Source organism: Paradesulfitobacterium aromaticivorans, from assembly GCF_054657415.1.
Genome location: NZ_BAAHYT010000010.1, coordinates 2,175,496 through 2,233,166 on the forward strand (window position 1 = coordinate 2,175,496; position 57,671 = coordinate 2,233,166).

Here is a 57,671-nt window from a genome sequence, read left to right on the forward strand (position 1 = left end):
GCGCGAGCAGTAACAGACAGCTTGATCGGACATCCGCGCGTTCACCTGCACGGTGAAGAGGTAATGACAATACCCGAGCATGGAATTGTAATTGTGGCCAGCGGTCCTTTAACTTCTGACAGCCTGGCTCAGGATATTTTGCGTCTGACAGGAGAGGAGACGCTCTCCTTTTATGATGCAGCTGCTCCGATCGTGACCCTGGAGTCCATAGATTTAACGAAAGCTTTTTGGGCATCGCGCTATGATAAAGGGGAAGCGGACTATCTCAACTGCCCTCTGACTAAAGAAGAGTATGAACGTTTTTATCAAGAGCTGATTGAGGCAAAGATGGCAGAAGTGAAAGGTTTTGAGCAGGGGAAGGTGTTTGAGGGCTGTATGCCGGTCGAAGTAATGGCTAAACGGGGACCCGAGACCTTGACGTTCGGGCCGCTTAAGCCGGTAGGGTTAACTGATCCGCATAGCGGCAAGCGTCCGTACGCAGTGGTACAATTGCGCAAAGAAAACATCGAAGGAACACTGTTTAACTTAGTGGGATTTCAGACCCATCTTAAATGGGCGGAGCAGGAGCGCGTGTTTCGCCTGATCCCGGGCTTGGAACGGGCTGAATTTGTGCGCTATGGTGTCATGCACCGCAACACTTTCCTGAATGCGCCGAAAGTACTTAATGCAGACTTTAGCGTAAAGAAAAGGCCGAACCTCTTTTTTGCCGGGCAGATTACCGGAGTGGAAGGATATGTCGAGTCCGCGGCCAGTGGTCTGGCAGCCGGTCTTAATGCCTGGTGCCGCCTAAGCGGAAGAGAGACTTTGGTTTTCCCTGCTGAAACAGCCCTCGGCGGCTTGGCACGTCATCTCGAGGGTTCCCCCAGTCAGGATTTTCAGCCGATGAATATTAATTTTGGCTTGCTCCCGCCGCTGCCGGAGCGGATTCGCAATAAAAGGGAGAAGAACCTAAAAATCTCGCAACGGGCTTTACGGGCTCTGGCAGAGTTCATGGAGCAAGAGGGAGTGCAGCCAACAACTACGTAGGAGGGGCAGAAAAGATGCTTGTTGATCAGGCCTTGAACCTGTTTTTGGGATTCCAGCGTGCGCAAAACCGCTCTGAGCACACAGTCTTGGCTTACCATACTGATTTGTTCCAGTTTTTTAGCTTTGCCGCCGCAGAGATAGGGATGGAGTGGGAAAGTCTCACCATCGAAAGCATAGATTTGTTTGTGGTGCGAAGCTATATGGGACTTTTGGCTGAGCACGGACTGGCCCGCAAAAGCGTGGCCCGCAAGCTGGCCGCTTTGCGTACTTTCTTTAAGTTCATGTGCCGGGAAGGAGTGATCTCCCAAAACCCGGTTCAGAAAATTGCGAGCCCCAAGCTTGGGCACAGGCTGCCCCAGTTTCTCTACTTGGAGCAAATGGAGACACTCTTACACACTGTCGAGTGCACGACTTTGCTGGGGGCGCGGGACCAGGTTGTGCTGGAACTTCTGTACGGGTCAGGGCTGCGTGTTAGCGAGCTGGTAGGCTTAAATCGCAAGGATATGGATTATGATGTCGGACTTGTGCGGGTATATGGCAAAGGTGGCAAGGAACGAGTGGTGCCACTCACCAAGTACGCGCTCGAAGCAGTGGCTCATTATCTTAAGTTGCGTCAGGACGGGGATAAGGCACTGCTTATTAATTATCAGGGCACACGCCTCTCTGCCCGTTCAGTAAGGAGAATCCTGGATAAACTTGTACACAAAGCGAGCCTCGATTTGCACGTCCATCCTCACATGCTGAGGCATTCTTTTGCGACCCACTTGCTTGATGGCGGGGCCGACCTACGCAGTGTTCAAGAACTTTTGGGCCACAGCAAGCTTTCTTCGACGCAAATTTATACACATTTAACCAGGGAGAAGTTGAAAGAGGTTCATGCCAATGCCCATCCCCGGGGTAAACTCAAGTTATAGAAATCTTTTTCACAAAAAAATTTTCGAAAAAAAAGGTTAATTGCCTACAATTTTTACTTGACTCTGGGGCGGATTTTGAGTAAACTGCCGTTGAAAGGAGGATTCACCAATGTTTCACGCTACGACCATTGTCGCAATTAAAAAAGGCGCTCAAGTCGCAATGGCCGGAGACGGGCAAGTTACATTCGGTCAGGCGACTGTGATGAAACATAAAGCTCGTAAAGTGCGCCGCCTTTATCATGGCAGGGTTTTGGCAGGGTTTGCCGGGTCTGTGGCTGATGCGTTTACCCTGTTTGAAAAATTTGAAAAGAAGTTGGAAGAATACCACGGCAACCTCTTGCGGGCAGCAGTTGAGCTGACCAAAGATTGGCGGACAGATAAAATGCTGAGGCAGTTAGAAGCGATGCTGCTGGTAGCAGATAAAGATAACCTTCTGCTCTTGTCAGGGTCGGGGGAAGTGATTGAACCTGATGATGGCATCGCTGCCATCGGATCAGGCGGGAATTATGCCTTGGCAGCTGCCCGTGCGTTAGCCAAGCACACTGACATGAGTGCCGGGCAATTGGTGCGGGAGGCAATGACTATTGCTTCTGCCATTTGTGTTTATACCAATGACCAGATTGTGGTTGAAGAACTGGATACAACCACAGTTGCAGGGACTTGATCTTAATGGGGTGAAGAAATGGAGCAACTGACTCCGCGTCAAATCGTGCGTGAACTTGACCGCTATATTGTTGGCCAGAACCAAGCGAAGCGGGCGGTTGCCATAGCGCTCCGCAACCGCTACCGGCGTTCCCTTTTGCCTGAAGAATTACGGGAGGACTTCCTTCCTAAAAACATCTTGATGATTGGCCCGACCGGAGTGGGAAAAACTGAGATTGCCCGCCGTCTGGCTAAGCTGGTGCGCGCTCCTTTCATTAAAGTGGAAGCTACGAAATTCACGGAAGTGGGCTATGTGGGCAGGGATGTGGAGTCGATCATTCGCGATCTGGTGGAAATATCTCTGCGCATGGTTAAGGCCGAAAAAGCGGAAAAGGTTGAAGCCGAGGCTGCAGTCAATGCGGAAAAAAGGCTGGTAACCCTCTTGGTTCCGGGTAAAGAAGCGGAAAGTTCCCAGGGCAATCCCTTGCAGATGTTGTTCGGGCAAAACCAGCCCAAAGGGGAAGAGAAAGTAACCCCTGAGATTGAGCGGGACAGGGTCTTGGTGTCTGAACGCTTGCGTCGGGGAGAGCTTGAAGACAAGGTCATAGAACTGGAAGTGGAAGAGACGTCCTCTCTCAGTGATATGTTCGGGGGCAACGGCCTCGAAATGGGCTTAAACTTGCAGGATATGATGTCAGGCATGCTCCCCAAGAAACGTAAAAGGCGCAAAATGACGGTCAAGGAAGCAAGAAGAATCTTAATCCAGGAAGAAGCGCAGAACTTGATTGATATGGACGAGGCAGTTCAGGAAGCTATCCGGCGCACGGAATACGAAGGGATGGTATTTCTTGATGAAATAGACAAAATCGCGAGCAGGGAAGGAACGGGCGGGGCTGATGTCTCCCGCGGCGGAGTGCAGCGCGATATCCTTCCGATCGTGGAAGGTTCGACCGTTGTGACCAAGCATGGGCCGGTCAAATCAGACCACATTCTGTTCATTGCTGCCGGTGCTTTTCACGTCAGCAAACCTTCTGACTTAATTCCGGAGCTGCAAGGACGTTTTCCCATCAGAGTTAACCTTGAATCCTTAAATGTAGCCGATTTTAAGCGCATTCTGACTGAGCCCCAGTCCTCGCTTATCAAACAATACAGTGCTTTGCTGGCGACTGAAGGGATTAAGGTAGAATTCACGGAGAGCGCGATTGATGAACTGGCGGAATTTGCTTATCAGGTCAATTCAACTACGGAAAACATCGGTGCCAGGCGTTTGCACACCATTATGGAAAAAGTTCTTGAAGAATTGTCATTTGAGGCTTCAGAATTGCCAGAGGATTATGCAGTAACGATCAGCAGGGAATATATCAGACAGCGGATTGGGGGTATCGTGCATAACGAAGATCTCTCCCGTTATATTCTCTAGCTTGTCACCAATAGAGGCAACTGTTTAAAAGTTTAAAAAGATTACCGATTTTTTCAGGAGAACAAATATTTTTGAGTTTTAAGAATTATCTTTATGTCAAAAATAGAATTAAGCAATTTAAGGAGGATTAGACATCGATGAAAACTTTATTAGAAAAAACCAGAGCGATTAATAAGCTGATCCAACGGGCAGCAGGACATCCCGTTGACTTCGAAGAAATGGCTAAGGTGTTGAGCAGTGCGGTCGAGGCAAACTGCTATATCGTCGGCCGCCGTGGCAAAATTCTCGGCTATAATTTTATGACGGATTTCCAATGCGGTACCATGGAAGATATCGTGGTGCATTCCGAGCGTTTTCCGGAAAGCTATAATGAGGGCTTAATGAGAGTTACCGAAACAAAGTCCAATGTCACTCAGGTTGGGAATGGATGTGTTTTTAACGACAAAGTTCCTTGCCATTTCAACAACAAACTTACAACCATTGTTCCCGTCCTCGGCGGCGGTGAACGTGTAGGCACCCTCGTTTTAGCCAGGTATGACGAAGAGTTTACAGAGGGAGACCTTGTCCTAGCTGAATATGGTGCTACCGTGGTTGGAATGGAAATTCTGCGGGTGAAAGCAGAACGGGCGGAAGAGGAAGCACGCAAAAAAGCGGCAGTCCAAATCGCAGTCGGTACGCTCTCCTATTCGGAATTGGAAGCTGTTGAGCATATTTTTGCTGAACTGGGCGGAGGAGACGGACTGCTCGTTGCCAGCAAGATTGCAGACAGGGTTGGGATTACCAGGTCTGTCATTGTCAATGCCTTGCGCAAGTTTGAGTCAGCGGGCGTAATTGAATCGAAATCCCTCGGGATGAAAGGAACTTACATCCGCATTCTCAATGATTACCTCTTGGATGAACTGGACAAATACACCAAGCACCATAATGCTTAATATTTAGGGGGCAAAAATGGGAGAACAGGACTACGAGTATCAATTAAAACCCCTTGTTATCCCTGGAACAGCTTTCTTGGTCATTTACCCGGCAACGGTTTTAATGCTTTACTTTCTCACAAAGCTGCCTGCGTTAGAGTTCCGCCTTTTGCTGATTATTTACGCACTGGCCGCTGCCGGACTGATCTCACTCTGGGTCTTTGCCAAAAGTAAACGGGTGCGTATAGAAGATGAGAGCATTACTTTTTCTTCGATCTTAGGTAAGAAGTCCTTACATCCGGATGATATCCGCCGCGTCTCGTTTTTTCATACGAAACAAGGGCAAGAAGTGGCCCAGATTAGGACGCACAAAGATTCTTATTATCTCACGGAATTCTACTTTCCGTTCCCTGAACTGATGAGTGATCTCGAATACTTCGTTCAGGCTCACGGGATTAAATCAAACCTGAGCTAAAGAGTGCTTTAGTATTAGGACGCATTAACTTGATTAAGCTTCCCTTGCATTGAACAAAGGCATGTGATATTCTACTACTAGTGTGGCTTAAAAACACACGCAGTGGGATTAAAGTTCCGGTTCCTCATCTGGCGATGAGGGGTGCTTTAAGATGAACCTGCGGCGGAAAAAAACAAGGAGAGGGGGTGTAACACATGGCTGTTATTTCCATGAAACAACTATTGGAAGCCGGTGTTCACTTCGGTCATCAGACTCGTCGTTGGAATCCAAAAATGGCTCGCTACATTTTTACGGAGCGCAATGGTATTTATATCATTGACCTGCAGAAAACCGTAAAGAAAGTAGACGAAGCTTACAATTTCGTACGGAATCTGGCGGCAGAAGGTGGTACGATGTTATTCGTAGGCACCAAAAAACAGGCGCAGGAGTCTGTTAAAGAGGAAGCTGAACGCTGTGGCATGTTTTTTGTCAATGAGCGTTGGCTCGGCGGCATGCTGACTAACTTTCAAACCATTCAGAAACGCGTAGACCGTCTCCATCAACTGGAGAGAATGGAAGCAGAAGGCGTTTTTGAAGTTTTGACTAAGAAAGAAGTTGCTGCTCTGCGTCATGAGATGGATAAGCTTGAGCGCTTCCTGGGCGGTATTAAAAGCATGAAGAAACTCCCGAGTGCGTTGTTTGTGGTTGACCCGCGCAAGGAACGAATTGCTGTCGCTGAAGCGCGGCGTCTCAATATCCCGATTGTCGGGATTGTTGATACCAACTGCGACCCGGATGAGATCGATGTGGTAATTCCGGCTAATGATGACGCGATTAGGGCTGTAAAATTGCTTACGGCTAAAATGGCGGACGCCATTATCGAAGGACAGCAAGGCAGTTTGGATGAGAGTGAAGAAAGCCAAGAAGCCGAAGCTGCAGCAGAGTAAATTCGAGGGGCAGGGTGAAAAGGGGTTAAGTTTAGGCTCCCCCGAGACTCACTCTGCCCTTTTTAGGCTGAAGATATTTTATGGTTTGGAGGGTAAAATAAATGGCAGAAATTACTGCTGCTCTGGTTAAAGAGCTGAGAGAAAGAACAGGAGCCGGCATGATGGACTGTAAGAAAGCCTTGGCTCAGACAGACGGAGACATGGATAAGGCCATTGATTTCTTAAGAGAGAAAGGACTGGCGGCGGCGGCGAAGAAGGAAGGGCGTGTGGCTGCTGAGGGTCTGGTCGAAGCATATATTCACGGCGGAGGACGCATTGGTGTCCTGGTGGAAATAAACTGTGAAACAGATTTTGTGGCCCGCGGGGAAGAATTTAAGCTTTTTGTTAAAGATATTGCGCTGCAGATTGCTGCAGCCAATCCTCAGTATCTGGTTAAAGAAGAGGTACCGGCAGAGGTGCTGCAGCATGAGCGTGACATCCTGCGTGCTCAGGCGTTAAATGAAGGCAAACCGGAAAAGATTGTCGAAAAAATGGTCGAGGGCCGGATTGAGAAATTTTATAAAGAAGTATGCTTAATGGAACAGAGTTTTATCAAAGACCCAGATGTCGTGATTAAGGATTTGGTGCTGGAAAAAACTTCGAAAATCGGAGAGAGAATTGTGATTCGGCGCTTTACCCGCTATGAACTGGGCGCAGGAATTGAAAAACGCCAGGACGATTTCGCCGCTGAGGTAATGAAAGAAATCAACCGTTAGGCCTGCTGCGAGAGAACACCGATGTGTTCTCTTTTTCGAATCAGAAAGGATTTTCTCTTTAGACGTAGAAATTATTCAAAATGGAGGTCACCGATGGAAACACCACGCTACAGCAGAATTGTGCTTAAACTGAGCGGAGAAGCTTTAGCCGGGGAACAAGGATACGGAATAGTCCATACGATGCTCGAGTCTATCGCCGAACAGGTTACTGAAGTGCGTCAGTTGGGAGTGCAAGTCGCTTTGGTCGTGGGCGGGGGCAATATCTGGCGGGGAATTGCAGGCAGTTCCCAAGGAATGGACAGGGCTACGGCAGACTATATGGGGATGCTGGCAACTGTCATGAACGCCCTGGCCCTGCAGGATGCCCTGGAGAAGAACGGGTCTGACACCCGCGTGCTCTCAGCGATCGAAATGCGGCAAGTGGCTGAGCCTTATATTCGGCGACGCGCCATCAGGCATATGGAAAAAGGCCGGATCGTGATTTTTGCCGCTGGAACAGGCAACCCTTATTTCTCAACAGATACGACGGCGGCTTTAAGAGCGGCAGAAATCGAAGCTGAAGTTATTTTAATGGCGAAGCGGGTAGATGGTGTCTATGACTCTGATCCCTTGAAAAATCCCAAGGCGCAGAAGTTCGAGAGGTTAAGCTATTTAGATGTACTAAGCAAGGGCCTGGGAGTTATGGATTCAACGGCAACTTCTCTATGCATGGACAATAATCTTCCGCTCATTGTGTTCGACCTCAATCAGAAAGGGAATATTCTGCGCGCAGTTATGGGTGAAATGATTGGAACATATGTTGGGAGGGAAAGTGAATGATTTCGGGTGTGCTTAAAGAAGCTGAAGAGCGCATGCACAAGGCGGTTGACGCCATGCGCAAGGAGTTTGGTACCATTCGCGCCGGCCGCGCCAATCCCAGCTTGCTTGACAAGGTGTTAGTAGACTACTATGGCACTTCTACGCCGATCAACCAACTTGCAAACATTTCCGTGCCGGAACCGCGTCTGCTTGTGATTCAGCCGTGGGATAAATCAAGCCTGCCCACGATTGAGAAGGCTATTCTCAAGTCAGACTTAGGGCTCAATCCGTCCAGTGACGGAACCGTGATTAGGATCATCATTCCCCAGCTTACGGCTGAGCGGCGTGCTGAACTGGTGAAGACGGTTAAGAAAAAAGCGGAAGATTCCAGGGTTGCGGTGCGCAATATCCGTCGCGACGTTAATGAGCATTTGAAAAAAGCGGAGAAAGATCACTTGGCTTCGGAAGATGAAGTGAAAAGAGCGCAAGAAGATGTGCAAAAGATGACGGACAAGGTCATTAAAGAAATTGACCATATCCTGGATGTGAAGGAAAAAGAGATTACAGAGGTATGACCTACTCTTTTCTCTTAGGCCGGGATTGGGATGAGGTGCGCGCAGAGCTGGAGCAAAGAGGAATACATTTTGCGGTAAAATATACGCGTTCCCCCAGGGTCGAACCTGCAGGCAAAATCCGCGTCGTGCGTATCAGGATGAAAGAATCGCAATTAGAGATTGTGTTGGCGCATGAAAAGTTTTCCCCGCACTGACCCCCTAAGCTTAAGGGGGTCTTTCAACTCAGCCTGACTCCCAAGGAGGTGGAATAATGTGGCTAAGTCCTTGGAAGCGTAAGCACAAAGAAATAGAGGCCTCAAGCCTTGATTTATCACGGCTGCCGCGCCACATTGCCATAATTATGGATGGGAACGGTCGCTGGGCCAAAAAACGCGGCTTGCCCCGGTCTATGGGTCACCGGGCTGGGGTCGAGGCTTTGCGTTCAGCAGTTAAAGAATGTTCCCGCTTAGGAATTGAAGTCCTGACGGTGTATGCATTCTCTACGGAAAACTGGCGTCGGCCTAAGGAAGAAGTGGGCGTGCTCATGTCTTTGCTCACAGAATACCTGCGCCTGGAGCTAGACGAACTTCATTCCAACAGGGTAGTGGTGCGGGCTTTGGGGGGGCTTAACGAACTGCCCCCAGAAGCCCAGCGCGAACTAAATAAAGCTTTTGAGCGCACCCGGAAAAATGACGGTCTCATACTTAATTTGGCTTTGAATTATGGCGGACGCGCTGAGATTGTAGAGGCGGTACAGGAAATTGCCACGCTCGTTCAACAAGGGAAGCTCAAGCCTGAGGAAATCGAGGCAGACACAGTCTCCGGTCATTTAGCTACGACCGGCTTGCCTGATCCGGATTTACTGATCCGCACGTCAGGGGAAATGCGTCTGAGCAATTTTTTGCTGTGGCAGCTTGCCTATAGCGAGATTGTGGTGGTCTCTGAATTGTGGCCGGATTTTAATGAAAAGTCTTTAAGTGAGGCTATTAAGGCTTACCAGAAGAGAGACCGGAGATTTGGCGGCCTTGCGGGCAGTAAGGAGTAGAATATGCTGGTTCGGATGATCAGTGCTTTGATCGGGGCCCCCTTGCTCTTGGGGCTTACATTCCTAGGAGGCTATTACACTGTATTCTTGATTAGCGTGCTCTCAGCCCTGGCTTTGATAGAGTTCCTGCGCATCGGGGAGAGGATCGGGGTCAGGGCTTGGTACATACCGGTGTTTGCCGCAGGCCTAATTTGGCTGTTAACAGTGTTTTGGGGTGATAGAGTATGGATGCTCCCACTCCTCCTCGTCTGGCTTTTAGTATGCATAGGGGCGTTTGCGCTTACTTACCCGGAAATTGAGCTTAGCTCTGCACTTTATAATTTTTTAAGCATTATTTATCCGGTCGTGTTAATGTCCCATCTTTACCTCGTGCGGGAACTGCCCGCAGGGGTAAAATGGGCTTTTCTTACATTCTTTTTGGTATGGAGTACGGATACTGGGGCATACATTATTGGCAGGGGGTTTGGACGACACCTGTTGGCCCCCAAGGTTAGCCCCAAAAAGACAGTAGAAGGAGCCCTGGGGGGACTCTTAACAAGTGTAGGAGTGGGACTTCTCCTCTGGCGCTATATGGGAGGGGCACCTTTGGAAGTTTTTCTCGGTCTGGCTCTAATCGTAGGGATTACAGCGCAGATTGGAGACCTTTTTGAGTCTGCTCTCAAACGATCTGCCCATGTGAAAGACTCCGGTCGCCTCATCCCCGGGCATGGCGGAATTCTCGACCGTTTTGACAGTTTTATGTTTGCGCTCCCACTCGTTTATTATTTCCTAGTGATTTTCAAATACTGAGGTGAAAAATGTGCGCTTGCTGCGGGAACACGGCTTAGGGCAGAACTTGAACAGGCTGGCGGTAATAGCCAGCATCCTTCTACTGTTAAAGCTGTTTACTTACATATTTCAGGAGTTTCTGCCCGTGTTCGGGCAAGTCTTAGGCACGGCGGTGGCCGCTTTTTTGCCATTCCTGTTAGCCTTTGTGTTGGCCTTTCTCTTGGAACCGGCGGTAATCACTTTGATGAGGGTGCTGCATGTGCGCCGCTCCTATGCTTCCGTGGCTACTTTGGTTTTAAGTCTTATTTTTGTTGGCCTTATTTTGTTTTTAATTGTGGCCAGGCTGTACACAGAACTTTCCGAGCTCTCGGCAATCCTTCCTAATTACGAATACCTGGCTTCTTTCATTCAAAGCCAAGTGGATCAAATCGAAAAATTTGTACGGGTTAATCCTCAGGTGCAAGCTACTCTTTACGACTCGGCCCAAAGTATTTTGCACTCCATCCAGAGCTGGGCCCGCACTGCAAGTGTTTGGATCCTTTACTTTCTGGCCGCGCTCCCCGGAGTTTTCATTGTGCTGGTGGTGTCCATTGTCGCTACTCTTTTGGTAAGTTCGAGTTATCCGGGAGTCAAAAAGTTTATCCAGTCCCTCTTCCCCCGGCGGTGGCATACCAGTGCCCATGCTATCAGCCAAGACCTGGGGACGGCAATCGTCGGATTTGTGCGGGCAGAAGCCATCCTGGTATCTGTGACCGCACTCATTACGATTATCGGGCTGTTGCTGATCGGGAACCGCTATGCGTTTACTTTGGGAGTTTTGGCCGGAATCCTGGATATTCTACCTATTGTAGGCACGGGAGTATTGTTTGTGCCCTGGATCCTTAGCTTATTTATAATGGGAGCAACCGGGCAAGGGCTTAAGGTGCTCTTAATCTGGGTCATTGCCGTAGTAGTCCGCCAATCCCTTGAGCCCAAGATTCTTTCCCATAACATCGGGCTTCACCCCCTGCCTACCCTGATTTCGATGTATGTCGGACTAAAACTCCTGGGCGGGGTGGGACTGTTGCTTGGGCCAGCCCTCATCATAGTGTATGAAGCCGTGCGCAAGGCCGGGGCTTTCAAAGGGCCCAAGGATTAAATTAGAGTAACGCTGTTCATCTTTATGCAGCACATTGCCCATTTGGAAGGTGCTAACAGTGATTATGAATACTGATATGCTAACGAGGTAGTTAATGATGAAAACACTGTCCATACTTGGTTCCACAGGCTCGATCGGGCGCCAGACGTTAGATGTTGTTAAGTCTAATCCGGATAAATTGCATGTGCATGCCCTGGCCGCAGGCAAGAATGTAAGGGCGCTGGAAGCACAGGTGCGTATTTTTAGGCCGGCTTTGGCTGTGATAATGGATGAACAGGGAGCCCGTGAGCTTAAAGGACTTCTTTCCGACCTCCCGGTTAAAGTTGAACAGGGAATGCAAGGGCTGCTGGCAGCAGTTTCGGCCCCAGAAGCAGATACAGTGCTCAACTCCTTAAGCGGGAGAATTGGGCTTGAACCAACTCTCAGGGCTTTGGACGCTAATAAGACCGTAGCTTTGGCCAACAAGGAGACCTTGGTCGCCGGCGGGGAATTGGTGATGGCGGCAGCGGCTAGAAGCGGCGCCCGCCTGCTGCCGGTGGACAGTGAACATTCGGCCGTTTTCCAGTGCTTGGAAGATAATCCCGGGAGTGTGGAGAAGATCATTCTCACTGCCTCCGGCGGGCCTTTCCGTGGCTGGAGACAGGAGCAACTCGCTCAGGTTACAGCAGAGGATGCTCTGCGCCATCCCAATTGGGATATGGGGGCAAAAATAACGATCGATTCAGCCACGCTCATGAACAAGGGGCTGGAAGTGATCGAAGCCCATTATTTATTCGGAGTCGATTACAATGAGATCGAAGTCGTGATTCACCCCCAGAGTATTATTCACTCCATGGTGCAATATAAGGATGGTTCGGTCTTAGCTCAGTTGGGGAGGCCTGACATGCGTCTGCCAATCCAGTACGCCTTAAGTTATCCGGAACGCTGGGAAAATGCGTTTGAGCGCCTGGATTTGGTCGGCAAAAACTTGACTTTTCTCGAACCTGACTTGAGAGCGTTTCCGGCGCTGGCTTTGGCGTACGAAGCAGGGAAGCGCAGGGGAACTCTGCCGGCAGTGATGAATGCAGCGAATGAAGTTGCAGTTCATGCTTTCCTGGAAGGCAAGTGTAGTTTTCCGGGAATCTATGAATCGGTCAGCTCCGTGTGTGGCGAGCATAAAGTCTTAGACTCTCCTAATCTGGAAACTATATTGGAAGCTGACGCCTGGGCCCGCGCCCGGACACAGGAAGTGCTCTCCTGTTAATAGGTCAAAATATGGAACGGGCAAATTAATTTGGGATTTCAGGTAAAATAAGGGGGATGCTTGTATGACTGCTTTAGCGATTGTGTTTGTGTTCGGTCTCCTGGTCATGGTGCACGAACTGGGGCATTTCCTGGTCGCCAAATGGGCCGGGATCAGGGTTCTGGAGTTTAGTTTCGGATTCGGGCCTAAGCTTGTGGGCTACAAAGGCAAGGAAACGTTTTATGCCATACGGCTCATTCCCCTGGGCGGGTTTGTAAGGTTATATGGCATGGACCCGGAACCGGACGAGAATGGGCAGGCAACAATCGGTTCGTCCGATGATCCATACAGTTATATGAATAAGCCGGTGTGGAAGCGCATGGCTGTTATTGTTGCCGGGCCTATTATGAATTTTATCTTAGCCATCGTTCTCTTTGTCGCTGTTTTTGCTTACTTAGGGATCCCGGCGCAGGCCCAGGGGAACGCCATCGGGTCTTTGGCCGAGGGCAAACCGGCGGTCACAGCCGGGCTCCTGGCAGGGGATAGGATTGTTGCCGTTGACAATACTCCCACATCGGATTGGAATACTCTTACTGAAGTAATTCATGCTAAACCGAATCAGGCTCTTGTACTCACAGTGGAGCGGCAGGGGCAAACCCAGACCCTTAAACTGACAACGGAAAAAGATGCTCAGACCGGGTATGGGATGATTGGAATCGGCCCGGAGATCGTGTATGAGCGGGTGCCCATTCTTCAGACCTTCCGCTTTGGCTTTGCGAGGACAATAGAATTTACCAAGTTTATCGTTGTGACGCTGACGCAAATGGTCACACGCCAGATACCCGCAGATGTCGGCGGGCCGGTGGCAATTGCTAAAGCAATCGGGGAAGGGGCCCAAGCAGGGTTTTCCAACCTTTTGGGTTTAACAGGGGTCTTAAGCATCCAGCTCGGACTCTTAAACCTTTTTCCCATCCCAGCGTTGGATGGTAGCCGTCTGGTCTTTCTCATAATCGAGGGTATACGGCGCAAGCCCCTGAACCCGGAAAAAGAGAACTTGATTCATCTTGTAGGGTTTGTCCTGCTGTTAGCCTTGATGATCGCGATTACTTATCGGGATATCCTGAACCTTTTTGTGAAAGCGGGGTAAGAAGACCTATCTCAGGAGGATGTATGTTGAGAAGGAACACAAGGCCTGTGCAGGTGGGCTCTGTCACCATCGGGGGCGGAGCTCCTGTTGTGGTGCAGTCTATGACTAATACCGATACGCGCGATGCCCGCGCAACGTTGGCTCAAATCTGCGCTTTGGCAGATGCCGGGTGTGAAGTGGTGCGCCTTGCGGTCTTAAATGAGGAGGCTGCTAAGTTTCTCGGTGAGATCGTGCGGGAAAGCCCGCTCCCGGTTATTGCCGACATCCATTTCGATTACCGCCTGGCTTTAATAGCCATTGAGCAAGGAATTCACGGTTTGCGCCTCAACCCGGGTAACATCGGGGCGCGCTGGAAGGTGCAGGAGGTAGTGCGGGCGGTGAAAGAACGGCTGATTCCGATTCGGATCGGGGTTAATGCCGGGTCATTAGAAAAAGACTTCTTAGAGAAATATGGCGAGCCAACGGCAGAAGGCATGGTCGCAAGTGCCCTCAGACATATATCCTTGCTTGAGGATGAAGGATATGACAAAATTAAGGTGTCGCTCAAGTCTTCCCAGGTTCCGTTGATGCTGGAAGCGTACCACCGGATCTCTGAACTTGTTGACTATCCCCTTCATGTGGGGGTAACGGAAGCGGGAACAGTGCGCTCGGGGGTTGTAAAATCGGCGGTAGGAATCGGCACTTTGCTGGCCGATGGGATCGGGGATACCATCAGGGTTTCCCTGACAGGAGACCCTGTACAAGAAATCCCGGTTGCTTTAGAGATTTTACGCGTTCTAGGGCTTAGACAGCGGGGTGTGGATCTAATAAGCTGCCCGACCTGCGGGCGCACGCAAGTCAACCTGGCACTGTTGGCCGAACAAGTTGAGGACAAGCTGTCCCAACTTCCGCCTTTGGATAAGCCGTTAAAAGTAGCGGTGATGGGCTGTGCGGTCAACGGGCCGGGCGAGGCCCGGGAGGCTGACTTTGGGATTGCCGGCGGCAAAGGGATGGGGTTGCTGTTCCGTAAAGGAGAAATAGTCGCGCGCCTGCCGGAAGAGGAACTTCTACCCGCACTCTTACAGGAGATTGAGGAGTATGTGCGCAAGCATCAAAGCTCGTAATAGTTTTTCAGACTTATCTTGAAAGGAATGGAATAACGATGCGTGTAAGCCAATTGCTGAACCCTACTTTGAGAGAAGTTCCGGCTGAGGCGGAAGTGGTCAGCCACCAGCTGATGCTGCGGGCCGGTATCATCCGTAAAGCTGCCGCTGGAGTGTATACTTATTTGCCCTTGGGTCTTAGAGTCTTGAAAAAGATCGAGCAAATCGTGCGCGAGGAGATGGACGCCAAGGGAGGGCAAGAGGTTCTCATGCCGATTATCCAACCGGCTGAGCTGTGGAAAGAAACCGGGCGCTGGGATCTGTACGGCGAGGAGATGTTCCGACTTAAGGACAGGCACGAGCGCGAATTCTGTTTAGGCCCGACTCATGAAGAACTGATCACAGACCTTGTCCGCGGCGAGGTGCGTTCATACAAACAATTGCCTCTCTTGCTGTATCAGATTCAAAATAAATACCGCGATGAGCGCCGTCCGCGCTTTGGCCTGATGCGGGGCCGGGAATTTGTCATGAAAGATTTATACTCGTTTGACCGGGATGACGCAGGTTTGGCGGAGAGCTACACCAAAATGTATGACGCCTATTGCCGCATCTTTAGCCGCTGCGGACTTACTTACCGACCGGTCGAGGCGGATGCCGGGGCTATCGGCGGGAGCGGAGGCACACATGAGTTTATGGTGTTAGCTGAGTCGGGCGAGGCTGCCGTCGTTTACTGCCCGGCTTGTGATTACGCTGCCAATGTCGAGAAAGCTGAATGCCGCCCGCGGCCCGTGAAAGACAGCGCTGCGGAGGGAGAATACCGTCTGGTCTATACCCCGGGTGTAAGAACAATCGAACAGATAAGAGAATTTTTAAGCGTGCCGAAAACCAGCCTTGTCAAATCTCTTCTCTATGATGGAGATGGCAAGTTCTTCTTGGTGTTAGTGCGCGGGGACCGGGAGATTAATGAAGTTAAACTAAATAACGCCCTAGGCGGCTTCATCTCTCTGAAACTGGCTGACCCGCAAAAAGTGCTGGAGACTTTAGGCTGTGAAGTTGGATCTGTGGGGCCGGTAGGGGTACCCGAAGGACTTAATGTAATCGCTGATCATGAAGTGTCTCTGATGACCGGGATCGTCTGCGGGGCCAACAAGAACGACCATCACTATGTTGACGTTGTTCCTGGCCGTGATTTTCGGATCGAGCAAGAGTTTGACCTGCGTATGGTAGAAGTCGGAGAGGAATGTCCTAAGTGCGGGGCTCCCCTGCAGGAAGCGCGCGGGATCGAAGTAGGGCAGGTGTTTAAGCTTGGCACGAAATACAGTAAAGCCCTTAAAGCTACCTACTTGGATGAGAACGGAGAGGAAAAGCTCTGTGTCATGGGTTGCTACGGAGTCGGCGTCAGCCGCACGATGGCGGCAGCAATCGAGCAAAACAACGATGCCGACGGAATCATCTGGCCGCTTCAGATTGCCCCTTACCATTGCATTATTGTCCCGGTTAATATGAAAGACGCCCTGGTGGCCGCAACTGCAGAGAAGCTTTATGGCGAATTGAAGCAGGCGGGAGTGGAAGTTGTTATCGATGACCGGGATGAGCGGCCGGGGGTTAAATTCAAAGACGCGGACTTGGTCGGCTATCCCATGCGCATTACTGTAGGCAGCAAAGCTCTGGCTAACGGGCACATTGAGCTGAGGACGCGCAAAACCGGGGAGACTGAGCTGGTTGTGCTCTCAGAGGTGGTTCGCTTGGTGCAAAAAACTGTCAAACAAGCCCTGGAACAATAAGAAGCATGGAGTGGTATCGCGAGGAACTAGACATAAGAAAGAGAGGGGAAAAGAGATGGCCAGGCCTCTGCCCTTGGGAGAAGTCCCGTTTCTGCTTGAGCTTCCGCCTGAATGGCAGGAACCGCTCAGCCCCTATCTGGCAGCCATTGTATTGAAAAAAGTTGAGGTCATTCCTAAGGAAGGTAAATGGGTTCTGCACTTGTTTACAACAAGCAAGCTGGATTCTTCGTTATTCGACCCTTTAACAGCTCTGTTGAAGGCTAGGGTGCCTGAAATTAAGGAAATCGCGCTTCATTTGGAATGCAATGTCCCGGTTTCTTCACTCACAGACATATGTTCAAGTCGCTGGGCTGAAATAATGGAAGATCTGGCAGGGCGTTTGCCTGCTGTGCAAGGCTGGCTGGGCCCTGATACACGGTACGAGGCTGAGGATGACCAGCTTCTTTTATACGTGCCTAATGCCTTGAGCATAGAGTATTTTCGGGCCAAGCACCAGGTTGTGGAAAACTATTTCCAGACTAAATTCCATTTAGGGGTTAGGGTAGCCTGTGAACTGGACGGAAAACCTTGCTTTGAAGAACACTTCCAGCAGGCAGAATTAGAGGAACAGGAGCACATTAAGCAACTTTTGTCAGTTCAGGCAACACCCGCCAAAAGTGCTCCGGCCAAAAAGACCTGCATACTTGGCCGGGAATTTAAGGGAGAACCCGTGCCCTTGCGGGAGATTCAGGATGAAGAACGTCAGGTTATCCTCAAAGGTGAAGTTTTTAACATAGAATACCGTACCTTAAAAAGCGGACGTCAGCTTGTGACCTTTGAGCTCAGTGACAGAACGGACTCCATCTCAGGTAAAATCTTTCTGCCTGAAGGTCAGACCAGTCTGGAGCTTAGTGACGGGGAATGGGTCATGGCGCGTGGACCGGTTCAGTATGACCGCTACAGCTCTGAGCTTACCTTGATGCCCAAAGACGTTATGCCTGCTCAACTGTCAATTCGTCTGGATAATGCGGTTGAAAAAAGAATAGAACTTCATTTGCATACCCGCATGTCGTCAATGGACGGAATTTCTGCAGCCTCTGACCTAATTAAAAGAGCGCAAGCATGGGGCCATGAAGCGATCGCTATTACTGACCACGGCGTGGTGCAGGCATTTCCGGAGGCAGTGGAGGCCGGACAGAAGCATGGAATCAAAGTCATCCTGGGAGTTGAAGGGTATTTGTTTGATGACTCCCTGGGGCCGCTTCCGGAAAAGGAACGCAAGAGCAGGCATATTGTCTTATTAGTCAAAGACAGCCAGGGGTTAAAAAACCTGTACAAGTTGATTACCCTTTCCCATCTCGAACATTTTTACCGCCGCCCCCGCCTGCCCAAATCCAAAGTGGCTGAGTTCAGGGAAGGGCTGCTTCTCGGTTCAGCTTGCGAAGCAGGAGAACTCATCCAGGCGATACTGCAGCAAGAACCCTGGCAGAAACTGAAAGAGATTGCGGATTTTTACGATTACTTGGAAATCCAGCCCCTTGGCAATAACGCCTTTATGCTAAAAAACGGGCAAGTGGCTAATCAAGAGGGCTTGCGCGAGCTTAACCGCACGGTGCTCCGCCTGGGACAGGAGCTGGGCAAGCCGGTTGTCGCGACCGGAGACGTCCATTTTCTGGACCCGGAAGATGAATACTACCGCCGCATTCTCATGGCGGGCAAAGGGTTCGAAGATGCGGACGAGCAAGCGCCCCTCTATTTTCATACTACCGATGAGATGCTGGAAGAGTTTGCGTATTTGGGAGAGGAAACGGCGGCGGAGGTTGTGGTGCGTGCTCCGCAAAGCATCGCAGCCCAGATCGAAGTCTTAAAGCCTTTCCCGGATGACCTTTTTTCTCCCAGTATCCCGGGAGCGGAAGAAAAGATTGAGAACATGTCCTGGGAGCGGGCGTATGAGCTTTACGGCAAGCCCTTGCCTGCGGTCGTGACGCAGCGCCTGGAAAAAGAGCTCAAATCCATTATCGGGCACGGTTTTTCTGTCCTTTATTTGATCGCCCATCTCTTAGTGAAGAAGTCTAATGACGACGGCTATCTGGTCGGTTCCCGGGGGTCTGTGGGCTCTTCCCTGGTTGCGACCATGACCGGGATTACCGAAGTTAATCCTCTGCCCCCGCATTACCGCTGCCCTAACCCGGATTGCCTGCATTCCGTCTTTGTGGAGGACGGGAGCGTGGGCTCCGGAGCAGACCTCCCTGATAAAGACTGCCCTCAGTGCGGGCAGAAAATGGCCAAAGACGGACACGATATTCCGTTTGAGACCTTCCTCGGTTTCAAAGGGGACAAGGTTCCGGATATTGACTTAAACTTCTCCGGGGATTACCAGCCCCGCGCCCATAAATATACGGAAGAACTGTTCGGCAAAGAGTATGTTTTCCGCGCCGGAACCATTGCCACGATTGCCGACAAAACCGCCTTTGGCTATGTTAAAAACTATCTCGAGGAACGCAAAGTCAAAGTCCGCTCCGCGGAGATGATGCGCCTGGTGCGGGGGTGCACCGGAGTCAAACGCACTACCGGCCAGCATCCGGGAGGGCTCATGGTCGTGCCCAAGGAGTTTGACGTCCACGACTTCACTCCCTTGCAGCGGCCGGCGGATGATCCGAAGTCAGAAACGATCACAACGCACTTTGACTACCATTCCATCTCCGGCCGCTTGGTCAAGCTAGATATTCTCGGGCATGACGATCCGACCGTCATTAAGATGCTGGAGGATTTGACCGGGGTCGACGCCAAGAAGATCCCTCTGGATGACCGCAAGACTATGTCCTTGTTCGCCAGCCCGGAGGCTCTTGGGGTGACGGAGGAAGAGATCCGCTCTAAAACCGGAACCTACGGGATTCCTGAATTCGGCACCAAGTTCGTGCGCCAGATGCTGGAAGATACGAAACCCAAAAGTTTCTCCGACTTAGTCAGGATTTCCGGGCTTTCGCACGGGACAGATGTCTGGCTGAGCAATGCCCAGGATCTGGTGCGCGCCGGCACCGCCACCATCTCCGAGATTATCGCCTGCCGCGATGACATCATGGTCTACCTGATTTATAAAGGGCTGGAGCCGGGCCGGGCTTTCAAGATCATGGAAGGGGTGCGCAAGGGCAAGGGGCTGAAGCCGGAAGACATCGAAGAGATGAAAGCCCATGACGTCCCGGACTGGTATGTTGAGTCCTGCCAAAAGATTAAATACATGTTCCCGAAAGCCCATGCCGTGGCCTATGTCACCATGGCCTTCCGCATTGCCTGGTTCAAACTTCATTATGCGGAAGCTTTTTATGCCACTTTCTTCACCGTGCGCGCCGATGAATTTGACTCCGACTTGATTACCCAGGGGCCGGAGGCCTGTCGCCAGAAAATTGAGGAGATCGAAGGCAAAGGGAATGAGGCCACGGCCAAGGAAAAGAACTTGGTCACGATCCTCGAACTGGCGGTCGAAATGTTTTGCCGGGGAATTAATTTGCGTAAAGTGGACTTGTGGGAATCTGACCCCACCCGCTTCCTCATCACTCCAAGCGGGCTCCTGCCTCCCTTTGCTTCCCTCCAAGGCTTAGGGGATACAGCCGCCAGGAGCCTGGCGGCACTTCGGGATGAGCATGGCATTCTCTCAGTTGAAGATTTGCGCACTCATCCCAAACTGACCAAGACCGTGGTGGAAATCTTGGAGAAGCACGGCTGCCTGCAGGGTCTGCCGGATAGTAATCAGATCAGTTTGTTTTAGGGGAATGGGCAATAGACGAAAGGACGCCGTTGACGAGTATAAAGGTCAACGGCGTTTCGTATGTGTCGAATTACATATGAATTAGTTAGCCCATTGAAAGAGAGATATTTTGACCTATGAAATTCTTTTAGGATTGGTCTTCGAAAAAAGTTAGTAGTTCAGTGTAACCTTTTAGCTGTCAGAATTGTCTTACTTATAGAAAGACAACAGGACGTTATTAATTGAGGAGCCTTGAAATCTGGAGCTGCATAATCAGAAATGTTTATTATAACGAAAGGAGTGCGCTTAGGGTTAAATTTAGCCTTTGGAAAGATAAGCTGTTTTAGAACCTTTAGGTCTTCTTTCAGGTAGGCAAACCAAGCATCGATATGCTGGGACATCATGATACCGTAATGCGTAGGTACCACATCTTAGTATATATCCTAAGTATTTAGATGGCTTCAGCCATTTGAATAAAGACGCCCTCAGATCATCAATACCTGCAAAGTACCATTTGATCTGAAGGCGTTGCCCCTACACAAAGTAGGTATTTTAATACTATACCTACTGGGGATATTTGTGAAGGGAGATTTTTAAATAAGGAGGTTAAATTTTCAAAATCATTATCCCTAAATTGAACACTCTCTGTTAAAAACTATGACCCAGAATTAAACGGATTTTCCAAGTTGCTTTAGGTTTTTAACACCAATCTACCGTATCAGGGCATAGCAAAGCTAACCCATTAAAGGGCTCTTCTTAAAACGACTAGAATCAGGACTTAGGCAGCCATCAGGTTCAAGTATTGATCGATCTCCGATAAAACCTCTTTCTCGAAATGCTTGTACCAAGCATCAACGTGTTGGAGAGCAGCAATTACAAAGGTGCGGAAATACCAATGTTTCGTACTGCGGACCTTAGCCTCTTCAAGGTGGTAATCACACTTCTTGCGTTTATTAGAACGCTCCGAGGATGAACGTTTCTTGTACTTCTTCCTCCAGATAGCTGAGTCACGTGGCGGAGCCCTAAAAAGTCTTAGGTTTTCCTCAAACGTCGTATAGACAACACGGCCATACGGTGAAGAAGAACATGGTTTAGGATTTAGACACCTGGCTGCTTTCCCGACTGCTACCGGACAACGCCATTTGGTTCTTCTGCGTTTAAGGTTTGGTCCATTGTAGGCCATCGGGAATCCGCATTTGCAGATAGGTACTCCTGACGGTGTAAGATTAAACTTCTCGTGCTCAGGGTCAGACACCCTACGGGGATTAGCAGCAATGATAGGGGTGATGTCCCACGAATCCAGTAAACAGTAAATGGGATAGGCATCATGGGCAGAATCCAGGCTTAGCTCAGCGAAGGAGAACTCCGGATACAACTTGCGCGCTTTGTCTAAGGCAGACACACACAGAATACTATCATGACGCTTAGCCGAGGCCAGCATAAAGTAGATGGGCAAGTCATAAGGGCTGTCCGAAGCGACAAACTCATAGAGAGAACGACCCCAAAAATACTCTTCTCGATAGCTATCCCAACCCCAGGAAGCGTCTGGATCAGAAAAGGATCTTGGGCAGTCGCAGTTAAAAATACCTTGTTCCTGGCAAGAGCAGGTTTTGCGACCAAATCGGTTTGACCCACTCCTGACGGTGGTACCGTCACCGGCAAGAGAAAGATTCGCTCGATCCCCTAAGAGACCGAAATGAGCCGAAGGCAGGACGAAGCAATCCTTAAAGAGGCTCATCACAACATCATAGGGAGCAGATGGTGCCGGAGAGTCTTGGTACTTGGCAACCCGGTTCACCAAGCGCTCAACGCTACCTGGGTGTTTGGGAGTTTCCATTTTCTCATTTCTTTTACCCTTTTGGCGTGGTTTGGGGTTAGGAGATTTAAGGCGAGGCTTGGTATGTCCCTGTGCTAACCAAATGCGGTCAATAAACTCGTAGTACGTGCCAACGCCGGGAGTGTCATTGGGCTCAAATCCGCAGAGAACAGCAAGCACCGGCTGGGATTTCAAGGCTTTTACCCATTTAGTAATACTCACAGAGCCTTCTAAGCCCATCACAAAGAAGGAGCGCAGCATAGCCAGAGGGTCACGCGGAACTTTACCGCGCTTAGAGAAAGCATAACAGGACTCAAGAATAGGAATTGCTTTTGACAAATCTGCAAGCCACACTTTAACAATGGTCCCCTGATAGTTCCTTAGAATCCGTTTCTTTTTTAGTGAGCCTGACCACTTGGAAAGATGAGAAATGAGAGACTGACGGAATTGATCATGAGATTTCCACTCGATAACCAGAAGGAATCACCCCTTTAACCGTAGTAGGCAGTAAACAATGCCTCCAGCGCGATTTTTGGGGTAATTTCTAAAAGTCAAGGAGTTTTAGGTCGAATGGTGAACTTTATTTTTCGACACGAGTTTTGAATCTACCGATAGAGATTTGAGGGTAATAACTATTAAAAATCACATTAAAAATTGCTTTTGCTGGAGGAACCAATTTTGGCGAATCCCGCAAGGCAATAAAATAGCCCTCGGAAGATTATCCGAGAGCGTACTAAATTAAGAAGGGAGGCTGAAACTATTTGATTTGGAAGGAGTTACTATAATTAGTCAATTAGACTGGGGATGATATCGCTGTGGAGATGTTCTTTGCAAGGAATGAAGATTATTTGCAAGCGATTGAAGTTAATGACGTTTATTTTTTTACCATGGAAAATGGTAAAGTTATTGCAGTTTTAAAAAACAGGCGATTGCAATTATCTACCTCCTTATTTATGGTCAACGAATTACTGGGGAAAAGAGAAACATTTTTTAGATGCCACAAGAGCTATATTGTAAACCTGAGTAAGATTGAAAAAATCAGCCGATACAATAACAAGACCTATAACATTAAATTTAAAGAAATTAAGGAACAAGCCTATATTACCGAAGCTAATTTGAGAATTCTTAAGGAGAGATTTATTTCCTTATAAAATTTCCAGCAGATATAAGCATCATAGTAAAAGGAAAAACAATTTGGTATAATTAATGAAAGAACGAATTCTTAGCCCTATATGAAATCTCATAATAAATAGGGGATGATGATTAAATGAAAAGAAGAATACTTGTTTCACTCTTGCTATATAACATTTTTTTAATTCTAGTTTTGCATTTCTTTATAGATGTATCGTATTCTACATCTGCCATTATTGGATTTACAACCAGCTTAGTTATGCTGCTCTTTAAAATTAGAGAATATAGAAAGTTTAATAAGAAATAGTTGGGGTAAGTAAAATAGCTTTCCGTGAACGTTGTTCATAGAAAGCTATTTTATGGTATTAGAAGTCATATAAAGGATAAAAGGAAAGAACTATTCGAAGTAAATAAAATTGAATTTTAGAACCAAGGCGTTAGGATAGTGCCGTACTGTGATGTCACAGTAACTTGTCCACCAGTCCAATCAGAATTTTTGGACGTTCTTTGGGTTTTTTGAATTTCATATTGGGGATAAATATTCCCATTTGAATCGTATGACGGAGGCCCAACTTCTCTCCATTGATAACTGTGGTAATAATAGACTCGTTCCGTATCGTACTCAACGAAATAGTATGATCCCCAAGCCACAGCCGCAGTTGCAGCAATGGAGTATGCGTTAGAGCAGGTACCCGTTAAGAAGCCCCCTAAAGCTGTTGAAAATGCCGTCCTGGTTGCTTTTTGGAATATATTATTAGTTGCTACATTGTACTGTGACATGGGTACCCAATCGGTCGGATATGACGTTGCTGCAGCATTTATCAGGGTTGTCTCACCCGATGCAGTTTTTACTTCCTTCATCAGGGTTGTCTCACCCGATGCAGTTTTTACTTCCACCAAATTCGGCTCTACCATATCTGTTTGTGCTAGTGTTGAAGAAGTTTCAGGTGTTGTCGGTGTTGCTGTGGCAGCAGACACAGGCGATAAAGTGCTGAAAAAAAGCATAAACGCCAAAAGAAATACAGAGATCTTTTTCATACTTTTCCCTCTCTTCCTTAAACTTAACATCTTGATTCAATCCTCCTTTCCTATTTCAGTTCCTATGAATAGAATAAACCCTGTAAAATATTTTTGTTAAATTTTAGGTTGAGAGGGAATCAAGTTACGTCAATCCTTCCGAATAGCGAGATAAAACTGATTAAAAGTAGATATAAGTTTATATAAAGCAGTTTTACTTATAAAAAAGCCCCCCGTTTTCTCATAATTTATTCTCAAAAAGTTTGAGAATCATTCTTGTAAAGTTTGAGAATATCTATTTATTCTCAGAAAGTTTTGAGAACATCTAAGGGGTAAGTGAAACCGTGGAATTAGCTGATAGTAAGACTTCTGTGGAATTTATTTCCTCAGCTAAGTATCAAACTTTATGAGTCAGAACCTATGCACTTAATGGCAGTAAATGGTTAACAGAATAATCCTTACCCCAAAACATTCGAATTTTATCTGGCCAAAATGAGTCAAAAAGCCTTGCAAATCTACCGGGAATAGCCCCCGGGTATTTTTATGTTCCTTGTTCAAGATCTTCTTTTAAATGGGCTAATTTGCATCTTCCCTAGCTTCCCGTAATTTCTCCTCAAAAACTCTTCTAAACCAAGCAGTTCTGTTTCTGGTCGGCGGATACTCATAGAATTTATCATTGACTTTGCAGATCGCTTCAATCATCTCAGTTTGATCATAACCCTGATCCCCGGCCAGTTCCAAGGCCAGAGGCAGTAAATCGTAGAAACCGGTGGTAATGAAGAATTCTTCTAATTTCGTTTTATCCGGCCAACCAATATTTAAGGACACAGATATGTCGGTGATGTCCTCACAGTAGATTGGGGCGGCGCTCCGGCTCGAGACACATTAGACCACGCAATGTTTGTCACGGGTGTAACCGGAACCGCTGGGTCACGTACCAAAGACGACGTAAAGATTGCAGCCCATACAAACGCTACCAACAGCGCATATGAAGTTCTTTCCTCGTATACTTCACAGTCAATAGGATCTTTTAGTATAGATACTGTTATGAGCGGATACTATTCTGTTCCTCAACCGTAAGCATATTAATTGTGGGGAGAGGCTTAAGTCTTCTCCCCTCTTTAATAATAAGATGACCTTCATGAAAGGAAGTCTGTGATGAAAACACGAGGTTTTCTTTTTATTCTTTTTTCTCTGCTGCTCTTATTAAACGGATGTTCAACCTCGAGTAGCCAGAATCCCGTTGTTGCTCAAATGGCAATGGAAACCATTCATTATGAAGGGCCATATAAATTTTCTATTGTGCAAATGAAGGGTTCTTCTACAAAATATTGATGAAAAACCCTCATATTCCGGGACCTTTGATTTGGTTGTTCAGAACGGCAAAGGTGCCGAAACCAGCCGCAAGTCCCTTAACCAGTACTTCGGGAATATGGAACTGACTATTGACGGTCCGGTTAAGCTAACCGTTCACGATTACAACGCTGATAATTTGCTCGATATCCCCATTGGCTTTTCCGCCGGTGATAGCAGTGAATATAAATATGTTATCTTCAGTGTCGGTAAAGATGGCCAGATTTTTTCATTGCCGGTAAAAGGTTATAAGGAAAATAGTTTTGTTTATACCGCCCCCGGCAGCTGTTCGATTGAGTTTACTCACACTATTGGCACTGGAGAAGGGAAGAGTTTCGGTATATTAATTGGCGTAGAAAAGCAGGGCGGCGGTTTTGAACCTGCCAAGTATACCTGGGACGGAAAGCAATTTGAGTTTGAAAAAGAAAATCCTTTCGTTATTTCACGGGTAAAATTGAGTCAAAATAGGCAAAGAATTTTTATCAAAATCATACAGACTGAATACAAAAAACCTCTTACACCTGGTGAGCCGGGCTTTAGTATTGATGAAAGCATGTACAGGGGCCGTTTTGACCTCCTCAGCCAAAATAGCGCCGGCAAGGTTATCAGCCGAATACCGCTCAACACATACTTCGGCAATGACGATCTGGGCTTTGGAGGAAGTTTCCCTCTTCTGTTCGAGGATTATAATAAAGACGGCAATTATGATTTTGCGATTGGCCGGCCGGTCAAAAACAGCCCGGAGTTTCAATATGTTTTATTCAGTATTAATCCGGAGGGAACAGTTTATAATCTGCCGGTTGTTGGCTATAAGGAAGATGGCTTTGTTTACAGCGCGGAGGCACAAGCAAGATTTCCTTTACTGAAAGATGGAGAAACCGGTTTCGAAGTCACTCTCAGCAATATGACCGCTAGTGGTTTTACCCAAGGAAAATATGTATGGAACGGCACTCAATTTGTTTTTACTGACTCCGACTGAGCCTAGACCGCAGTTGATTACTCTTATCTTACAATCCCAAAGTAACTAAGAGTTCCCTCTATCCTGCAAAAATATTTTCAATTATGTGTAACTTTTCGGGCTTCTAAATCGTCTTACTAATGAAGGATTGAAAATGAGCACTTTTATGTGCAGTAGATTCTGAGAAAGGGGGTGTGTGGACATTGCCGCCTCTTGACCAGGACCCTCATCCGCTCGAAATATTTCGAATCTTGTTTGAACAATCTTACAGTAAGCTCTTTCGAATTGCCTATGCCATAACGGAAGACAGAGACCAGAGTAAGGATGCCATCCAACAAGCTTTCCTGAATGCTTATAGCAAGATTGACCAGCTCAAGGATAAGACCAAATATGTCACCTGGATTACCAGTATTACAGTGCATGAAGCCCATAATATCATACGAGCGAATAAGATTCGCAAAGTGATCCCATTTTCGGAAGTGTCTCATAGACATGGCCATTCTTTTGAAAATCAATTCTTACTTAGGGATGAAGTCACAAGAGTTCTTAATCAATTGTCTCAAAACGATTTGGAAATTTTGACACTTAGATATTTTTCGGAGCTGACCCTAGAGGAAATTTCCCAGACCTTAAATATAACTAAAGGAACAGCTAAAACTCGTCTACATAGAGCGCGAACTAATTTCAGAGAAATCTTTTTACGGGATAATCCGGAGGAAGTGTTAGGAGGATAAGCAATGAGTCTAACAGATGAAGAACTTGACCGAAAAATAAAGGAAACGATAACCCGTGAATTGGAGCAAATACCTGTTCCTCCGTTTGAGGAGCAATGGGAAAAGGTTAAAGCTTACCTTGTGCAAAGGCAACAGAAAAAACAACGGTTGATCCGTAGAGCTATAGCGGGATCTGTGGCCGCCGTGGTGATTATAACAAGCTCCTTGACCATCTTTAAGCCGGTACAAGCTTTAGCTTTTGGGGAAAAAGTTGTTCAAATCTTTAGCCAGATGGTCGGCAAAACGACTAAAAACGTGACGTTAACTATTAGCAATGAAGTTCCTAATATAGAAGCTCCAACTGTCAACAACTTAGGAGGAACTGTTGAGCAGGAAACAACTCTAGTGGAAGCTCAGAAAGCCGTTGATTTCAAAATCGTAGAACCTAAATATTTACCACCAGGAACCACTAGGCAAAAACTTGTACTTAGTAAACTAGGGGCAAACATTATCAAAATTCGGATGGAGTATCTTTCTCAGGGTCATTTGATGATGTTTACTCAGCAGAAAGTTAAAGGCAATGTTTCTCAGGGTTATATGTATGATACGGATGATACGGAAGCTAAGAATTTGGAAATCAACAGTCATCCGGCTACCCTGTTAACTCGCAAAGATGCAATAACCCTATTAACGTGGTACGATCGGGGACTCTTGTTTGAGCTAAAAGGACAATTATCGGAAGAAGATCTTGTAAAAATTGGTGAATCGATAATGTAGGTAAATAATTTTGGGAGGAAAGAATATGAAGAAGCTATTATTACTATTTATGGTCCTTGTAATCCTATTCACACCTGTAGTAGCGTTGGGTGAATCAAAAAGCGTTTACAGTGGTTCAATAGTACAACCTTTATCTTATCAAAATCTGGCGGGAGGCTATTCTCAATTAATTGATAATGGAGACGGAACCATTACTATCTCGGGGTATACCTCTACTTATAACTCAGTTTCTGAGATTGGTTTAACCTTAAAACTTCAATATTACGCCAATGGGAATTGGTATACACTTCAAACCTTTAGTTACTCGGATAAAAATACGTCTTATGTATCAGGAGGACAGCATCTCTCTGTTTCACGCGGATACACGTATAGGGTGGCTGCGGAGCATACTGCCCTTAGCTACAGTAATACTTACGAATCAGGTTATTCCTATACCAACGCAGTTTATATTCCTTAAGAGCGACAGGGGCTTATCTCATATAATGGGAGAAGCCCTTTGATTTTAGTCTGGAGTTACAAATGCACTAATTTTATGATATTTTAAGGAAAACAAATGAAATGGATATTGCACCCAAAAGGAGGGCCAAGATGAGACGGGTTATCCCGGCCTTAGCTATCATCATAGCCGTGATGCTGATTACAAGCTCACTGCTTCCAACCGAATCAATAATTAGGGCTGATTCCATGTCCATTAATCCTCCGGCCGGGCCCGTAACCCTGGAAGAGAGATTAATGGCTAGCGTGAAGAAAGATAAAATTTGTGGGATGTACAATAACCATAGGATTCTTGGGCCGATTAAAGCAGTTTGGAATTACAAGGCTTTTGTGCTTGCATATGATGGCAGGTCAGGTGAACATTATGTCAATTACGTGCTCTTTACCGATAAAGATGGCGAGATAACATTATTTGGTGGGGGCGGCGGAGCTGCTAATGATAGAGGAGTTCCGGTATCCTTTAGCGGAGGCGGGGGGGAATCCACTACTCTAGGCTCGTATTGGGTGACGTATGGAGAAGTCTTTGATCCGAGGGTGGCCAAAGTTGAAGTGTTCTATCCAGATGGGGAATCTGTGGTTGAAGAAGTAACGAACGGAGGATACTTGACCGTAAAATACGGAGTTCGTGGGGCCACGGGACTGAGAGTTTATAATGATAAATCAGAGGTAATGTTCAAAATACTTCCTGAAACCTTTGCTCACTCCGCCGGTAAGTTAAGATTTACAGAGTTATACCCAAGTTCATTAGCGGAAATATCCAGGCTTTATATACTTGACGGCCGAACTGGCCACAATTTTACCACTGAAGATGAACAAAGGATCGACCGGTTCTTGCAGCTAATGAACTCCCTGACCTTTAAGAAGAAATTGAATCAGACTCCACGCACGGGTTATCTTTATTTTGTTGATCTCTTTCAGGGAGATACAAAGGTCTTACGGATTACATTTGCTGGAGATGTTCAGATCGATGGGACCTATTATAGCGTTGACAGGGATATCGGAGAGGACTTAGACAGCTTTTATGAAGCCCTTAGATAGGAGTATAGCCGGGGAAGGGGCAAAGCCTATGGAAGAGAAGCTAATACCCGCTATCTTGACAGTCTTTGGGGTTCTACTGCTCATTTGGCTTATTCCGCAACTTGTTAAAGTTTGGCGAATTTCTCATGACAAGAGTCTTGAACCAGCCGAGATGCATATTATACCGAGATTATAAGCGAAGAATGTTCCTGGGTGGAGGTGGGAAGATGAAGAAAAGCTTTTTGTTCTTGGTCCTTTTCTCTTTATTGTCATTGGTTTCGGGTTGTGGCAGCAGCGTTGGTGTTGATAAGGATACACTCCCCCAAGATAAGCTGATACAATCTAATGAATCAGTGTTTGCCGAACCCCCTAAAATAACGGTTGCAACTCATCACGAGGAAGAATTAAGTGAACCACAAGATGTCATAGGGAACATTCTCAAACTGGCCGGGAATGGTTTTTCTTTTGACCTGGTGTTCGCAACCGAGATGGACAAAGACAGCGTGCTCAAGGGAGTCAGACTTGAAGGCTACCAGGGGAGCAAAGCGGAGATCGCTACCTTTGACGGTAAAATATTTCACTGTAATTATCCCGACCCGGAATGGGACAAACCTTACATATTTTACGTAGAGAAAGAAATTAAGGATGCACAGGGTCGAACACTGCTTGAAGAGACCCGACTCGAGGTGACTATAACCAAAGATACATTTGCTAATTTCACTTTGTTCGGGGAAGATGGCACCTATGAAAATCTTCGCACTTCCATCGCGAATGCTGCCCTGGCTTCCGGATTAGCTCTTACTGATGCGCCTAAAGTTGTTGTCGCCCAATTTTCCAAAGAGGTTAATTCTAAAAGCGTAGAGAACTCTATTGCTAAGGGATTTGAGGGACGAAAGGTGAACTACCGGCTGGAGTGGCTCGACCAGCAAAAGTTAAGGATGGAGCTAAACGGGTTTGAGAATTCCGAGAAGCCCTATAAGATATCCCTGGACGATGCGGTGGATACAAATGGTTTTAAGATTTATGGCAATCTCTATTTCACAACGGGCAAACCTTGCGAGATCGGTTATGTTGAGGTAGCTTCAAAAAATCACAGCGTTGTAAATAAGTTCAGGGATATGCGGTATGAAATCTGGCACAGCCCTTATGTCGGTGACTATGTTATCGTAGATTATCCAGCTCCCAAAGTCTTTGACCTTAAGTCCAAGCAATTTGGGGACGAATTTGCAAGGATGGACTATGTGATGTTTGGGCGCAATCTGGGGATGAAAGCTGTCTGGTTTAACCAAGACAGTGTGCTTTTTTATGACCATGAACAAGGGAAAATAAGGCGGCACACCTTTAAGGATAAGCGTGTCCAAGATCTGTTCAAACTTCCGGGGGCGTCTCAAAACAGTGAAAAGCCGATAGAGATGGTTTTATCTCCCGACCGCCAAAAATTAGCGCTTGTAGACATCGCTGGGGGCGGGGTTGAGAGCAAATTCGACATTTCTGTCTTTTCTCTGTCCGGGAAGCTTCTATTTCAGAGTGAAAAATTCCCTATTCCCAGAATGGTGCAAAATCTGGTAGCCTTTAACTTGGCTTGGTTGGACGATCGTAATCTTGTTCTGGAGAACGAGCGCCAAGATATCGTAAGAATCGATATTCAGACCGGAAAGAAGCAGCTATTAGTGTCGAACGCGATTGAGCCAGTCGTTGATCCCCTAAGCGGTAATCTCATGGTGACAAGAACTAAAGAGCGTGATGATAGAGGCTATTACGAGGACAGAACTTATCTTGTGATTAAGGATGGTGTGGAGACCGAAATAGGCAGGGGCTCTGCAAATGAGTTTACAAACGCTTATTTTTTAGATAAAGATAAGTTAGTATTCAACCGCAAAGGGGATATTGTTCTCTTCGACCTCAGCAGCAAAAACGAGGAAATACTTGGACAAGGGGAAATCTTCGGGGTTTCCGAGGATAGAACCCGGGTGTATTACCTTACGAATTATCAGAAACTATTGTATTTTGATTAGGTCTAGCCTTAAAACCAGTATTAAGAAAATAAAATCCTAATAAAGCTTGTGAGCCACATGGGTCATTAAAACATGTCTACGGTAGAGTGGGGTGGGAGAATGACAAAGAAAACAGTAGTAGCCGCTTTTATGGCCCTTGTGCTTATGTGGGCAGGCAACCTAATCTATTTTCAAAAGCAGCAGCTTCCCCAACCGCTGTTCCTTAAGCATTATTATGACCTTAATGCCGGGGGCGATTCCCTGCTTGAGCTGCAGTTATATTATCTTGTAAATAAAAGCAGGGATTTAGAATTAACCGGCTTGGAGATTCCGGGAAAAGACATTCGCCTCCAAGTGGACAAAGGCGCAGCGTCTACATTCACTCATTATTACCTGAATAGCGCAATCATCAGGATCAATGGGCGGGAATTGGCAAAACTGCTCAGTTCAGGGGATGCGGCAATCACGAATCTGGTGGCGTCTTTCAGTGATGGGAGCAGGCAGGAAGTCAAGATTGGGGAAATTCATCTTGCCGGTGATAGGATTGCGGCGAACTCCCCTCTTCAAGTTCGAGCGAATGGTAGCTCCAACCAAAACAAAGGGTTTGCTCTCTTTTATGCAGATGCGCTGCTTGTGGTGAAAAGACTTGATTATCGCTTCCAAGATAGATTGGGCGATACGCTTAGGGTGTATTTAGATCGATCGGAAGCCCAGATGACCGAGCTAGGTCGTCTTAATGACTCAAAAACACATAGTGACGCACAAGCTCAGCAGGATGCGCTTGATAGTCTCAGTACGCCGGCTGGGCAGGAAGTAACTAAAGAAACGTTTCCTTTCACGGCGCAGGCTGGGGAAGCTTTCAGACTTTCGTATGCCTTTGCTTTCGATAACTCTAACCAGTCGATGGCTAATGATTACTATAGAATTGAAGGCAAAATAACCGGTGAATCAGATGGACAGTCCTTCGCACAGCGTTATTTCATCCACTATGATCCGTATTTCAACGAGGCGGCTATCAGAAAGATGATCCGGGAAAGAAGGGAAAAGTGATGGAGAGTGTAAAGAGCAATACAGAACCGGCCTATAACCGTCTCTTCTCGGGGCTTCTCTTAGTCTTATTCGATTTTCGCATCGCTTCCTTTGATCTCTTGCCTGACTTTGTTGGGTATTATTTTCATTATTGCCCCGGTCAATGACGCGGAAAAGGCAGAGCCTGAGAATCCTGCCGAAGTAAAACTACCAGGGGCTTATCTAAATATAAGGGGGAAGCCCTATTTTTTTTTAGCTTTTGTTTGATATTGTTTAAGTTACGGCAGGGAAATCCATGGAAACAGAGAAGATATTTAGTGAAAAGGGATAAACTAATTGTGGAAACCAGGGCAGAGGTTGTGATGTGATGGAGAAAACGTTTTTTCTTGATCAGGACGAAGCATACCTCTTTAATCGTGGAGAGCTGTACCACAGCTACCTCAAATTGGGCGCCCATATTATAGAATATAATGGTGTATGGGGAACGCATTTTGCAGTTTGGGTTCCTGATGCGGCAAGTGTGTGCCTGGTTGGTTCCTTTAATCATTGGTGTTCTACGAATTATTCAATGGCTGAAATCGGGAGCAGCGGGGTCTGGGTCATCTTTGTGCCCCAGGATCTACGGGGACAGCTCTATAAATATGAAATACACACCAAGGACGGGCAGGTATTTTTAAAATCTGATCCCTATGCTTTCTTTTCCGAATTCAGACCGGGAACAGCCTCGATCGTCTATGCCCTGGAGGGTTTTAACTGGGAGGATCAAGCGTGGCTGAGGCAAAGACAAGGAGTTAAGGCCCAGGAGATCCCTCTCCTGATTTATGAGGTTCATGTGGGCTCATGGCGCCGGAACAAGGATGGAAGCTATTTTAATTGGCGTACGCTGGCGGAAGAGCTGCTGGAGTATGTGCTGGAAATGGGCTACACCCATATTGAACTGCTGCCGATTATGGAACATCCTTTCGACGGTTCATGGGGATATCAAGTGACCGGTTATTACTCAGTAACCAGCAGATACGGCACACCGCATGATTTTATGTATTTTGTGAACCAATGTCATCGCGCCGGGATCGGGGTCATTCTTGACTGGGTACCGGGCCATTTTTGCAAAGATGCGCATGGTTTGGGCAAATTTAACGGAACGGCGGTTTATGAAGACACTGAAAACGAATCGTGGGGAACGTATAACTTTGATTTTGCCAAAACGGAGGTCTGGAGTTATCTCATTGCTAACGCCGTGTTTTGGTTGGACCGCTTCCATGTTGACGGGTTACGCGTGGACGGCGTGAGCAGTATGCTCTACTTAGATTACGGGAAAAATGACCTGTCGTGGAAACGCAACCGCTATGGCGGAAAAGAAAACCTGCAGGCCATCGTTTTTATGCGAAGACTGAATAAAGTGGTTTTTCACTATTTTCCGGAGATTCTCATGATTGCGGAGGAATCGACCGACTGGCCACTGGTGACCTATCCCACGTATGTGGAAGGGCTTGGCTATAATTTTAAATGGAATATGGGTTGGATGAACGATACCTTGCGTTATATGAGTCTCGACTTTTTCCGGCGCCGAGAGAACCATCGCTTGTTGACCTTCTCCCTGACCTATGCCTTTTCTGAAAACTTTATTCTTCCATTGTCTCATGACGAAGTGGTGCATGGCAAAAAGTCCTTGTTGGACAGAATGCCTGGGGACTACCGTCAAAAATTTGCGGGGCTGAGATGTTTATACGGGTACTTAATCGCTCATCTCGGTAAAAAATTGCTGTTTATGGGTGGTGAATTGGCTCAGTTTATCGAGTGGCGTGACCATGCCGAACTGGATTGGTTTTTATTGGAGTATGAGATGCACCAAAAGTTTCAGAAATTCGTCAGGGATTTAAATAAACTTTATCAGCAGGAAAGGGCTCTGTGGGAAAACGAACAGGATTGGTCCGGCTTTGAATGGATCGATGCTGATAACGATCAGCAGAGCATTTTAATTTTTTGTCGTAAAGCACGAAAAGCTAACGATTTCCTCATTATATTAATTAATTTTAATACCTATAGTTATAAGAACTTCCGCCTGGGGGTTCCACGCCAGGGGAGCTATCGGGAAATATTTAATTCGGATCAAGCGCTTTATGGGGGGGAGGATCTGGTCAACCGCTCATTGCTTTGGGCTGAAACGGTTTCATGGCATAATCAGCCGTTTTCTGTAAGCATCAACGTCGCTCCTTTGGCAACAATTATCTTAAAGCCAACCTTAACTGGGGGGGATAAACGGCATGTTTCCGGATAAAGAAAGCTTTAAGCAGGCCTATCTCGTAAAGTTGATGGAGGGGGATGTGAGCACTCCCGAGGACGCGACCCATTGGGATAAATTCAATGCCTTGGTCGGCTTGCTCAAAGAGAAGATGAGTTTTTACCGGGCCGTCAACAAGAATTCCATATCTCAGGGCAAGCGCGTTTTCTATTTCTCGATGGAGTTTCTGATTGGCAAATTGCTCTTGAATTACTTGATCAATTTCCAAATAGAGCCTCTCGTGCGCGAGGGTTTGGCCGAGTTGAATATTGATCTTGATGATTTATTGGAGCAAGAAGTGGACCCCGGCTTGGGCAATGGAGGTTTGGGCAGATTGGCGGCGTGTTTTCTCGACTCCATGGCTTTCTTGGGCATTGAGGGGCACGGAAACGGGATTCGCTATCAATATGGTTTATTTGAACAAAAAATTGTGGCGGGCAATCAGGTGGAGGTTGCGGACGACTGGCTCAAAAACGGGTATCCTTGGGAAGTGCGCAAACCGGAGAAGGCCGTCGTTGTCAAGTTCAAAGGGAATGTGCGCATGGAGCTCCAAGAGGGGCGGATGGTGTTTCATCATGAGAACTATGAGCCGGTATTGGCGGTTCCGTACGATGTTCCGATTATGAGCTATGATAATCCGGCCTACATTAATAACTTGAGGTTATGGAGCGCAGAGGCGATGCGTGAAGAACTGGATTTGGCTTCTTTCAATCGCGGAGAGTTTAACCAGGCCACCAGCTACAAATCGGAGGTTGAGGCGATTTCCTATATCCTGTATCCGGACGATAGCAGCCGCGCCGGCAGGGAGTTAAGGCTGAAACAGGAGTATTTCATGGTGGCCGCCGGGTTGGGGTCGATCGTGCGCAGTTATAAAAAAGGAAACCGTTCAAATTCCTTGCACGAATTCTCACGCCGGGTGGCGGTGCACATTAATGATACTCACCCTGTATTGTGTATTCCTGAGCTCATGCGCATCTTGATCGATGAAGAAGGGATGGGGTGGGATGAGGCGTGGAATATCACGGTTAATACCATGTCGTTTACCAATCACACCATTATGCCGGAAGCCATGGAAAAATGGCCGATTGACATGATGCAAAGCCTTTTGCCCCGCATCTATATGATCATTGAGGAGATTGACCGCCGGTTTAAGGAGGATTTAGCACGGAAATTCACAGAGGATGAGGAATTGATCCGGAAAACTCAAATATGCAAGGACGGCTATGTCTGGATGGCGAATTTGGCAGTGATCGGAAGCTCATCCGTGAATGGCGTTGCGCAACTGCACACCGAAATTCTCAAGGAAGAGGTCTTTAAGGAGTACTACCGGATTTTTGGTTATAAATTCAACAATAAGACCAATGGTATTAACCACAGGCGCTTCCTGCTCGCTGCCAATCCGCGCTTGGCAGGCTTGATCACGGAAGCCATCGGTCCGACTTGGAAGGAAGATGCCGGGGAACTCAGCCAACTTCATCGGTTTACGACGGATTACGGCTTTTTGGAACAGCTGGCGCAGGTGAAGTACGAAAACAAATGCCGTTTGGCCGCAAGGGTCAAGGCCCGACAGGGAATTGACCTAGATCCGATGTCGATTTTTGACGTCCAAGTCAAGCGCATTCATGCCTATAAAAGGCAACTGCTCAATGTGCTGAAGATCATGCATTTATACAACAGGGCACTCAACGACCCGGATTCAGTGGCTGGTTCACACACATTTATCTTCGGTGGCAAAGCGGCACCGGGGTATCATTATGCGAAAACGGTGGTTAAACTGATTCATGCGCTGAGCCGGAAAATAGAGCATGAGCCCAAAGTTAAACAAAAATTAAAGGTTGTCTTTATCGAAAATTTCAATGTGTCACAGGGAGAATTGATTTACCCAGCGGCCGATATCAGTGAACAGATATCGACAGCGAGTAAAGAGGCCTCCGGAACCGGGAACATGAAATTCATGATGAACGGGGCCATTACCCTGGGAACCCTGGACGGAGCCAATGTCGAAATAAAGGAGGCGGTGGGCGAGGACAACATCTTTATCTTCGGACTAACGGCTGAGCAGGTGTTGAATTATACCCGTTATGGCGGGTATAAGCCCTGGGACGAATACCGCGCAGACGCAGATATCAGAACATGTGTCGATCACTTAATTGGCGGATTTTTCCCCGAGCTGAGTGAGGAATTCAGGGTTTTGTACGATTCGCTCATGATTTATAATGATGAGTTCTTTGTCTTAAAAGATTTTCGTTCTTACGTTGAGAGCTATGAGAAACTCCAAAGGGTGTATGCGGATCAGGAAGCTTGGAACCGCATGTCCTTGGTCAATATTGCCGAGTCCGGGATCTTTTCCAGCGACCGAACCATCAGGGAATATGCCGATCGGATCTGGAAAATCAAATACCGTACGGTTAATAATATCGCATCCAGTCGCTGCTCGAAAGGCATGTTTGATACCCGAATACTTAATGAGAGAGAAAGGGGAAAGGGGCAATATGTATGAACAAGCAGGAATGCGTGGGGATGCTGCTGGCCGGTGGACAAGGAAGCAGATTGGGTGGGCTGACCCGGAATCGCGCTAAACCGGCTGTTTCGTTCTGTGGCAAATATCGGATTATTGATTTTACCCTGAGTAACTGCATGAATTCCGGCATTAACACCGTGGGTGTTCTGATTCAATATAAGCCGTTGTTGCTCAATTCCTATATTGGCCTGGGCTCAGCCTGGGATTTAGATCATCCTTTGGGCGGAGTTCACATTCTTCCGCCTTTTCTGGGGGAAACGGAGGGCAGTTGGTATCACGGAACTGCGAATGCCGCATACCAGAATATGGAGTTTATTGATTTTTATGACCCGGACTATGTGATTATTCTTTCCGGGGATCATGTTTATAAAATGGATTATACCCTCATGTTAAGATTCCACCAAGAGAAAAATGCAGAGGCAACCCTTGCAACGATTGAAGTTCCGTGGGAGGAAGCTTCGCGCTTCGGAACCCTTACCCTTGATGAAGAGGCGCGGGTGACCGAGTTTAAAGAAAAACCGGCTCACCCGGATAGCAACCTTGCTTCCATGGGCGTCTATCTTTTTAACTGGTCAACCCTTAAAGAGGCCTTATTTGCCGATGAAGAAGACTACCAGTCCGGGCATGACTTTGGCAAAAATATTATCCCGATGTTGCTCAAACAGGGAAAACGGCTGTATGCGTACCGGTTCCAAGGATACTGGCGGGATGTCGGCACGATTGAAAGCTATTATCATGCCAATATGGAGTGTTTAAGTGAGGGGCACTTCCTTAATATTTTTGATCCGAAGTTTCGGGTTTTTTCAAATGACGAGAGCTCACCTCCGCACTTTATCGGTTCTAGTGCTGAAATAAAGAACAGCCTTGTGTGCAACGGGAGTGTGGTTTACGGGCGAGTGTTTAATTCGATTCTGGCACCCGGGGTTTATGTCGGGGAAGGGGCACAGATTAGGGATTCCATTATATTGCCTTATGTTAAAGTTCACAAAGAAGCGGTGATCCGCAAGGCGATCGTCGGAGAAAAGGCGGAAATTATGCGTCACTGTGTGGTTGGGGTTGAGGGAAGCGTTGTCCCGGAGCAAGCGGGGATTACGGTCATTGAGGATGCTCATTTCTTAGCGGAGGGTTCAGTCATCGCAGCGGGCATGAATGTCAGCAGAGCTCGCTGAAACGATTTCGAAAGGGAGGACAAACCGATGACGAATGCAATCGGAATCATTTTTACAAATAGCGAAGCGGACAGTATGCAAGGGCTGGCCTTGACAAGACCGATTGCAGCCCTTCCCTTTGGCGGCAGATACCGGATTCTCGATTTCGCGTTGTCGAGCATGGTTAACTCCGGGATCAAGACGATTGGGCTGGTTACCTCACACCATTATCGGGCGCTGCTGGATCACCTGGGAGCCGGAAAAGACTGGTTTTTGGACCGGAAAAACGGGGGACTGTTTATTTTGCCCGGAGTGATGCACGGGTTGGTAGGAAACGAGCATGCGTTTTGCATTAAGGATTTATACCATAATATAGAGTACTTGCGCAAAGATCACGCAGACCAGGTGGTTATCAGCAGGGGTGATCAGATTTTTAATTTAAATTTCAAAGATATCTTGGAATTTCATACTGACAAGCGAGCAGATGTTACCTTGATTTATCAAGAGATGGTTGCCGGGGGTACGCTCCGCGACGAGCCGGTTCTTAAGTTTGACAAGAATCAGAAAGTAAGCGCAATTCAGCGCCAACAGGATGGCACGGAAACAGAACCGGTGCAACCGTGTTTTGTGAATTTATTAATCATCCGGCGCAAGCTATTGTTAGAAATTATTGCGAGGTACAGTCCTTTAGGGTGTATGAACTTACTGGATATTTTAACTGCCAATCTCCAAATTCTCAACATCTATGGCAGTCCAACCCGGGCGTTGGTCACCAGGATTCGCACGGTTACGGATTACTTTCACCACAGCATGGATCTCCTGCAGCGAAATGTCTGCGATGAACTGTGGTTAGGGGCCGATCCGATCTATACCAAAATCGTGGATAATTCCCCCACGCGTTATACGGCAGAAGCGAAAGTCAGCAACTCCCTGATTGCGAGCGGGTGCTCCATCGCCGGCGAAGTGGTGAACTCGATTGTTTTCCGGGGTGTGATTTTTGAACGGGGATGCCGGGTCAAAAACAGCATTATTATGCCGAAATGCCGTATTCACGCTCATGCCGAGATGGATTATGCCATTCTCGATCAAGCGGTGGAAGTTGACGATGGCAATGTCTTAAAAGGGAGTGCGAATAACCCTTTGGTTATCCTCAATCGAACGGCGGTCTAGGATTTGTTGGGAGGGGAGCGTATGAAAATTGTATTCGTGGCTGCGGAAGCCGATCCATTTGTTAAAACAGGCGGATTGGGAGAAGTTGTGAGCTCATTGCCCAGCTTCCTGCAGAAACAGGGTGTCGATGTGCGGGTGATCATACCGAAATACAGCCTGATTCCCGAACATTTTCAAAGCATGTTTAAGCATGTGGCCCATTTCGAGGTTCCCGTCGGGTGGCGTAAACAATATTGCGGTCTGGAGGAGATGACTTACCAGGGAGTCCATTATTATTTTATTGACAACAAGAACTATTTTGCGCGCGCGTGTGTATATGGGGAATATGATGATGCGGAGCGTTTTGCTTTTTTTTCCCGCGCGGCACTGGAAAGTTTAATCCATATACCGGGGTTTAGACCGGATGTCCTGCACTGTCATGACTGGCATACGGCTTTAGTCCCGCTGATGCTTAAGGCGTTTTATAGCCGGGAGCCTCTGTATTACGATTTAAAAACGGTATTTACGATTCATAACCTGAAATATCAGGGCGTTTTCCCCAAGGAAGTTCTGGGGGATATTCTGGGACTCGGGATGGAGTATTTTACAGGATACACCCTGGAATTTTTTGGTGCGATTAATTTTATGTAGGCCGGTCTGCTGTATGCCGATCAGTTGACGACCGTGAGTCCAACCTATGCGCAGGAAATCCAAAATCCGTATTACGGAGAAAACCTGGATGGCGTTCTGAGAAATAGACGGGAAGTCCTGACGGGTATTCTCAACGGCATTGACTATGAAGTGTATGACCCTGCTAAGGATCCCTATCTCGTCATGCCTTATCACGATATTGCGCTGGCCAAAGCGGAAAATAAAAAGCACATGCAGCGGAGTGTAGGACTTCCGGTTCAGGAGGAGCCGGCGGTACTCGGGATGATATCACGGCTTGTTGACCAGAAAGGCGTGGATCTGCTGGCCCACGTTATGGAAGATATACTTAAGTTGAAGGTTCAGGTGGTGATCCTCGGTGCCGGGGAGGGGCGCTATGAAGAAATGTTTCGCTATTTTGCCGCTCACCACCCCGAGCAAGTCGCGCTTAGATTGGCCTTTTCCGATAAACTGGCGCACCAGATTTATGCAGGGGCCGATATGCTCTTGATGCCCTCCCGTTTTGAACCGTGCGGGATAGCGCAGATGATTGCGATGCATTACGGCACGGTTCCCATCGTGCGGGAAACCGGCGGCTTAAAGGATACAATCATACCCTATAATGAAGTGACCGGCGCAGGCAACGGATTCAGTTTTGCCAATTATAATGCGCACGAACTGCTGTATACGGTGCAGCGCGCCGTGGGAATCTACGGGGAAGACAAGCAGGCTTGGGATAAGATCCGCCGGAATGCCTTGAAGTCCGATTTTAGCTGGGAAAAATCGGCCAAGGCTTACATCGGTATTTATGAATCTCTGACCTAGTTAAAACCCCGGACTAACAAAGGGTAAAGGTGAACATAATGGTGTTTAACGCATATCACAATTCACAGGATTTGCTTTACCGTGCGCCGTTTGGTGCGGTCACGTGTGGACAAAGGATCACCCTCCGCTTAAAAACGGTGTCGGCGGTTCCTGTCGCAGCGTGCGTACTGCGCCTATGGGCAGCTGGCCGGGAACTGAGGATTCCCATGCAGCCAGAGGAGGAGCACGCTCAAAACCTGGCTGCGACTTCCGAGGCTGAACAACCATTTGCCTATGAGGGATTATACAAGGGAGAATATGAGGGTTTCAGCACCTCCGGGCTCGTCTGGTACTATTTTGTGATTCAGGCGGGAGCCCGGCAATATTACTATGGAAATAATGACCAGAGGCTCGGGGGAGAGGGCGGGCTCTGGGAGCATGAGCCCTCGGCTTATCAAATTACGGTGTATCAGCCGATGACCATTCCGGAGTGGTATCAACGTGGCGTGATGTATCAAATTTATGTTGACCGCTTTTTTAGGCCCAGCGCCGGCCCTCCGACTTTCTATCCGCGCGCAAACGCTCTGATTCATGCCCGCTGGTCTGACCGTCCTCTTTATATTAAAGATGAATCGGGCAGAGTGACGGATTGGGACTTTTTTGGCGGAACGCTGCAAGGGGTTTTGGAAAAACTGCCCTACTTCAGGGAAATGGGGATAACGATTCTGTATTTTAACCCGATTTTTGAGGCTCCGAGTAATCACAAATATGATACGGCCGATTATCACCGGATCGATCCCATGTATGGAGATGATACGGTTTTTAAACAATTGATCGATAAAGCCGGGGAATACGGGATCTCCATTATCCTGGACGGGGTCTTCAGCCATACCGGGAGTGACAGCATTTATTTCAATAAATACGGCAATTATCCGGGGCTTGGTGCTTACCAATCGGTTGACTCCCCCTATTACGCCTGGTACCGGTTTGGGGTCAACCGTGAGGAGTACAAGTGTTGGTGGGGGATTGATTCCCTGCCGGAAGTGGATGAGATGAATCCCTCCTATCGTCGGTTTATCTATGGTGGCGATGACAGTGTGCTTCATAAGTGGCTGAACATGGGGGTGGCGGGGTGGCGCCTGGATGTGGCCGACGAGCTGCCGGATGAATTTATTCAGGAATTGCGCCTAGCGATGAAGCGCATTCGCCCCGACGCCGTGCTCATCGGGGAGGTATGGGAAGACGCCTCGAATAAAATAAGCTATGGTCAACAACGCGCGTATTTCTTAGGCAATGAATTGGATGCGACGATGAACTACCCTTTCCGTGCGATTTTCCTGGGATTTTTGCTGGGACAAAGCGATTCCCGTTCCGTTCATCAAGCGGTGATGAGTTTATACGAGAATTATCCGCGGGAAAACTTTTACGCGGCCATGAACTTGATCGGAAGTCACGATACGGCCCGGATTTTAACGCTCTTAGGGGAGGCGCCTCCGGAGCAGGAGCTGACTGAGACGGAGCGCAGGAATTTTCGGCTTCCTCCGTTGGCCCGGCAATTGGCGGTGCAGCGGCTGAAAATGTTCAGTTTGCTGCAAATGACTTTTCCCGGGGTACCCTGTATCTATTACGGGGATGAAGCAGGGGTGGAAGGGTATGCTGACCCTTATAACCGGGGAACTTTTCCCTGGGGTGAGGAAGACCGGGAAATTAGGCAATGGTACCAGCGACTCCTGCGTTTGCATGCGGAATACGAGGTGGTGCAGACCGGTGATTTCAGATCACTTTTCTTCGCGCCGGACGTTTACGGTTTCGTGCGCTCCGGGAACGAGGAAGAAATAATCATCCTGCTCAATCGTCACCCGGGAGAAACGAAAACAATCAATCTCTGCACTGAGGTGCGGACCTTTCCTTGGGTGGCTGACTTAATAACCGGAGAACAACTTGCTCCGGAAACGTTGAGTGCCTTGCCCATCAGTGCTCTGAGCGCAAGGGCGTTGCTCGGAAAAAAAACGTTGCCTCAATGTGCGCCACTTTACCGTTCCTGCGGGATATTATTCCATATCAGTTCCTTGCCCTCCGGCTGGGGTGTGGGGGATTTCGGGCAGGCGGCCTATGACTTTGTGGATTTCCTGGCAGAAGCCGGACAAACCTTGTGGCAGGTATTGCCCTTGAATCCCACCGGCTTGGGGGATTCCCCTTACCAAAGTGAATCGGTCTTTGCCGGCAACCCGGAGTTTATCAGTCTCGATCATTTGATCCGTGAGGGACTTTTGAATTCCGCGGAGACCCACGCAAAACACGAACAGCTCAGGCGTTTGGGCCTTGAACCCGGGGCGGGGTCGCAAGCGTTCAAAGCGTTAAAGCGCGAGCTGCTGCGCGAAGCTTATCGGGAATTTCAGCGGCGGCTGGAAAACAACCCTTTGGCGTCGTCTGGTTCCGGAAACTCAACCTATCTTACGCACGCAAACTTTTTGCACTTCCAAAACGAGCACCAAGGGTGGCTGGAGGATTATGTCCTCTTCCGGGCTTTAAAAGCTCATTTCGGGGATGTTCCATGGTATGATTGGGCACCTGCGATCGCTGCCCGTGAGCCGGAGGCATTAGCGGAGTATGCGCTGCTGCTCAGTGAGGAGATGGGCTTTGGGCGATTTTTACAATACACCTTTTTCTATGAATGGCATGAACTCAAAGCGTACGCCAATGCCAAAGGAGTTCAACTGATCGGGGATTTGCCCCATTTTGCCGCAGCCGACAGCTGCGATGTCTGGGGTAACCGCAACTTGTTTGTCCTGGATGAGCGGGGCAGACCGGCCAAAGTCGCCGGAGTGCCTCCTGACTATTTTAGCCGGACAGGCCAGTTATGGGGGAATCCGGTCTATGATTGGGATGCCCTGGCCGATACCGGGTATGCTTGGTGGAAAAAGCGCATCCGCTACAGCTGCGAACAGTTTGACTTCATTCGTCTGGATCATTTCCGGGGTTTCGAAGCCTTTTGGGAGGTTGACGCCGGAGAAACAACGGCAGAAAATGGGAGATGGATCAAAGGGCCGGGGAAACGGTTTTTTGAAAGTATCATGGAAAGCTTGCCGGCTGCCTCCGGGCACAGCCCCATTATCGTGGAGGATTTGGGAATGATCACGCCGGAAGTCAATGTATTAAAACATATTTTTGGTTTTCCCGGCATGAAGGTTTTGCAGTTTACCCCGCTAAAAGTGATGTCAGGGAATTCTGACGCCAATTATGTTTATTATTCAGGAACGCACGATAATAACACCTTATTGGGCTGGTATGAAGAGCAGGAACAAGGGGGTAACCCGGTCAACAACAGCGTGAATGCCAGGGAAATGAGCCGACAGGCCTGCCGCGCGTTGCTCGAAGAACTCTATCTGAGCCCGGCGGTGTGGGTTATCCTTCCGATGCAAGACATTTTGGGTTTGGGTGAGGAAGCGAGAATGAATGTTCCGGGAACGACCGCTGGAAATTGGCAGTGGCGCTTGGATGAAAACCTGGCTTTGGATGAGGTCAAAACTTGGCTGCGTACCCTGGCCGAGAAAGCACAGAGAGTCATTCCCTTAGTCAATGACGCAGTAAAGGCAGGATCAAAAGAACCGGCAGAAGCATAAATCGCTGGGACACGCTAAGTCGTTCCGGTCAAAGAAAAAATCCTAAATCCTGCGAATGTGAGCCGGAACTGCTTGCGTCAATCTCGTTAATGTGCTATATTAAAGTAAGGAAATTTCTAGCTGCTAATGGCAAAGAGTGGGTTTGACCCACTCTTTCATTTGTTGCGGAGGGGTTTGAGTGTAGGAAAATGCTTTCAAAGGTATAAGCACCTAAATCACTGCAAAACTATGAAATAGGGATTGCTAATTTAAGATATTCTAGGGACTAAGATCTTCTAAGGAAGCATCAAAGGAGAGAGCCGGATGGAACAAAGCATCGAACAAAGAGTCACAGCCATGATTGAACCCTTGATTAAAGATAAAGGGCTTGAACTGGTCGATGTTGAGTACATAAAAGAGGGAGCACATTGGTATTTGCGTCTCTTTATCGATAAGGAAGGTGGAGTCGATCTTGACGATTGCACTAGTGTAAGCCATGCGGTGAGTGAGGCCCTTGATAAAGATGACCCGATTGCGCAAGCATATATGCTGGAAGTGTCCTCTCCTGGTTTGGAGCGTCCTCTTAAAAAAGATGAAGACTTTGAGCGGTTTAAGGGGAAGTTGGTTTCTGTTAATTTAGTCGCTCCTTATCAGGGATATAAAGATTTTACTGGGTATCTAGTTGGTCTGGTGAACAATGAAATTGTCCTTGAATACGAGGGTAAACAGGTTTCGATTCCCCGTTCGCTGGCCCGGAAAACGCATTTAGCCCTGGAGTTTTAAATAAACCCTATAACAATACAAGGGGGAAAAATTAAAAATGAATATGGAGTTCATCGAGGCTCTACATGAATTGGAGAAGGAGCGGGGGATATCCGCGGAAATTCTTTTTGAAGCAATTGAGGCTGCCCTTATTTCTGCTTATAAGAAAAATTTTGCATCCCTGCAAAATGTGCGGGTAAGCATTGACCGCATGAACGGGGAAATCAAGGTCTTTGCCCGTAAGAACGTAGTCGAGCAGGCGGAAGACCCCCGGACGCAAATCAGCCTGGATGATGCCCACAAATTTGACCCGAATTACAATCTCGAAGATATTGTGGAAACGGAAGTTACTCCGCGTGAGTTCGGTCGGATTGCGGCCCAGACTGCTAAGCAAGTGGTGGTGCAGCGTATCCGGGAAGCGGAGCGAGGCATGATCTATGACGAATACATTAACCGCGAAGGGGATATTGTGACAGGGGTCGTGCAAAGGTACGAGCAGAAAAACGTGATTGTCGACCTGGGTAAGGTTGAAGCTGTCTTAAGCGCGCAAGAGCAGATCCCGGGAGAAACATACCAGCCCTTTGAAAGAATTAAAACCTATGTTGTTGAAGTCAAAAAGACCACCAAAGGGCCGCAGATCATGCTTTCACGCACTCATCCCGGCCTGATTAAACGTCTGTTCGAGTTGGAAGTGCCGGAAATTCATGATGGGATTGTCGAGATCAAAGGGGTATCCCGGGAAGCGGGTGCCCGTTCGAAAATTGCCGTTTTATCACGCGACTCGAATATTGATGCAGTTGGAGCATGTGTAGGACCGAAGGGGAACAGGGTGCAAACGATTGTCCTAGAGCTTAAGGGAGAAAAAATTGACATCATAAATTATTCTACTGATCAGAAAGAATTTGTGTCAAACGCACTCTCTCCGGCCAAAGTCTTAGGCGTTTATCCCAAGGCTGCGGATAAGGTGGCCTTGGTTGTCGTTCCTGATTATCAGCTGTCTTTGGCGATTGGAAAGGAAGGACAAAATGCCCGGCTCGCGGCCAAACTCACCGGCTGGAAAATCGATATTAAGAGCGAGTCCCAGGCTCTGGCTCAGAACCTGATCCCACAAGAGGAAGAACAATACGAAGATTACGATTCCTACGAATCTGAAGAATATACTGATCAACAAGGAGAGTATGGGGACTACGAAGACTATGAAGACTATGACGAATATGATGAGTACGAAGAATACGGCGAGTATGATGAGAATAGTGAGTATGATGAGAATAGTGAATATGGGGATGAATACCAGGAATACGATGATTACCAAGAGGGAGAAGGGGAGTACGAGAATTATACCGAAGACGGGGGCGAAGCCTATGATGAGTCATATGCTGATTATAATGATGAATCAGGTGAAGGAATAGAAGAAGATTCAACTCGGAAAAACGATGCTGGCGAAGAAAAACTGACTGAAAGAGACCGAGCCATGCAGAAGTACTTCGAAGCAGACGAAAAAGCAAGCAGCAAAGAAAAGAAGAAAAAAGGCAAGGGGTGATTTTATGAAGGTGCGCAAAGTACCGATGCGTATGTGCCTAGGCTGTCAGGAGATGAAGCCCAAAAAAGAACTCATACGGATCGTGCGTACGCCGGAAGGAACAGTTGAACTTGACTCCACCGGCAAGCGGAATGGCCGTGGCGCATACCTTTGTCCCCGGATCGAATGTTTGAAGATTGCTGCTAAAGCCCATCGTATTCAGAAAGCTTTAGGTGTCGCGGTGGCTCCTGATTTAATAAGCGAACTTGAAGGGAAGTTGGCTACTTCGTGACAGCAAGTTTTCTTGGTCTTGTAGGCTTAGCCCGACGGGCGGGCAAGGTTGCCTCCGGGGAAGCTCAAGTGGAGGCTATGCTCAAGCAACAGAAGGGATATCTTTTGATCCTGGCAGAAGATGCTCCGGGTGCTCAGAAAAAGTTCGCTCTCTGGGCTAAGGATCTAAAGGTGCCAGTTTTAATAAAAGGCGGCAAAGAAGAACTTGGCAGAGCCATTGGCTTAACGCCGCGCGCCGCAATTCTGGTTATGGATGAAGGGTTTGCGAAGGCTATCTTGAAAACGGGGAGTTGATAGCTTGGAGATCTACAGGCGCTGATTATGTGGGGGTGGTTGAATGACAAATAGTCGTGTTCATGAATTAGCAAAGGAATTTAACTTAAGTAGCAAAGAGGTCATATCAAAACTTGTATCCATGGGGGTAGATGTAAAAAATCATTTGAGTGCGGTAGAAAAAGTCGATGCTGACCGGCTCCGTGCCCAAATCAAAGGAACTTCAGGACAAGGTGCGGAGAAACCGGGGTCCCACAGTACAGCCCTGCGGCCAAACAATCCGGTTCAGACTCCCGTAGAGCCTCGTACAGCAGAGGCTGAGGAGCGTTCGCTTCCGTCTGAAGGCCGTCCACAGCCTTTGCGTCCGGAAATGCGCTCACATGATGCTCGGTCTGGAATGCCGCGTTCTGGGACGGAAGGACGTCCTCAAGGTCCGCGTCCGGAAGGACGACCTCAAGGTCCGCGTCCGGAAGGACGACCCCAAGGTCCACGTCCGGAAGGACGACCTCAAGGTCCACGTCCGGAGGGTTATCCTCAAGGTCCGCGTCCGGAAGGACGACCCCAAGGTCCACGTCCGGAGGGACGACCTCAAGGTCCGCGTCCGGAGGGACGTCCAATGGGTTCACGTCCGGAAGGACGACCTCAAGGTCCACGTCCAGAAGGACGTCCAATGGGTCCGCGTCCGGAGGGACGTCCAATGGGTCCGCGCCCGGAAGGACGACCCCAAGGTCCGCGTCCGGAGGGACGTCCAATGGGTCCGCGTCCGGAAGGACGACCCCAAGGTCCACGCCCGGAAGGACGACCTCAAGGTCCACGTCCGGAGGGACGTCCAATGGGTCCGCGTCCGGAAGGGTATTCCCAAGGTCCACGTCCAGAGGGACGTCCAATGGGTCCGCGTCCGGAAGGGTATTCCCAAGGTCCACGTCCAGAGGGACGTCCAATGGGTCCGCGTCCGGAAGGACGACCTCAAGGTCCACGTCCAGAAGGACGTCCAATGGGTCCGCGTCCGGAAGGACGTCCTCTAGGCCCACGTCCGGAAGGGTATCCCCAAGGTCCACGCCCAGAGGGACGACCCCAGGGTCCGCGTCCGCAAGGGTATCCCCAAGGTCCACGTCCGCAAGGTTCACGTCCAGGCGCGCCCGGCCGACCCCAGGGACAGCGCCCGGGTATGCAGCGTCCGTTAGATGTGCCCCCGGCACCCTCAACTACAACTGTTGAACAGCCGGTTAAACGCCAGATGCCTGCTCAAAAGAAATCCCAAGACAGCAAGAGTTTCGAGCGCAAACGGGAAACGGAAAAGGAAATGCGCAATCCATTTAAGCGCCAGTCCAGGCCGGGATTTAAGGGAGTTAAGGAAGTTAAAGACAGTACTCCTAAGCATATTGTAATTCCAGAGACTATAACAGTTCAGGACTTAGCGGGCAAAATGAGCCGCAAGGCCAGCGAACTGATCGTGAAACTCATGAATTTAGGAGTAATGGCAACGATTAACCAAGAGCTGGATTCTGAAACTGCAACCATTATTGCCGGCGACATGGGTGTTACGGTCGAAGTTAAGGTGGAAAAACCCCTGACTTTAATCGAAGATATCGAAGATGCCGCAGAAACCTTAAAGTTCCGGCCACCTGTGGTTACGGTTATGGGTCACGTTGACCATGGTAAAACCTCCCTTCTGGATGCTATTCGCACTACTAAAGTTACGTCTACGGAAGCAGGCGGAATTACTCAGCATATCGGTGCTTACCAGGTAGAAGTCAACGGTCAGAAAATAACATTCTTGGATACACCGGGCCACGAAGCTTTTACGGCCATGCGCGCCAGAGGCGCTCAAGTTACGGATATTGCCGTCTTGGTCGTAGCTGCGGATGACGGCGTGATGCCTCAAACCGTGGAAGCAATTAACCACGCCAAGGCAGCCGATGTTCCGATTATCGTAGCAGTCAATAAAATGGACAAGGAAGATGCCAATCCTGACCGCGTTAAACAAGAACTGACTGAATACGGTTTGGTGGTAGAAGAGTGGGGCGGAGAGACTATTGCTGTTCCGGTTTCTGCCAAGACTAAAGATAATATCGATCAACTGCTGGAGATGATTCTGCTGGTGGCAGAGATGCGGGAATTAAAAGCTAATCCCAACCGCGTGGCCACTGGAAATGTTATCGAGGCCAAGTTGGATAAAGGCCGGGGCCCTGTTGCCACAGTGTTAGTGGCTAAGGGAACCCTGAACGTAGGGGATATCGTAGTCGCAGGCTGTGCCTTCGGTAAGATTCGGGGTATGGTCGATGATAAAGGAAGGCGTGTCAAAAAGGCTACTCCGTCAATGCCGGTTGAGCTTCAGGGCCTTTCAGAGGTGCCGGGAGCAGGAGAGCAGTTCTTTGTGGTTCCTGATGAAAAGCTGGCCCGCCAGGTTACGTCTGCGCGCTTAACGGAACGCAAGGCAGAAGAAGCTAAAATGACAACTAAAGTTAGCCTTGAAGATTTGTTTGACCGGATTAAAGAAGGAGAGGTTAAAGACCTCAACATTATCATTAAGGGAGATGTTCAGGGTTCGGTAGAAGCCCTGCGTCAAGCTCTTGACCGTCTCTCTACTTCGGAAGTGCGGGTTAATTCAATTCACGGTGGGGTAGGGGCGATTACTGAGTCAGATGTAATGCTAGCTGCTGCTTCCAATGCGATTATCATTGGGTTTAATGTCCGGCCTGATGCCAATACTAAGTCTACTGCAGATTTGCAGGGCATTGATATTCGACTTTACCGGGTCATTTACGATGCCATCGAAGATGTCAAAGCAGCGATGACCGGCTTGCTCGAACCGGAATATAAGGAAGTAGTTATCGGGCGGGCAGAGGTGCGCCAGGTCTTTAAGGTTCCGAAAATCGGCAGCGTAGCAGGGAGCTTTATTACAAGCGGTAAGATTATGCGCTCAGCCAAAGTACGGGTTATTCGGGACGGAATCGTGATTTTCGAAGGGAATATCGATTCATTACGGCGCTTTAAGGATGATGTGCGCGAAGTGGCTGAAGGTTACGAGTGCGGGATTGGCTTGGAACACTTTAACGATGTTAAAGAAGGGGACATTATTGAGGCCTACACCATGGAAGAAGTTGAACGTCATCTCTAAGGCCTTGGAGGGATAGTCTATGGCAAAGCACCGGGCCAACCGCCTGGCGGAGACACTGAAAGAAGAGATTTCCCAAATGATTAGGGAGGATTTGAAAGATCCTCGTTTAGGGTTTATCACGGTCACGGATGTTGAGGTAGCAGACGATTTAGGGCACGCTAAAGTTTTTGTGAGTGTTCTGGGTGATGCCCAACAAAGCAAAGACTCGCTGGATGCCCTAAACCGGGCAGCCGGGTTTGTGCGTTCCGAGATTGGGAAGCGCATACGGCTCAGGCATGTTCCGGAAATAGTGTTTAAGTACGATACTTCCCTGGAAAAAGGAGCGCATATTGCCAAGCTTTTGCGCGAGGTTGAAGCCCCTGCTGATCGGAATGATGCCGGTGAATAATCTTGCCGAAATGGCGGCGGCACTGAAGAAGGCTTCTCAGGTAGCCCTGTTTTCCCATGTTTCTCCTGACGGAGACTGCATTGGATCGATGCTCGCTATCGGAATCGCTTTGCGCAAAATGGGTAAAGAAGTTTACTATTATAATCCTGATCCGGTGCCGCGCAACTTGGCCTTTCTGCCTGAAGCTGCACTTGTGTCCGAATATCTCCCCACTCCCTGGCCCGCTACCTTGCTCTTTGTGGATTGTGCCGATCTTGCGCGGGTTAAGCTTAAGGCGGATGACCTGCCGTCTTCTGCCTCTGTGCTTAATCTTGATCACCATATCTCCAATGAGCATTTTGGGAATATCAACTTTATCGATCCCCAGGCCAGTGCCAGCGGCGAGATAGCATTCTTCCTTATTTCCGAACTCGGGGTTGAAATCAGTCAAGAAATTGCCACGAACCTGTACACGGCAATTGTAACGGATACCGGTTCATTTCAGTACAGCAATACTACAGCCCAAACTCACCGCCTAATTGCGGATTTGATCTTAAAAGATATCGACTTCGGCAATATTCATCATCACGTCTTTGACCAGAAGCCATTATCTCAGGTAAGGCTATTGCAGCATGCGCTTGCGAGTTTGGAGATATTGGACGACGGACAGTTGGCAGTGATGACCCTTACGCTGGAAGATTTTAAGGCCAGTGGAGCAGAGGAAAGCCTTACTGAAGGACTTGTAAATCATGCACGTACCGTGGCCGGGGTGGAGGTAGCTGTGCTTTTAAGAGAAATTACTCTCTCAGAGGTGCGTGCAGGGCTACGCTCCAATCTGTGGCTTAACGTGAACGAAGTAGCGTCGAAGTTCGGTGGCGGCGGCCATAAACGAGCTGCAGGGTGTACCCTTTACCAGCCACTGGTCGCAGCCAAGGAGAGTCTGATTGAAGCGATTGAGGAGGCACTCTGCCGTGGACGGAACGGTTAATGTTCTCAAGCCTCCTGGCATGACGTCTTCAGATGTGGTCGTCTGGCTGCGCCGCCTGCTTAAGCTTAAGCGGGTAGGACATACCGGCACGCTTGACCCCGGTGTGGCCGGGGTTTTGCCTGTGTGCGTCGGACAGGCTACCCGGGTGGCAGAATATTTTACCGGTCAGGGGAAATCCTATCGCGCCGAGATTACTTTTGGCATCGCAACAGATACCCAGGATGCCCTGGGAGAGATTATTACACGCACTGTGCCCAACCTTTCAGTTCAAGATGTGGAAAACATACTTTACCGTTTCCAGGGAGCGATTACCCAGGTGCCGCCTATGTATTCGTCTGTCAGGCATCAGGGCAAGCATCTCTATGAATATGCCCGGGCCGGAGTAGAGGTTGAGCGCACGGGACGGGAAGTTGAGATATACTCATTGAATCTGTCCGGGTGGCGGGATTATGAGTTCCCGCGCGCTTTTTTGGATATTAAATGCTCGAAAGGCACTTATGTGCGCACGTTGTGCCATGATATCGGAGAAGTCCTTGGTTGTGGAGCGCATATGTCTTATCTGTTGCGCCTGCAGTCAGGTTCATTCGCCTTGGAGGGGAGCTGGACTTTAGAAGAGCTTGCAGAGTGCGTAGGCCGGAATGATTATACTTTTCTGCGACCGTTGCCGGAAGGACTGGATTTGCCGCAGGCAGACCTTGAACCACAGAGAGTCCAGGCTTTTAGGAATGGTTTGCCCAGTGCGAGCCAGGCTGTGCAGGGGCCGCGCGCTGAAGGGTTAACAGTAAAAGTGCTCTCTGAGGGCATTTTTTTAGGAATAGGGGTTTGGCGGAAAGATATTCTTTATCCGCATAAAGTACTGGTTACAGGTTGACTTTAGTTTTGGGAGGATGTGCAGTGCAAGTTAGAAAGAGGCTGCCTGATAATCCTGATCCCCCGTCTGTGCTTGCGTTGGGCAATTTTGACGGGGTCCACTTGGGGCATCGCAGGTTGCTTGAGAGCGGACTGCATGAGTCTGAACGCAAACACGCGCCTTTGAGCGTGCTGGTGTTTGATCCTCATCCGCTTAAAGTTTTGCACCCTGAGCGTGGGTTTAAGCTTTTGACTACGACGGAAGAGCGTTTGCATATTTTTGAGAAGATCGGAGTAGATACGATCTATTTGCTTCCGTTTACGCGGCAGATGGCAGATACGTCCCCGCAAAAGTTCGTTGAGATGGTGCTGGTAAAAACCGGGGTTATTCATGTGGTGGTGGGATTTAACTATTCCTTTGGAGCGGCTGGGAAAGGCACTTCGGAAGATTTGCACACACTCGGCCAGAAGTATGGTTTTGGCGTGAGCGTACTCCAGGCCCAGTCAGTTGACGGTCGTATTATTTCTTCCAGTGCCATCCGCAAGGCTTTAAGTCAGGGAGACGTAGAGTCTGCGCGTAAAATGCTTGGCCGGTCTCCGTGCCTGTGCGGTAAGGTTGTAGAAGGTGAGCAGAGAGGACGTCTTTTGGGATATCCTACGGCCAATATCCTGCCGCCCGCAGACCTGCTTACTCCTAAAAGGGGAGTTTACGCGGTCTGGGCTGAGCTCGGGGGGCGCAAAGTCTCTGGAATTATGAATATCGGCATGAAGCCAACCTTTCATACTATGTATGCAACTACAGTTGAAGTACATTTTTTAGATTTCAATAAAAACCTTTACGGCCAGGAGATTCATATTCAGATCGAGGATCGTTTGCGTGAAGAGAGAAAGTTTAACGGAATTGACGAATTAAAAGCACAATTGCACAAAGATGCCAGACAAGCGGAACATGTGCTGAGTGAACGTCTTAAACGCTAGCAATTTCAAACCAAGCCTAGGCAGTGATACTAGGGATAATGAATGACATCTTTGTTCTTTCCTTTGCAAAAATGTTACTGTCATGGTATACTCAAGCAGAATAATGAACCGCTGACTCGGCTTGGCGCTTACTCCGGCGCTTACCTGGGCAGATGGGGATTTTCAGAATTTTTGGAGGTGTACTCAATGTTAACCCTTGAACAGAAAAAAGAAATTATGACTAAGTTCCAGCAGCATGAAGGAGATACTGGTTCTCCGGAAGTGCAAATTGCTTTGCTCACCGCCAGAATATCCTATCTGACAGAGCACTTTAAGACTCATAAGAAAGACCATCATTCCCGCCGTGGCCTGCTTAAGATGGTTGGTCAGCGCCGGGCATTACTGAACTATCTCAAACAGATAGATTTTAACCGCTACCGCAAAATCGTTAATGATCTTGGCCTGCGCCATTAATCACGGTGTAAGGCAATTAGGTTAGAAATAGTTTAATATTAGGCATACAGAGAAAAGCGGTGGTTAAGCCGCTTTTTTCTGTATTGTTTTTTTCTGCAAAATGCAGGAAATAATATGATTATGTCGAAATGGAAACAAGTTGAAGAAGGATAGTATTAAGGAGGTTCTTAAGTGCAACAGGAAATATTTGAACGGTCTATCCAGGTCGGGGGGAGGACTATGACTTTTCAAACGGGAAAAGTCGGGAAGCAGGCTGGAGGAGCAATCTTTCTCCGCTACGGGGATACGGTGGTGTCAGGATTTACTACAGCCAGCGCCGCACCACGGGAAGGGATAGACTTTTTCCCGCTCACCGTAGATTTCGAGGAAAGACTGTACGCTGCCGGTAAGATACCGGGTGGTTTTATCAAACGGGAAGGGCGCCCCAGCGAAAAGGCGATTCTCTCGGCCCGTTTGATCGACCGACCGCTTAGGCCTCTGTTTCCGGAGGGATTCCGCAATGATGTCCAGGTCGTAACCATGGTCATGTCTGTAGATCAGGACTGCGCTTCCGACATTTCTGCCATAAATGCAGCTTCAGCGGCTTTGACAATCTCGGATATCCCCTTTGAAGGTCCCGTTGCTGCTGTGACCGTAGGATTTGTCGGGGATGAATTCGTAATTAACCCCACAGTGGCTCAGAGAGAAAAGAGCCGGATGCACTTAACGGTCGCTGGGACTAAAGATGCGGTGATGATGGTGGAGGCCAGCGCTGAAGAAGTGCCGGAAGACCAGATGCTGGAAGCGATCATGTTTGGGCATGAAGAAATCAAAAGGATTACCTCTTTTATCGAAGGATTCAGGGAAGAGGCTTTGACCCTAGGCAAGGCCAAGCCTAAACGGGAAGTTAAACTGGCAGTGGTTCCGGAAAATTTGGCTGGATCAGTTAAGGCATATGCTTATGATAAGCTGGAAGCGGCTGTGCGCGTTGAGGAGAAAAAAGCGCGTGAAGTGGCAATTGATGAGGTGAAAGCGGAAACATTAGCGCATTTTGGAGAGGAGTATCCTGATCATCTCAAAGCCATAGGTGCGGCGCTCGAGGATATTGTTCACCAAATCGTGCGCAAACTGATTACCGTAGAACATATTCGCCCAGATGGCCGGGCTCTTGATGAAATCAGGCCTATTAGTGTTGAAGTGGGCTTATTGCCTCGTACTCACGGCACGGGGCTCTTTACCCGGGGTCAAACCCAGGTGCTGACAGTGGCAACCCTGGGCGCAGTGGGGGATGAACAAATCCTTGATGGCTTAGGCCTTGAAGAATCCAAACGCTATATGCACCACTATAATTTCCCGCCTTTCAGCGTTGGAGAAACTAGGCCCATGCGTGGACCCGGGCGCAGGGAGATCGGGCATGGTGCCTTAGCTGAACGCGCCCTTTTGCCGATGATTCCGCAAGAGAGTGAATTTCCGTATACCCTCCGTCTGGTGTCCGAGGTTTTGGAGTCGAATGGTTCCAGTTCCATGGCTTCGGTGTGTGGTAGTACGCTCGCTCTGATGGACGCCGGGGTGCCGCTTAAAGCCCCGGTCGCCGGGGTTGCGATGGGGCTTATTAAAGAAGAAGGGAAGTTCGCGGTCCTCACCGATATTGCCGGGATAGAGGATCATTTTGGAGATATGGACTTTAAAGTAGCCGGAAGCGAGCAGGGGATCACTGCACTCCAGATGGATATTAAGGTCAAAGGGGTATCTCGGGAAATATTGAAGGAAGCGTTAGCTCAGGCCCGGACCGGAAGGCTGTTTATCCTGGATAAAATGCTGGCTGTCATCGCTAAGCCGCGTCCTGAACTTTCTCCGTTTGCTCCCCGGATTATTACGTATTCGATTCACCCGGATAAGATCAGGGATGTCATTGGTCCTGGTGGTAAGACCATAAAGAAAATTATTGATGAGACCGGAGTGAAGATTGACATTGAGGATGACGGCAGGGTCTTCATTTCGGCAGTGGACGGTGGGGCCGGAGAAAATGCGTTGAAGATCATCCAGTCTTTAACCCAGGATGTAGAGATCGGGAAGATTTACAACGGTAAAGTCACGCGCGTTATGGACTTTGGAGCTTTTGTTGAAGTCATTCCAGGTGTGTTAGGTCTCGCCGGTAAAGAAGGACTTGTGCATATTTCTCAGCTTGCTTACGAGCGGGTGGAAAAAGTTGAAGATGTAGTCAAAGTCGGGGACGATATTATGATCAAAGCCACCGGCATTGATAAGCAGGGTAGACTTAATCTGTCGCGCAAAGAAGCCTTACCCAGACCGGAAAAACAACACAACTAAAACCAGCAGCAAGTAAAGCGCTGGATTTTGGCGGAGCGAAATCAATCTCAGATAATGGGAGCTTTCCGTAGAGGAGAAGTCTGCATCTCTCTCTCTCAGCATAACTTTAGAGGGGGAGGGAAGCAGATGTTTATCCTGATTAAGATTCCGCGGCGGGCCTTAGTCATCGCTCTCGTGTTATTAATGTGTGCTATTGGGATTTTAGGCAAAGAAATGACCATGGGGCTTTACACATCAGGTGTAAAGCCGCTTGAGCATGTGCCTACAGAACATAAAGCCATCGCCCTTACTTTTAACGTGGACTGGGGAGAGGAGTATCTGCCCGGGATACTTAAGGCTCTTGAGCAAAACGGGGCCAAGGCAACATTTTTTCTTACGGGCAGGTGGGCGAAGAATCATCCAGAACTGGTACAGGTAATAGCACGGGCAGGACACCAAATTGAAAATCACGGTTATTCCCATCCGCATCCTGACCGTCTCCCAGTTGCAGCTAACAAAGAGGAAATTAAAAAGACCGAAAACGTAATTAACGGCATAATTGGCTACAAGACTCGTTATTATGCACCTCCGTACGGGGAAAAAGGGAATCCAGGGGTGCAGGCAGCTGCTGAACTTAACTATGTCACAGTGCTTTGGACACTCGATACGGTTGATTGGCGGCCGGAGAGCACGCCGGAAGTTATCGCCAAGAGGGTAGTAAACCCAGCGGTACGCTTTGGGGTAAAGCCTGACAAACGCGGCGCTATTGTCCTTATGCATCCTAAAGAAAATACGGTGAAAGCCCTGCCGGTGATTCTTGCCAACTTAAAAGCGGAAGGGTTTAGGTTTGACCGTTTAGATCAATTGATAACATTGGACCAGGCAGGAAATACTACCTCATAGTTCAAATACAGAGGTGGTTAAATTGGTCAGGCACAAATGGACGCAAGCCTGCTGCGTCTTTCTTTTCATGGTGAATACAGTAACTCCTGTGTTG

General features: G+C 48.3%; 49 protein-coding genes and 1 pseudogene (2 of these 50 only partly in view). 47 read left to right on the forward strand and 3 right to left on the reverse strand.

All coding sequences use genetic code 11. The annotated features are described in order from the left end of the window. The 19 genes from trmFO to ACYQ2N_RS16545 form a co-directional block, all read left to right on the forward strand. Positions 1-1,026: the 3' portion of a methylenetetrahydrofolate--tRNA-(uracil(54)-C(5))-methyltransferase (FADH(2)-oxidizing) TrmFO gene (gene trmFO / locus ACYQ2N_RS16455; RefSeq protein ID WP_460000417.1), read on the forward strand. 300 nt of this gene lie to the left of the window's left edge; only the last 1,026 of its 1,326 coding nucleotides appear in the window; its start codon lies off the left edge, out of view; it ends in the stop codon at positions 1,024-1,026. Positions 1,027-1,040: 14 nt separating this feature from the next. Further along, entirely contained in the window at positions 1,041-1,940 is a 900-nt protein-coding gene (xerA, locus tag ACYQ2N_RS16460; protein WP_460000418.1) for a site-specific tyrosine recombinase/integron integrase, read from the forward strand. Positions 1,941-2,049: 109 nt separating this feature from the next. After that, a complete protein-coding gene (gene hslV / locus ACYQ2N_RS16465; protein ID WP_460000419.1) occupies positions 2,050-2,604 on the forward strand; it encodes an ATP-dependent protease subunit HslV in 555 nt (184 codons plus the stop codon). A gap of 18 nt (positions 2,605-2,622) precedes the next feature. Continuing rightward, positions 2,623-4,002, forward strand: a complete 1,380-nt coding sequence (gene hslU / locus ACYQ2N_RS16470) for an ATP-dependent protease ATPase subunit HslU (protein WP_460000420.1) — start codon at positions 2,623-2,625, stop codon at positions 4,000-4,002. 137 nt (positions 4,003-4,139) lie between these two features. Continuing rightward, positions 4,140-4,934 (forward strand): GTP-sensing pleiotropic transcriptional regulator CodY, encoded by a 795-nt coding sequence (gene codY, locus ACYQ2N_RS16475; protein WP_460000421.1) that lies wholly within the window; start codon positions 4,140-4,142, stop codon positions 4,932-4,934. A 16-nt stretch (positions 4,935-4,950) separates the two neighbouring features. Next, positions 4,951-5,388, forward strand: a complete 438-nt coding sequence (locus ACYQ2N_RS16480) for a PH domain-containing protein (protein ID WP_460000422.1) — start codon at positions 4,951-4,953, stop codon at positions 5,386-5,388. A 194-nt stretch (positions 5,389-5,582) separates the two neighbouring features. Then, positions 5,583-6,314, forward strand: coding sequence for a 30S ribosomal protein S2 (rpsB, locus tag ACYQ2N_RS16485; RefSeq protein ID WP_460000423.1), 732 nt, complete (start codon positions 5,583-5,585; stop codon positions 6,312-6,314). 101 nt (positions 6,315-6,415) lie between these two features. Then, positions 6,416-7,069, forward strand: a complete 654-nt coding sequence (gene tsf, locus ACYQ2N_RS16490; RefSeq protein WP_460000424.1) for a translation elongation factor Ts — start codon at positions 6,416-6,418, stop codon at positions 7,067-7,069. A gap of 93 nt (positions 7,070-7,162) precedes the next feature. Continuing rightward, on the forward strand, positions 7,163-7,888 hold the full coding sequence (pyrH, locus tag ACYQ2N_RS16495; RefSeq protein ID WP_460000425.1) for a UMP kinase: 726 nt from the start codon (positions 7,163-7,165) through the stop codon (positions 7,886-7,888). After that, positions 7,885-8,442 carry a ribosome recycling factor gene (gene frr, locus ACYQ2N_RS16500; RefSeq protein ID WP_460000426.1) on the forward strand — a complete coding sequence of 186 codons (558 nt, stop codon included), beginning with the start codon at positions 7,885-7,887 and terminating at the stop codon, positions 8,440-8,442. The genes pyrH and frr overlap by 4 nt, the downstream gene beginning before the upstream one ends. Beyond that, positions 8,439-8,636 (forward strand): hypothetical protein, encoded by a 198-nt coding sequence (locus ACYQ2N_RS16505; RefSeq protein WP_460000427.1) that lies wholly within the window; start codon positions 8,439-8,441, stop codon positions 8,634-8,636. The genes frr and ACYQ2N_RS16505 overlap by 4 nt, the downstream gene beginning before the upstream one ends. A 56-nt stretch (positions 8,637-8,692) precedes the next feature. After that, entirely contained in the window at positions 8,693-9,466 is a 774-nt protein-coding gene (gene uppS, locus ACYQ2N_RS16510) for an undecaprenyl pyrophosphate synthase (protein ID WP_460000428.1), read from the forward strand. A gap of 3 nt (positions 9,467-9,469) precedes the next feature. Then, positions 9,470-10,255: a phosphatidate cytidylyltransferase gene (locus ACYQ2N_RS16515; RefSeq protein WP_460000429.1), complete on the forward strand. Its 786-nt coding sequence runs from the start codon at positions 9,470-9,472 to the stop codon at positions 10,253-10,255. A gap of 10 nt (positions 10,256-10,265) precedes the next feature. Continuing rightward, positions 10,266-11,372, forward strand: coding sequence for a sporulation integral membrane protein YtvI (gene ytvI, locus ACYQ2N_RS16520; RefSeq protein ID WP_460000430.1), 1,107 nt, complete (start codon positions 10,266-10,268; stop codon positions 11,370-11,372). 97 nt (positions 11,373-11,469) lie between these two features. After that, positions 11,470-12,615, forward strand: coding sequence for a 1-deoxy-D-xylulose-5-phosphate reductoisomerase (locus tag ACYQ2N_RS16525; RefSeq protein ID WP_460000567.1), 1,146 nt, complete (start codon positions 11,470-11,472; stop codon positions 12,613-12,615). Between the two features lie 64 nt (positions 12,616-12,679). Then, positions 12,680-13,741, forward strand: coding sequence for an RIP metalloprotease RseP (gene rseP / locus ACYQ2N_RS16530; RefSeq protein WP_460000431.1), 1,062 nt, complete (start codon positions 12,680-12,682; stop codon positions 13,739-13,741). Positions 13,742-13,764: 23 nt separating this feature from the next. Further along, entirely contained in the window at positions 13,765-14,844 is a 1,080-nt protein-coding gene (gene ispG, locus ACYQ2N_RS16535; protein WP_460000432.1) for a flavodoxin-dependent (E)-4-hydroxy-3-methylbut-2-enyl-diphosphate synthase, read from the forward strand. 38 nt (positions 14,845-14,882) lie between these two features. Continuing rightward, complete coding sequence (locus ACYQ2N_RS16540) at positions 14,883-16,607, forward strand: proline--tRNA ligase (protein WP_460000433.1); 1,725 nt, start codon at positions 14,883-14,885, stop codon at positions 16,605-16,607. Between the two features lie 55 nt (positions 16,608-16,662). Continuing rightward, positions 16,663-20,352 (forward strand): PolC-type DNA polymerase III, encoded by a 3,690-nt coding sequence (locus tag ACYQ2N_RS16545; protein WP_460000434.1) that lies wholly within the window; start codon positions 16,663-16,665, stop codon positions 20,350-20,352. A gap of 757 nt (positions 20,353-21,109) precedes the next feature. Here ACYQ2N_RS16545 and ACYQ2N_RS16550 read toward each other — a convergent pair. Then, positions 21,110-22,501: a hypothetical protein gene (locus ACYQ2N_RS16550; protein ID WP_460000435.1), complete on the reverse strand. Its 1,392-nt coding sequence runs from the start codon at positions 22,499-22,501 to the stop codon at positions 21,110-21,112. A 467-nt stretch (positions 22,502-22,968) separates the two neighbouring features. Between ACYQ2N_RS16550 and ACYQ2N_RS16555 the strand changes: the two genes are divergently transcribed. Further along, a complete protein-coding gene (locus ACYQ2N_RS16555; RefSeq protein ID WP_460000568.1) occupies positions 22,969-23,298 on the forward strand; it encodes a LytTR family DNA-binding domain-containing protein in 330 nt (109 codons plus the stop codon). 403 nt (positions 23,299-23,701) lie between these two features. On the opposite strand, the gene ACYQ2N_RS16560 is transcribed toward ACYQ2N_RS16555, so the two are convergent. Together ACYQ2N_RS16560 and ACYQ2N_RS16565 are read right to left on the reverse strand one after the other, a co-directional pair. Then, positions 23,702-24,316, reverse strand: a complete 615-nt coding sequence (locus tag ACYQ2N_RS16560) for a hypothetical protein (RefSeq protein WP_460000436.1) — start codon at positions 24,314-24,316, stop codon at positions 23,702-23,704. Between the two features lie 555 nt (positions 24,317-24,871). Further along, positions 24,872-25,123, reverse strand: coding sequence for a hypothetical protein (locus tag ACYQ2N_RS16565; protein ID WP_460000437.1), 252 nt, complete (start codon positions 25,121-25,123; stop codon positions 24,872-24,874). A 538-nt stretch (positions 25,124-25,661) separates the two neighbouring features. Between ACYQ2N_RS16565 and ACYQ2N_RS16570 the strand changes: the two genes are divergently transcribed. The 27 genes and pseudogenes from ACYQ2N_RS16570 to ACYQ2N_RS16700 form a co-directional block, all read left to right on the forward strand. Then, positions 25,662-26,627 carry a hypothetical protein gene (locus tag ACYQ2N_RS16570; protein ID WP_460000438.1) on the forward strand — a complete coding sequence of 322 codons (966 nt, stop codon included), beginning with the start codon at positions 25,662-25,664 and terminating at the stop codon, positions 26,625-26,627. Between the two features lie 182 nt (positions 26,628-26,809). Continuing rightward, a complete protein-coding gene (locus tag ACYQ2N_RS16575; protein WP_460000439.1) occupies positions 26,810-27,340 on the forward strand; it encodes an RNA polymerase sigma factor in 531 nt (176 codons plus the stop codon). A 3-nt stretch (positions 27,341-27,343) separates the two neighbouring features. Continuing rightward, positions 27,344-28,096, forward strand: coding sequence for a DUF4367 domain-containing protein (locus tag ACYQ2N_RS16580; RefSeq protein ID WP_460000440.1), 753 nt, complete (start codon positions 27,344-27,346; stop codon positions 28,094-28,096). 25 nt (positions 28,097-28,121) lie between these two features. After that, complete coding sequence (locus ACYQ2N_RS16585; protein ID WP_460000441.1) at positions 28,122-28,553, forward strand: hypothetical protein; 432 nt, start codon at positions 28,122-28,124, stop codon at positions 28,551-28,553. A 131-nt stretch (positions 28,554-28,684) separates the two neighbouring features. Beyond that, positions 28,685-29,629 (forward strand): hypothetical protein, encoded by a 945-nt coding sequence (locus tag ACYQ2N_RS16590; protein WP_460000442.1) that lies wholly within the window; start codon positions 28,685-28,687, stop codon positions 29,627-29,629. Between the two features lie 206 nt (positions 29,630-29,835). Then, positions 29,836-31,623, forward strand: coding sequence for a hypothetical protein (locus tag ACYQ2N_RS16595; RefSeq protein ID WP_460000443.1), 1,788 nt, complete (start codon positions 29,836-29,838; stop codon positions 31,621-31,623). A 99-nt stretch (positions 31,624-31,722) separates the two neighbouring features. Further along, positions 31,723-32,652: a hypothetical protein gene (locus ACYQ2N_RS16600; RefSeq protein ID WP_460000444.1), complete on the forward strand. Its 930-nt coding sequence runs from the start codon at positions 31,723-31,725 to the stop codon at positions 32,650-32,652. Beyond that, complete coding sequence (locus ACYQ2N_RS16605; protein WP_460000445.1) at positions 32,652-32,798, forward strand: hypothetical protein; 147 nt, start codon at positions 32,652-32,654, stop codon at positions 32,796-32,798. Before ACYQ2N_RS16600 ends, ACYQ2N_RS16605 begins: the two co-directional genes overlap by 1 nt. Before the next feature lie 200 nt (positions 32,799-32,998). Beyond that, positions 32,999-34,909, forward strand: coding sequence for a 1,4-alpha-glucan branching protein GlgB (gene glgB / locus ACYQ2N_RS16610; RefSeq protein WP_460000446.1), 1,911 nt, complete (start codon positions 32,999-33,001; stop codon positions 34,907-34,909). After that, positions 34,896-37,412, forward strand: a complete 2,517-nt coding sequence (locus ACYQ2N_RS16615) for a glycogen/starch/alpha-glucan phosphorylase (RefSeq protein WP_460000447.1) — start codon at positions 34,896-34,898, stop codon at positions 37,410-37,412. Before glgB ends, ACYQ2N_RS16615 begins: the two co-directional genes overlap by 14 nt. Continuing rightward, complete coding sequence (locus ACYQ2N_RS16620; RefSeq protein WP_460000448.1) at positions 37,409-38,602, forward strand: glucose-1-phosphate adenylyltransferase; 1,194 nt, start codon at positions 37,409-37,411, stop codon at positions 38,600-38,602. The genes ACYQ2N_RS16615 and ACYQ2N_RS16620 overlap by 4 nt, the downstream gene beginning before the upstream one ends. Before the next feature lie 27 nt (positions 38,603-38,629). After that, positions 38,630-39,751: a glucose-1-phosphate adenylyltransferase subunit GlgD gene (gene glgD / locus ACYQ2N_RS16625; protein WP_460000449.1), complete on the forward strand. Its 1,122-nt coding sequence runs from the start codon at positions 38,630-38,632 to the stop codon at positions 39,749-39,751. A 21-nt stretch (positions 39,752-39,772) separates the two neighbouring features. After that, positions 39,773-41,203, forward strand: a pseudogene (gene glgA, locus ACYQ2N_RS16630) (glycogen synthase GlgA). A gap of 38 nt (positions 41,204-41,241) precedes the next feature. Further along, on the forward strand, positions 41,242-44,805 hold the full coding sequence (locus ACYQ2N_RS16635) for a bifunctional glycogen debranching protein GlgX/4-alpha-glucanotransferase (RefSeq protein WP_460000450.1): 3,564 nt from the start codon (positions 41,242-41,244) through the stop codon (positions 44,803-44,805). Between the two features lie 303 nt (positions 44,806-45,108). Then, positions 45,109-45,567 (forward strand): ribosome maturation factor RimP, encoded by a 459-nt coding sequence (gene rimP, locus ACYQ2N_RS16640; RefSeq protein ID WP_460000451.1) that lies wholly within the window; start codon positions 45,109-45,111, stop codon positions 45,565-45,567. A gap of 37 nt (positions 45,568-45,604) precedes the next feature. Then, the gene (gene nusA / locus ACYQ2N_RS16645; RefSeq protein WP_460000452.1) at positions 45,605-47,086 is read left to right on the forward strand and encodes a transcription termination factor NusA; all 1,482 of its coding nucleotides are present in this window, start codon (positions 45,605-45,607) and stop codon (positions 47,084-47,086) included. Positions 47,087-47,090: 4 nt separating this feature from the next. Further along, positions 47,091-47,357 carry an RNase P modulator RnpM gene (rnpM, locus tag ACYQ2N_RS16650; RefSeq protein ID WP_460000453.1) on the forward strand — a complete coding sequence of 89 codons (267 nt, stop codon included), beginning with the start codon at positions 47,091-47,093 and terminating at the stop codon, positions 47,355-47,357. Next, complete coding sequence (locus ACYQ2N_RS16655) at positions 47,354-47,650, forward strand: L7Ae/L30e/S12e/Gadd45 family ribosomal protein (protein ID WP_460000454.1); 297 nt, start codon at positions 47,354-47,356, stop codon at positions 47,648-47,650. Before rnpM ends, ACYQ2N_RS16655 begins: the two co-directional genes overlap by 4 nt. A gap of 43 nt (positions 47,651-47,693) precedes the next feature. Continuing rightward, positions 47,694-50,750, forward strand: coding sequence for a translation initiation factor IF-2 (gene infB, locus ACYQ2N_RS16660; protein WP_460000455.1), 3,057 nt, complete (start codon positions 47,694-47,696; stop codon positions 50,748-50,750). Between the two features lie 19 nt (positions 50,751-50,769). Continuing rightward, positions 50,770-51,138, forward strand: a complete 369-nt coding sequence (rbfA, locus tag ACYQ2N_RS16665) for a 30S ribosome-binding factor RbfA (RefSeq protein WP_460000456.1) — start codon at positions 50,770-50,772, stop codon at positions 51,136-51,138. Further along, positions 51,122-52,105, forward strand: coding sequence for a DHH family phosphoesterase (locus ACYQ2N_RS16670; RefSeq protein ID WP_460000569.1), 984 nt, complete (start codon positions 51,122-51,124; stop codon positions 52,103-52,105). The genes rbfA and ACYQ2N_RS16670 overlap by 17 nt, the downstream gene beginning before the upstream one ends. After that, complete coding sequence (truB, locus tag ACYQ2N_RS16675; RefSeq protein ID WP_460000457.1) at positions 52,089-52,976, forward strand: tRNA pseudouridine(55) synthase TruB; 888 nt, start codon at positions 52,089-52,091, stop codon at positions 52,974-52,976. Before ACYQ2N_RS16670 ends, truB begins: the two co-directional genes overlap by 17 nt. A 23-nt stretch (positions 52,977-52,999) precedes the next feature. Next, entirely contained in the window at positions 53,000-53,932 is a 933-nt protein-coding gene (locus ACYQ2N_RS16680) for a bifunctional riboflavin kinase/FAD synthetase (RefSeq protein WP_460000458.1), read from the forward strand. A 186-nt stretch (positions 53,933-54,118) separates the two neighbouring features. Beyond that, entirely contained in the window at positions 54,119-54,385 is a 267-nt protein-coding gene (rpsO, locus tag ACYQ2N_RS16685; protein ID WP_460000459.1) for a 30S ribosomal protein S15, read from the forward strand. A gap of 171 nt (positions 54,386-54,556) precedes the next feature. Further along, complete coding sequence (locus ACYQ2N_RS16690; protein WP_460000460.1) at positions 54,557-56,695, forward strand: polyribonucleotide nucleotidyltransferase; 2,139 nt, start codon at positions 54,557-54,559, stop codon at positions 56,693-56,695. A gap of 126 nt (positions 56,696-56,821) precedes the next feature. Then, entirely contained in the window at positions 56,822-57,577 is a 756-nt protein-coding gene (locus ACYQ2N_RS16695) for a polysaccharide deacetylase family protein (RefSeq protein WP_460000461.1), read from the forward strand. Positions 57,578-57,599: 22 nt separating this feature from the next. Beyond that, positions 57,600-57,671, forward strand: partial view of a D-alanyl-D-alanine carboxypeptidase family protein gene (locus tag ACYQ2N_RS16700; RefSeq protein WP_460000462.1) — the start only. Its footprint extends 1,128 nt past the window's final position; the window shows 72 of its 1,200 coding nt (coding positions 1-72); the start codon lies at positions 57,600-57,602; its stop codon lies beyond the right edge, outside the window.

Bases quoted from the DNA above. Each gene is read 5' to 3' on its own strand.
- ispG (WP_460000432.1), top strand. From the start codon at position 13,765: ATGTTGAGAAGGAACACAAGGCCTGTGCAGGTGGGCTCTGTCACCATC.
- ACYQ2N_RS16695 (WP_460000461.1), top strand. From the start codon at position 56,822: ATGTTTATCCTGATTAAGATTCCGCGGCGGGCCTTAGTCATCGCTCTC.
- pyrH (WP_460000425.1), top strand. From the start codon at position 7,163: ATGGAAACACCACGCTACAGCAGAATTGTGCTTAAACTGAGCGGAGAA.
- ACYQ2N_RS16580 (WP_460000440.1), top strand. From the start codon at position 27,344: ATGAGTCTAACAGATGAAGAACTTGACCGAAAAATAAAGGAAACGATA.
- rnpM (WP_460000453.1), top strand. From the start codon at position 47,091: ATGAAGGTGCGCAAAGTACCGATGCGTATGTGCCTAGGCTGTCAGGAG.
- rpsB (WP_460000423.1), top strand. From the start codon at position 5,583: ATGGCTGTTATTTCCATGAAACAACTATTGGAAGCCGGTGTTCACTTC.
- xerA (WP_460000418.1), top strand. From the start codon at position 1,041: ATGCTTGTTGATCAGGCCTTGAACCTGTTTTTGGGATTCCAGCGTGCG.
- hslV (WP_460000419.1), top strand. From the start codon at position 2,050: ATGTTTCACGCTACGACCATTGTCGCAATTAAAAAAGGCGCTCAAGTC.
- ACYQ2N_RS16635 (WP_460000450.1), top strand. From the start codon at position 41,242: ATGGTGTTTAACGCATATCACAATTCACAGGATTTGCTTTACCGTGCG.
- ACYQ2N_RS16545 (WP_460000434.1), top strand. From the start codon at position 16,663: ATGGCCAGGCCTCTGCCCTTGGGAGAAGTCCCGTTTCTGCTTGAGCTT.
- ACYQ2N_RS16605 (WP_460000445.1), top strand. From the start codon at position 32,652: ATGGAGAGTGTAAAGAGCAATACAGAACCGGCCTATAACCGTCTCTTC.
- ACYQ2N_RS16560 (WP_460000436.1), bottom strand. From the start codon at position 24,316: ATGAAAAAGATCTCTGTATTTCTTTTGGCGTTTATGCTTTTTTTCAGC.
- ACYQ2N_RS16505 (WP_460000427.1), top strand. From the start codon at position 8,439: ATGACCTACTCTTTTCTCTTAGGCCGGGATTGGGATGAGGTGCGCGCA.
- ACYQ2N_RS16525 (WP_460000567.1), top strand. From the start codon at position 11,470: ATGAAAACACTGTCCATACTTGGTTCCACAGGCTCGATCGGGCGCCAG.
- glgB (WP_460000446.1), top strand. From the start codon at position 32,999: ATGGAGAAAACGTTTTTTCTTGATCAGGACGAAGCATACCTCTTTAAT.
- ACYQ2N_RS16480 (WP_460000422.1), top strand. From the start codon at position 4,951: ATGGGAGAACAGGACTACGAGTATCAATTAAAACCCCTTGTTATCCCT.
- ACYQ2N_RS16620 (WP_460000448.1), top strand. From the start codon at position 37,409: ATGAACAAGCAGGAATGCGTGGGGATGCTGCTGGCCGGTGGACAAGGA.
- ACYQ2N_RS16555 (WP_460000568.1), top strand. From the start codon at position 22,969: ATGTTCTTTGCAAGGAATGAAGATTATTTGCAAGCGATTGAAGTTAAT.
- hslU (WP_460000420.1), top strand. From the start codon at position 2,623: ATGGAGCAACTGACTCCGCGTCAAATCGTGCGTGAACTTGACCGCTAT.
- rimP (WP_460000451.1), top strand. From the start codon at position 45,109: ATGGAACAAAGCATCGAACAAAGAGTCACAGCCATGATTGAACCCTTG.
- uppS (WP_460000428.1), top strand. From the start codon at position 8,693: ATGTGGCTAAGTCCTTGGAAGCGTAAGCACAAAGAAATAGAGGCCTCA.
- ACYQ2N_RS16590 (WP_460000442.1), top strand. From the start codon at position 28,685: ATGAGACGGGTTATCCCGGCCTTAGCTATCATCATAGCCGTGATGCTG.
- ACYQ2N_RS16670 (WP_460000569.1), top strand. From the start codon at position 51,122: ATGATGCCGGTGAATAATCTTGCCGAAATGGCGGCGGCACTGAAGAAG.
- ACYQ2N_RS16540 (WP_460000433.1), top strand. From the start codon at position 14,883: ATGCGTGTAAGCCAATTGCTGAACCCTACTTTGAGAGAAGTTCCGGCT.
- rpsO (WP_460000459.1), top strand. From the start codon at position 54,119: ATGTTAACCCTTGAACAGAAAAAAGAAATTATGACTAAGTTCCAGCAG.
- glgD (WP_460000449.1), top strand. From the start codon at position 38,630: ATGACGAATGCAATCGGAATCATTTTTACAAATAGCGAAGCGGACAGT.
- ACYQ2N_RS16585 (WP_460000441.1), top strand. From the start codon at position 28,122: ATGAAGAAGCTATTATTACTATTTATGGTCCTTGTAATCCTATTCACA.
- nusA (WP_460000452.1), top strand. From the start codon at position 45,605: ATGAATATGGAGTTCATCGAGGCTCTACATGAATTGGAGAAGGAGCGG.
- rbfA (WP_460000456.1), top strand. From the start codon at position 50,770: ATGGCAAAGCACCGGGCCAACCGCCTGGCGGAGACACTGAAAGAAGAG.
- ACYQ2N_RS16595 (WP_460000443.1), top strand. From the start codon at position 29,836: ATGAAGAAAAGCTTTTTGTTCTTGGTCCTTTTCTCTTTATTGTCATTG.
- codY (WP_460000421.1), top strand. From the start codon at position 4,140: ATGAAAACTTTATTAGAAAAAACCAGAGCGATTAATAAGCTGATCCAA.
- rseP (WP_460000431.1), top strand. From the start codon at position 12,680: ATGACTGCTTTAGCGATTGTGTTTGTGTTCGGTCTCCTGGTCATGGTG.
- ACYQ2N_RS16515 (WP_460000429.1), top strand. From the start codon at position 9,470: ATGCTGGTTCGGATGATCAGTGCTTTGATCGGGGCCCCCTTGCTCTTG.
- frr (WP_460000426.1), top strand. From the start codon at position 7,885: ATGATTTCGGGTGTGCTTAAAGAAGCTGAAGAGCGCATGCACAAGGCG.
- infB (WP_460000455.1), top strand. From the start codon at position 47,694: ATGACAAATAGTCGTGTTCATGAATTAGCAAAGGAATTTAACTTAAGT.
- ACYQ2N_RS16615 (WP_460000447.1), top strand. From the start codon at position 34,896: ATGTTTCCGGATAAAGAAAGCTTTAAGCAGGCCTATCTCGTAAAGTTG.
- tsf (WP_460000424.1), top strand. From the start codon at position 6,416: ATGGCAGAAATTACTGCTGCTCTGGTTAAAGAGCTGAGAGAAAGAACA.
- ACYQ2N_RS16600 (WP_460000444.1), top strand. From the start codon at position 31,723: ATGACAAAGAAAACAGTAGTAGCCGCTTTTATGGCCCTTGTGCTTATG.